Below are 55,919 nucleotides of genomic sequence, written 5' to 3'. Positions count from 1 at the left end.
CGGAACGACAGAGTTCTTGTTTGGTTATGGGCATAAGCAAATCGACGCAGAAATCAACGGACAATGCGGCCATCGCCCACTCCATGAAGGAACCATTGCATGCCCACCCTCCGCGTCGAACTGATGGAAGGCCGCACCGTCGAGCAGAAGCGCCAGCTCACCACCGCGCTCACGCAGGCCTGCGTCGACGTGCTCAAGTGCTCGCCCGGGGCCGTCGACATCCTCTTCTACGACATCAAGAAGCACGATTGGGCGACCGGCGGGGAGTTGTGGTCGGAGAAGAAGACCGGCTGACCGGCGCGCGCCTGCTGCGGCTCGCGTGGGCCGCGCCTTGCTCGGCGATCGGGCTGGTGTTCGCGCTGCTGCTGCTCGTTGCAGGCGCGCGCGCCCGCGTCGTGCGCGGCACCGTTGAAGTCGCGTTCCGCCCGACCGGCGCGCAGTGCGGCCGCGTCGCGCGCCGCCTGCCGTATCGCGCCATCACCTTCGGCCACGTGGTCCTGGGCGTCACCGCCCAGGAGCTGGCGTCGCTGCGCGCGCACGAGCACGTGCACGTCGCGCAGTACGAGCGCTGGGGCCCGCTGTTCCTCCTTGCCTATCCGGCGGCCGGCCTGTGGCAGTGGCTGGCCGGGCGCGATCCCTACCGGGACAACCCCTTCGAAGTCGAGGCGCGCGCCAAGGCGGGTCAGTAGCCGAGCGCCAGCCCGGAGTTGCGGCGCGGGTCGTTCGCGCCGTAGTAGCGGTTGTTGTCCACCGGCTTGCCCTTGAGCGAGGGCGCGCCGACGATGATCGCGGCGACGTGGTTCGCCGGCTGCGGGCCGGCGAACTTGTGGCCCATGCCTTCGAGGATCTTCTGCGTGTCGGGGCTGATCGCGAAGCGCTCGATGTTGGTCGTCTCGGGCAGCCACTGCTGGTGGAAGCGCGGCGTGTCCACCGCCTCCTGGATGTCCATGTCGTAGTCGATCACGTTGACGATGGTGTGCAGCACCGCCGTGATGATGCGGCTGCCGCCGGGCGTGCCGACCACCATCACCGGCTTGCCGTCCCGGGTCACGATGGTCGGCGACATCGACGACAGCGGCCGCTTGCCCGGCTCGATCCTGTTCTGCTCGCCCTGCACCAGGCCGTAGAGATTGGGCACGCCCACCTTCACCGTGAAATCGTCCATCTCGTCGTTGAGCAGCACGCCGGTGCCCGCGGCCGTCACGCGCGCGCCGAACCAGTCGTTGAGCGTGTACGTCACCGAGACGGCGTTGCCCTGGTTGTCGATGATCGAGTAGTGCGTGGTGTTGCTGCCTTCGTGCGGCGGCACGCCCGGCTTGAGGTCCTTCGACACACCGGCCTTGTCGGGCGCGATGGCTCGGCGCAGCTGCTCGGCGTAGCCCTTGTCGAGCAGGCGTGCGATCGGGTTCTTCACGAAATCCGGGTCGCCCAGGTAGCTGTTGCGGTCCACGTAGGCGTGTCGCATCGCCTCGATCTGGTAGTGCACGGCCTGCGCCGAGCGGAAGCCCAGGTCCCTGAGCGGGTAGCCTTCGAGCACGTTGAGGATCTCGCAGATCACCACGCCGCCCGAGCTGGGCGGCGGCGCCGAAACGACGTGGTAGCCGCGGTAATCGCACTCGATCGGCGCCAGCTCGCGCGGCTGGTACTGGTCCAGGTCGGCCTGCGTGATGATGCCCTTGCCCTGCCGGCTCGAGGCGACGATGGCGGCACCGACGCGGCCCTTGTAGAAGCCGTCGGCGCCGCGCCTGGCGATCTCGCGCAGCGTGTTGGCCAGGTCCTTTTGCACCAGCCGGTTGCCGATCTGGTAGGGGTCGCCCTTGTTCAGGAAGACCTTTGCCGTGGGCACGTCGGCGCGGAAGGCTTCCGTCGCGGTGCGCAGCAGTTCGACGTCGCCGCGGTCCAGCACGAAGCCCTTGTCCGCGAGCGAGATGGCCGGCGCGATCAGCTCGCCGCGCTTCTTCGTGCCGTACTTTGCCAGCGCGTATTCCATGCCCGCCACGGTGCCGGGCACGCCGACGGCCAGGTGCCCGCCGGTGCTCGCACCCTTGATGACGTTGCCATCCTTGTCCAGGTACATGTTCGCCGTGGCGGCGAGCGGCGCCTTCTCGCGGAAATCGATGAAGGTCTTGCGGCCGTCGGCCAGCTGGATCGTCATGAAGCCGCCGCCACCGAGGTTGCCCGCTGCCGGGTACACCACGGCCAGCGCATAGCCCACGGCCACGGCCGCATCCACGGCGTTGCCGCCCTTCTTCAGCACGTTGACGCCGACCTGGCTGGCGAGATGCTGCGCGCTGACCACCATGCCGTGTTCGGCGGCGACCGGGGCGACCGAGGCCCCGTAAGAGAAGGCGCAGAACACCGCGCCCGCGAAGAGGGCGACGGAACGCTTGAAGGGGGAACGGATGAGTTGCGGGGTGTCCATGCGGACTCTCCTGGGCTGTTGTTGGCGCGGCTCATCATAGCCACGAGCAGTTCGTCGCGCCACGACGCAGCTCGTCGCATGCCGCTCGAAATCCGGCGGGGGGCCTCCTACATTGCAGCCATGGGGCCACGACGGCCCCGCCACCCGGAGGAAAACATGAACGCCACTGCCCAACTGACCCTGCTGTCCGCGACGACACGCTTCGCCATCGCCATCGTCGTGGCCTTGGTGCTCGCCCTGGCCTGGATCGCTGCGGAACGCGAAAGCCATGAAACCGTGATCGTGGCCGGCAACGCCCTGTCCGGCCGCGTCACCCACGTCACGCTGCCGTCGGTCGAAATCGTCGCGCACAGGACGGCCGCGAGGACGAACATCTGATCCGTGGGCACAATGCGGCCTTCCCACAAGGAAGACCGCCCATGAAGGAACAGCACCCCTATTCCGTCGAAGAACACATCCAGCTGCGCCGCGTGAGCGGCATCGCCCCTTCGCCCGACGGGCGCTGGCTCGCCGTCAGCGTCCAGCGGCTCGATCGCGAGGGCACGAAGTACGTTTCCGACCTCTGGAAGGTGCCCACCGATGGCGGGCCCCACGTGCAACTGACGCGCGGCGACTCGAAGGACCTCGCCCCCGCCTTCCGCCACGACGGCGCGCTGGCCTTTCTCTCCAATCGCCAGCCCAACGAGATCAAGCCCGACGAGGACGCCGAGAAGCGCCTGCAGGTCTGGCTGCTGCCGACCGACGGCGGGGAGCCGCGCCAGCTCACCGACGAGCCGCTCGGCGTCGAAGGATTCAAGTTCGCCGCGAAGGCCGAGCGGCTGGTGCTGTTCGCACCCGTGCTCGCCGCCGTGCCCGGCGAGAAGCAGCGCGAGACCGCCAGCGAGCGCGCGAAGAAGGGCCCGAGTGCGCGCCACTTCCGGCGCCAGCCGGTGCGGCACTGGGACCACTGGTTGCACCAGAACCCCGATCGCGCCAACACCCACCTCATCCTGTACCGCGCCGACGGCACGGATCGCACCGACCTCACACCCGACGCGACGACGGAACTGGCGATCGAGCCGCACCTGGACATCAGCGCCGACGGGAAACGCGCGCTCGTCATCCGGTGCACGGCCAGCGAGGACCGCGTGGGCGACCACCAGGTCGTCGTGTTCGACCTGGACGCGCGCACGCACAAGGTGCTGCCGCAAGCGGCCAACACCGACAGCGAGAACGCGCGCTTCTCGCCGGACGGCCGCACGATCGCGGTCGAACGTTCGACGCGTTCCGCGAAGAAGGTGGTGCGACCGACGCTGACCCTGCTCGACCTCGAAGGCCACGCACGCGAGCTCGCCCTCGACTGGGACCGCTGGCCGCACCTGAACGACTGGACGCCCGACGGCAAGCGGCTGCTCGTCACGGCGGACGATGAAGGCTTCGTGCCGGTGTTCGCGATCGACGCGCAAAGCGGCAAGGCGGAACGGCTCACCACGCGCGACGGCGCGCACGCCGACGTGCACGCGCTGCCGCAAGGCGGGTTCGCGTGCAGCCGCTCGAGCCTGCTCGATGCGCCCGAGTGCTACGTCCACGACGGCCGCCTCGGCACGCCGGCGAAACCGCTCGCGCGCCTGTCGAACTTCACGCCGGCGAACGAATGGGCGGAGATCGAAAGCATCACGACGACGTCCACCGACGGCACGCCCATCCAGACCTGGATCACCCGGCCGAAGAAGGCGGGCAAGCACCCGGTGCTGCTGTGGATCCATGGCGGCCCGATCGGCATGTCGGGCGACGGTTGGCACTGGCGCTGGAATTCGCTGCTCGCCGTCGCGCAGGGCTACACCGTCGTGCAGCCGAACCCGCGCGGCTCCACCGGCTTCGGCCAGGAGTTCGTGCAGGGCATCTGGGGCAACGTGTGGGGCGGCCAGTGTTACGAGGACCTGATGGCCGTGACCGACGCGATCGAGCAGCGCGCCGATGTGGACCCGACACGCGTCATGGCGATGGGCGGCAGCTTCGGCGGCTACATGACCAACTGGATCGGCACGCAGACGGACCGCTTCCGCTGCCTCATCACGCACGCGAGCATCGTGACGATGGCCAGCTTCACCGGCGTCACCGACACCCCCGCCTGGTGGTACCTGGAGATGGGCGGAGAGAACCCGTACACCGATCCCGACGGTTACGACCGCTTCGCGCCCATCCGCCACATCACGAAGTGGAAGACGCCGACGTTCATCATCCACGGCGAGCAGGACTACCGCTGCCCCATCGGCGAAGGCCTGAACCTGTTCGAGGCCTTGCAGTACCACGGCGTGGACAGCGAACTGCTCGTCTTCCCCGACGAGAACCACTGGATCCTGAAGCCCCGCAACATCGTCGCGTGGTACGAGAACGTGCTCGGGTTCGTCGGCCGGCACATGCAGCCGCGCTGAACGCGCGGCGGTCGCGCGTCAGTCGTTCACCGTCTCGTGCTGCGCCGGCACGAGGATCTCGAGCAGTTCGCAGTCATCCGACCATCCGACCACCGTGTGGCGGATGCCGGGCGGCTGCACCCAGCTGGAGCCCGCGACAAGGCGCTGCCGCCCCACGCCCTCGAACTCGGTTTCGAACCAGCCCTTGAGGCAATAGACCATCTGGAACTGCACGTTGTGGTGATGCCGCACGCTCAGCTCCGGCCGGTACGGCGCGATCATGCGAATCACGTGCGCCTGGGCGAGCCCTTGCGTGGCCTCGGCGACCCCGAGATCACGGTACGCCGAATAGGCCCGCAAGCCGCCCGTCCTGAAGTCCTCTTCGCGCCAGTGGCTGATGACGAACCGTTGCGATGCGTCGCCGTGGGCAGTTTCCATGGGCATCTCCGGAAGTTGAGCCGCCATGAAACCTCGAAAGACGCCGCACCGCAAGTGCATCGCTCGGGCACGGATGAGCCTGATGGGGCGGACGGCCGCTTTCAGTGCGTCGGCTGCAGGCCGATCACCGTCGGCTTGCCCTGGACCATGTCGGCCTGGAAGCGCACCTTGTCGCCCGGCTTGACGCCCTTGAGCATCTTCTTGTCCGCGACGTCGAACTGCATGGTCATGGCGCCCATGCCCATGTTCGGGATGTCCTTGTGGCGCAGGACGATGGTGCCCTTTTCCGCATCGAGCTTGCGCACTTCGGCGTCGACCTGCGGCAGTGCGGACTTGCCCGGGGCGGGTGCCGCCATGGCGGACATGCCGGCACCTTGCGCGCCTGCGGTTGCAGCGCATGCGGCAAGAACTGCGAAGAGAGCGGGGCGAACGAACTTCATGTGAACTCCAGGTTGATGAAATGAGAACGTGTGCGAGTCGATGCCGGATGACCGTGAGGCACGATCATTCGCATTGCCTCAGGGATCTACTTGGACCTGCTTGCGCCGCATCAGGTAATAGGCGGCGGGGATCACGAACATCGACAGCAGCGGCGCGGTGATCATGCCGCCCACCATCGGGGCGGCGATGCGCTGCATCACCTCCGACCCGGTACCGGTACCCCACATGATGGGAAACAGGCCCGCGAGGATCACCGCCACGGTCATCGCCTTGGGCCGCACGCGCAGCGCAGCGCCTTCGCGGATCGCATCGAGCAGGGCCGGCTCGTCCGCCTTGCCTTCCTCGACGCGCTCGGCCCAGGCGTTCTTCAGGTACAGCAGCATGATCACGCCGAACTCCGCCGCCACCCCCGCCAGCGCGATGAATCCCACCGCGCCCGCCACCGACAGGTCATAGCCCAGCAACCAGAGCAGCCAGATGCCGCCGACCAGCGCGAAAGGCAGGGCCGCCATGATGAGCAGTGCCTCGCCGATCGAGCCGAAGGTGAGGTACAGCAGCACGAAGATGATCAGCAGCGTGAACGGCACCACGACCTTGAGCTTCGCCGTGGCACGCTCGAGATACTCGAACTGGCCGGACCACGAGATCGAATACCCCGGCGGCAGTTGCACCTTCTGTGCTACGGCGCGCTGCATGTCCTGCACGGCGCCCTTCAGGTCACGCCCGCGCAGGTCCACGTACACCCAGCCGGCCAGGCGCGCGTTTTCGCTGCGCAGCATCGGCGGGCCGTCGCTGATGCGGATGTCCGCCACGTCGCCGAGCACCAGCCGCTGCCCGCGCTCGGTGACGACCGGCAGCTGGCGCAGCTTCTCCAGCGAGTCGCGGATCTCGCGCGGGTAGCGCACGTTGATCGGGAAACGCTGCAAGCCTTCCACGGTCTCGCCCACGTTCTCGCCGCCCACGGCCGACGAGATCACCGACTGCACGTCGGCGATGTTCATGCCGAAGCGCGCGGCGTCGGCGCGGCGGATGTTCACGTCCACGTAGCGCCCGCCGGTCAGCCGCTCGGCGAGCGCGCTGGTCACGCCCGGCACGTTCTTGACGGCGCGCTCCACCTCGCCTGCCAAGCGATCGATCGTCTCCAGGTCGCTGCCCGACACTTTCACGCCCACGGGGCTCTTGATGCCGGTCGCGAGCATGTCGATGCGGTTGCGGATAGGCGGCACCCAGATGTTGGCCAGCCCCGGCACCTTCACGGCGCGATCGAGCTCCTCCACCAGCTTGTCCGGCGTCATGCCGGGCCGCCACTGGTCGCGCGGCTTGAACTGGATCGTCGTCTCGAACATCTCCAGCGGCGCGGGGTCGGTGGCGCTCTCGGCGCGGCCGGCCTTGCCGTAGACGCTGGCCACCTCGGGCACGGCCCTGATCAGGCGGTCGGTCTGCTGCAGCAGCTCCGAGGCCTTGCCCGCCGACAGCCCCGGCAGCGCGGACGGCATGTACAGCAGGTCGCCTTCGTCCAGGCGCGGCATGAACTCGCTGCCGAGACGCGCCAGCGGCCACAGGCTCACGAGCAGCACCGCGACCGCGACGGCGATGGTCATCTTCGGCGCGCGCAGCACGACGTCCAGCATCGGCCGGTACGCGGCGATGAGCGCGCGGTTGATCGGGTTGGCCCGCTCGTCGGGGATGCGCCCCCGGATCAGGTAGCCCATGAGCACGGGCACGAGCGTCACCGACAGCCCCGCCGCCGCGGCCATCGCATAGGTCTTGGTGAACGCCAGGGGCGAGAACAGGCGCCCTTCCTGCGCCTCCAGCGTGAACACGGGGATGAAGCTCAAGGTGATGATCAGCAGCGAGAAGAACAGCGCCGGCCCCACTTCCGCGGCCGATTCGCCGATGACCTCCCATCGGCGAGGACCGGCGAGCTCGCGGCCTTCGAGGTGCTTGTGCGCGTTCTCGATCATCACCACGGCCGCATCGACCATCGCGCCGATGGCGATCGCGATGCCGCCCAGCGACATGATGTTGGCGTTGACGCCCTGGTAGCGCATGACGATGAACGAGGCCAGGATGCCCAGCGGCAGCGAGACGATCGCGACGAACGCCGAGCGCAGGTGGAACAGGAAAAGGAAGCACACCACCGCCACGACGATGAACTCCTCGACCAGCTTGTGCGTGAGGTTGCCGATGGCTCGCTCGATGAGGCTCGAGCGGTCGTACACCGGCACGATCTCCACCCCGCGCGGCAGGCTGGCCTGCAGCGTCCTGAGTTTCTCCTTGACGGCCGCGATGGTCTCCAGCGCGTTCTTGCCCGAGCGCATCACGACCACACCGCCCACGGCTTCGCCTTCGCCGTCGAACTCGCCGATGCCGCGCCGCATCTCGGGGCCGACCTGGATGCGGGCGACGTCGCCGAGCTTCACGGACACACCGGCCGGCGTGGTCACGAGCGGGATCTGGCGGAAGTCGTCGAGCGTGCGCAGGTAGCCCGAGGCGCGCACCATGTACTCGGCCTCGCCGAGTTCGAGCACGGAGCCGCCGCTTTCCTGGTTGGCCCGGCGCACCGCGTCGATGATCTTCTCGTGCGGGATCATGTAGGCGGCCAGCTTGTCGGGGTCGAGCTGCACCTGGTACTGGCGCACCATGCCGCCCACCGTCGCGACCTCGGCCACGTTGGCCACCGACTTGAGCTCGTATTTGAGGAACCAGTCCTGCAGGGCCCTGAGCTGCGACACGTCGTGCATGCCGCCGCGGTCGATCAGCGAATACTGGTAGATCCAACCCACGCCGGTGGCGTCCGGCCCGATCGACGCCTTCGCACCGGCGGGCAGGCGCGACTGCACCTGGTTCAGGTACTCGAGCACGCGCGAGCGTGCCCAGTACAGGTCGGTCCCGTCCTCGAACAGCACGTACACGAACGAGTCGCCGAAGAACGAGTAGCCGCGCACGGTCTTCGCGCCCGGCACCGACAGCATCGTCGTCGTCAGCGGGTACGTGACCTGGTCCTCGACGATGCGCGGTGCCTGGCCGGGATAGGTGGTGCGGATGATCACCTGCACATCCGACAGGTCCGGCAACGCGTCGAGCGGCGTCTTCAGCAGCGAGTACACGCCCCACGCGCTCACCATCACGGTGGCGACGAGCACGAGGAAGCGGTTGGCGATGGACCAGCGGATCAGGCGGGCGATCATCGCGAGCCTCCGGCCGGAGAGATACGGGTGATGCGCGGTCCGTCGGGCTCCATCGCGAACTCGAAGGCGACGCGGTCGCCGGGCGCGAGGTTGCGCGGGACCTGCTGGGGCGGCGGCAGCTTGAACTCCATCGTCATCGGTCCCCACTTCAGCGCCGGGATCGGGCCGTGCGACAGCATGATCGTGTCGCGATCGACGGACTCGACCTTGCCCTCGCCCTGGTAACGCTGCGCCGGGGCGGGTGCGCTGTTCAGGCGCGCCTCGAGGCCGCGCAGGCTGGCTTCCGAATCGATCAGGAACTGCGACGAGATCACGACCTTCTGCCCCGCCTGCAGTCCGCCCTTGATCTCGGTCTGCCCGCCGCTCTCGATGCCGGCCTGCACGTCCGCGGGACGGAAGTGCCCGCCTTCCTCCGCGAGTATGACGACCGTGCGTTTGCCGGTCTGGATCACCGCGTCGCTGGGCACCAGCAGCGCCTTCTGCGGGCGCATGTCCATGAACTCCATGGTGACGAACATGCCGGGGGCGAGGCGCAGCGACGGGTTGGCCAGCTCCATGCGTGCCTTGAGCGTGCGCGTGGACGCGTTCACCTCGGGCAGGATGGCCTGCACCTTGCCGTCGAAGGTTTCGCCGGGCACGGCCGGGCTGCGCGCCCGCACCTTGGCGCCGGGGCGCAGCAGCGCAGCCTGGCTCTCGGGCACCTCGGCGTTGGCCCAGACCGTGGACAGCCCGTTGATCTTCACCAGCGTCATGCCGGGCGAGACGGTCATGCCTTCGCGCACGGCGATCTCGGTGGCCACGCCGCCGATCGGCGCCGCGAGCGTGATGCGCGGCTGCGTGCGGCCGCTGGACTCGACGAGCCGGATCTGCTCCTCGCTCATGCCGACCTGGCGCAATCGCTGGCGCGCGGCATCGGCGAGCGTGGCGATCTCTCCGCCCTGCATACGTCGCACTGCCAGGTATTCCTCCTGGGCGGCGATCCACTCGGGCACGTACAAGTCGACCAGCGGCTGGCCGCGGCGCACGGGATCGAGCGTCGCACGGACATGCAGGCGCTCGACCCAGCCGCTCGCGCGTGCCTGCACCACCGCGAGGTCGCGCTCGTTGAAGGCGATGCTGCCCACCGCGGCGACCTGCGGCGACAGCGTGCCCTCCACCACGTCGGCGGTGCGCAGGCCCAGGTTCTGCTGGATGCGCGGGCTCACCGTGAGCTTGCCTTCGTCGCTGCCCGCACCCGCATACACCGGGACCAGCATCATGTCCATGAAAGGCGACTTGCCGGGCTTGTCGAACCGGTTCCCCGGCACCATCGGGTCGTGGTAGTAGAGGATCTTCTGCCCCGTGACCGGATCGACGTCACCGGCCTTCAGCCCCGATGCGATGTGGCGGCGCGTGGCGTCTTCGCCTTCGGCAGCGCCTTGCGGTGCCGCTGCCGGCGCGACCGCGGCCGGTTGCGCGCCATGCTCGATGCCGAGCCGGTACAGGCCGAACCCGCCCGCGCCCACGAGAACGATGGCCGCGATGCCTGCGATGAAGTGCTTGCGATTCATGGACGATGCTCCGCGGGAACGAGGAAGTTGAGTTGCGCCCACAGGCGCGCGGTGTCGAGCTCCAGGCGAATCCGGTCGAGCTGCACGTCCAGCTCGGCGCGGCGGGCCTCGAGCACGGTGGCCAGCGATGCGGCCGCCCCGCGATAAGCGGCCAGCGCGGCGCGAGTGCGATCACCGGCCAGCGGCAGGAGCGTGCCGTCGTAGCGGCGCAGGCGCTCGCGATTGGCCTGCCACTGCTGCAGCATGGTGCGCGCTTCGGCCACGTGCATGCGCGTGTCCTCTTCACGCCGGGCACGCACCTGGTCCAGCTCGGCCTGCCGCGCGGCAAGCTCGCGGTCCTGGCGCCTGCCTTCGTTCCACTGCAGCGGGATCGAGACGTTGACCGACACCATGTTCGAGTAGGCCGGGCCGCGCTGGCTGTACATCAGTTCGACGGTCGGGTCGACCTTCTTGTTGGCGCGGGCCGCGTCGACGTCGGCTTGCGCGGCGGCCTCCTGCTGCTGCAGCTGCTCGATCTGGGGGTGATGCGCCAGTGTGGTGTCGAGTTCCTCCTCGCGCAGGCGCACCACCTCCATGGCGGGCGCGGCGCCCGGCGCTTGCGAAGCGTCGGGTCCCACCCAGCGCGCCAACATCGTTTGCGCGGCGGCCAGGTCGCGCTCGGCGGCCGCGAGGCGGTCCTCGAGCTGCGCCACCGCGCTGCGGGCGACGAACGTATCGGCCTGCGGGTCGCGATTGCCGCGATACGCGGCGTCGGCCGCCTGCACCTGCAACGCGGCTTCATCGCGCTGGCGCACCAGCAGGTCGCGCATGCGCTGCTGGTACGTCACCTCGAACCACGCGATGGCCGTGTCGCGCTGGAGATTGGCGAGCGCGAGCCGCTTGCCGGCTTCGGCCGCGAGCGCCTCGTGCTCGAACCGTGCCGCCCGCGCCCGTCGCTTGTCGCCGCGCGTGAACTCCTGCATCACGCCCACCGAACGCATGGTCATGAAGTCGTTGGTGAGGCTGAAGCGGTCGGGGCCGTTGACCGGCAGGTTGCTCACGCCCGCCTTGAGCACCGGATCGGGCAGCTGGCCGGCGGCCACGGCCATTTCGCGCGCGGCCGTGGCGGCCGCGTCCTGCGCCGCAACCAGGCGCGAGCGCTGCTGCGCGAGCTGCAAGGCTTGCGCGAAATCGAGGGCGGCCGCGGCGGGCCAGGCCATGCAGGTCAGCGCGGCGAACGCGGCCGCGCGCCATGAAAGGGGAAACATTCGAAACTCCAGGGACGGTTCGGGACTGCCGTGCGCGCACCAGCACGCACCGCGCCATTCAGTCGCTGGAGCGGATCAGACCCTGAGCCTGAGGGTGGAGAGGAAGACGGGTGAAGGCGGTGGCTGCGCCTCGCCCGAGGCGGCGAAAGCCAGTGCGCGCTGCTTCGCCGCATCGACGCGCAGCGGCACGACCAGCACCTGGACGATGGCCGGCAGGCTGAGCGTCGGAACCTTGATGGGCTCGAACGATTGCGCCGCGTTCGTGCAATGGTGATGGCACAGCGCCGGCTGGACGGCCTCGGAATGGTCCATCTGCTCGCACGGCATGCCGGGCGCCATCTCCATCGCCGCCTGTTCTTCATCGGCGGGCGCCACCGGGCAGACGTACTGCGCCAGCGCGAGCTGCGCGAACAGCAGCGACACCATCACAAGGACGATGGTGGCGAAGCGGCGGACGCGCAGGCGGCTCATCACGACGGAAGTTTAACCGCCCGCAGGCGCAGGGCATTGCTGATGACGCTGACCGACGACAGCGCCATCGCCGCGGCCGCCATCACCGGCGAGAGCAGCAGGCCGAACAGCGGATACAGCACGCCGGCGGCCACGGGCACACCCGCCACGTTGTAGACGAACGAGAGGAACAGGTTCTGGCGGATGTTGCGCATGGTGGCGTGTGACAGCTTGCGCGCCCGGACGATGCCCATCAGGTCGCCCTTGAGCAGCGTCACCCCTGCGCTCTCCATGGCCACGTCGGTGCCGGTGCCCATCGCGATGCCGATCTCGGCCGCCGCCAGGGCCGGTGCGTCGTTGACGCCGTCGCCCGCCATCGCGACCGCACGACCTTCGTTGCGCAGGCGCTGCACGATCTTCTGCTTGTCTTCGGGAAACACCTCCGCCACGACTTCCTCGATGCCCAGCTCGCGCGCCACCGCCTGCGCCGTGGTCTTGCCGTCGCCGGTCAGCATGACGATGCGGATGCCGTCCTCGCGCAAGGCTTTCAGCGCCTGCGCGGTCGTGGCCTTGATGGGGTCGGCGATCGCCACGAAGCCCGCGAGCCTGCCCGCGAGGGCGACGTAGATCACCGTGGCGGAGCGCGCACGCTGCTGCTCCGCGACCGTGTCCAGCGCAGACACGTCGATCCCCTTTTCGGCCAGGAATTTCGCCGCGCCGCTGGCCACGGCTACGCCTTCCACCTTGCCGACGACGCCCTTGCCCACCGGCGAATCGAAGTCGGTCACGTCCGAAAGCGCCAGCTGCCGCTCCTGCGCGGCAGCCACGACGGCCATCGCCAGCGGATGTTCGCTCGCGCGCTCGACGCTCGCGAGCTTCTTCAGGATGTCGTCGGGCTGGAACCCGGCGGCGGCTTCGACGTGGACCACCTTCGGCCGGCCTTCCGTGAGCGTGCCGGTCTTGTCGACCACCAGCGTGTCCACCTTCTCCATGCGCTCGAGCGCCTCGGCATCGCGAATGAGGACACCGTGCTGGGCACCGCGGCCGACGCCGACCATGATCGACATCGGCGTGGCCAGGCCCAGCGCGCAAGGGCAGGCGATGATCAGCACGGCCACGGCCGCGATCAGCGCGTACGAGAACGCCGGACTCGGTCCCCACAGCAGCCACGCGACGAAGGTCGCCACCGCCACCAGCACGACGACCGGGACGAACCAGCCCGCCACCTGGTCGGCCATGCGCTGGATGGGCGCGCGGCTGCGCTGGGCGGCGGCCACCATGTGCACGATCTGCGCGAGCAGCGTGTCGGCGCCGACCTTCTGCGCATGCATCACGAAGCCGCCGGTCTGGTTGATGGTGCCCGCCGTGACCTTCGCGCCCGGCGCCTTCGCGACCGGCATGGGTTCGCCGGTGACCATCGATTCGTCGACCGTCCCCCTGCCCTCGACGAGCTCGCCATCGACCGGCACCTTCTCGCCGGGCCGCACGCGCAGCCGATCGCCGACCTGGATGGCATCGACCTGCACCGTCTCGTCGGTGCCGTTCGTCACACGCACCGCCGTTTTCGGCGCCAGGCCCAGCAACGCCTTGATCGCACCCGATGTCTTCTCGCGCGCGCGCAGTTCGAGCACTTGCCCGAGGAGGACGAGCACCGTGATCACGGCCGCCGCCTCGAAGTAGACCGGCACGGCCCCGTCGTCGGCAGCGCGCAGCTCCTGCGGGAACAGGCCGGGCAGCACGGTGCCGACGATGCTGTAGACCCACGCCGCGCCCGTGCCGAGCGCGATCAGCGTGAACATGTTCAGGCTGCGGTTCGCGATCGACTGCCAGCCGCGCACGAAGAAGGGCCAGCCCGCCCACAGCACGACCGGCGTACCGAACGCCAGCTGGACCCAGTTGGAAGCCTGTGCGCCGATCAGGTGGTGCAGGTCGAAGACATGCGCGCCCATCTCGAGCGCGAACACCGGCAGCGTGAGCGCGAGGCCGATCCAGAACCGGCGCGTCATGTCGCGCAGCTCGGGGCTTTCTCCTTGCTCCGCCGTCGCGACCACCGGCTCCAGCGCCATGCCGCAGATCGGGCAGTGGCCCGGCCCCATCTGCCGGATCTGCGGATGCATCGGGCAGGTGTACTCGACCTCCTGGTTGCCCGGTGCCGCCGCCGCGGCCGCGTGGTGGTGAAGATGTTGCATGTTCTTCCTGTGCTCAGTTTGGACCACAATGCGCGGATGAGCGCCGCTGGCGGTTGATCGCCGTCAACATCCGCTCACTATCAGGCTTCCCATGATGGGAAGGTCAAGGCAGTCCATGAACATCAAGGTTTTCGAGGCACTGGTCGCAGCCGTCCTGCTCGGCGTGTCGTCAGTGGCCGGCGCGCACACCGGCCAGGAACACGCATCACACGCCGCACAGACGGACAGGGAACAGACCGACTGGGGCATCGCCGGCGATCCCAAAGCGGCCCGCCGCACCATCCGTATCGAGATGAGCGACGCCATGCGCTTCACGCCGGACCGCATCCAGGTGAAGCAGGGCGAGACCGTGAAGCTCGTGGTGCACAACGCCGGCCAGGTGTTGCACGAACTCGTGATCGGCACGAAAGACAAGCTCGACGAGCACGCCGCCATGATGGTGAAGTTCCCGACGATGCAGCACGACGAGCCGTACATGACGCACGTCGCCCCGGGCAAGACCGGCGTGATCGTCTGGAATTTCAACCGGGCCGGCGAATTCGACTTCGCTTGCCTGATTCCGGGCCACTACCAGGCCGGTATGAAGGGCAGGATCGTGGTCGCCCCGGCGCGGGCTCAGCCCCGATAGCCGTCCGGGTTCGCGCTCTGCCAGCGCCACGCGTCGGTGCACATCTGCGCCAGCGTGCGCTTCGCTTCCCAGCCGAGCAGCTCGCGCGCGAGCGCCGGATCGGCCCAGCACTGCGCCACATCGCCCGGGCGGCGCGGCGCGATGCGGTACGGCACGCGCCGGCCGCTCGCCTGCTCGAAGGCCCGCACCACTTCCAGCACGCTGTGGCCGCGGCCGGTGCCCAGGTTCACGGTGATGCTGCGCTGCTTCTCGAGCACGAAGCGCAGCGCCGCGACATGCCCTTCGGACAGGTCGCACACATGGATGTAGTCGCGCACGCCCGTGCCGTCGGGCGTGGGGTAATCGTTGCCCCACACGTTCAGCTCCGCGCGCTTGCCCGTGGCCACCTGCGACACGTAGGGCATGAGGTTGTTCGGGATATCCGAGGGGTCCTCGCCGATCAGGCCGCTCGCGTGCGCGCCCACGGGGTTGAAGTAGCGCAAGGTCGCGACCTTCCACGAGGGCTGCGCCACGCACTGCGCGGCCAGCATGTCCTCGATCACGAGCTTGGTGTGCCCGTACGGATTCGTGTGGCTGCGCGGGAAATCCTCGCGGATCGGCACGCTCGCCGGATCGCCGTACACCGTCGCGCTGCTGGAGAACACCAGCACGCCGCAGCCGGCGGCCTGCATCGCCTCCATCAGGCTCACCGCGCCGCCGATGTTGTTGCGGTAGTACTTGAGCGGCTTGGCCACGCTCTCGCCCACCGCCTTGTCGCCCGCGAAATGCACCACGCCCTCGATGTGGTGGCGGCGCAGCACGCTTTCCACCAGCGCGCGGTCGGCCACGTCGCCCTCCTCGCAGATCACCGGCCGGCCCGTGATGCGCAGCAGGCGGTTGAGCACCTCGGGATGGCTGTTCGCGAAGTTGTCGAGAATGACCGGCGTGTAGCCCGCTTCGACCAGGGCCACGTAGGTGTGGCTGCCGATGTAGCCCGCGCCGCCGGTGAGCAGGATGTTCATCGCGGCATTATGGGGCGGTCAGGTCGCAGCGCCCTGCCCTTGGCGCATCGTCGCTGCCGCGAAGCTCAGGGCGCGCGCGAGGAAAAGCGGGTTGCCCACCACGTAACGCTGGAACAGCCGGCGCGGTTCGAGCGCGAGGCGATAGGCCCATTCGAGCCCCGCCTTCTGCATCCACACCGGCGCACGCGAGGTCTTGCCGCCCATGAAGTCGATGATCGCGCCGCCGCACACGATCAGGCACGGGTAGCCCACCGCCGCGCGCAGCACGCTCGCCACCTCCTCCTGCCGCGGCATGCCCATGCCGAGCACGATCAGCTCCGGCTTGTGCCGGGCGGCAAGGCGGACGTAATCGCCGGTCTCCAGGAAGCCGTGCGTCGTGAGCACCATGCTGCCTGGCGCAAGCTGCTTCATCACGCGCTCGCGCGCACGCCGCAGGTACGGGTCCTGCGTGCCGAACAGGGCGATCGAGCGGCCCGCGTACCGCTTGAGGATCTTGGGGATCAGGTCCGTGCCGTTGAGGTTCAGGCCCGGCGCCTGGTTGAGCAGGCGCAGCAGGATCGCCATGCCGATGCCGTCGCGCAGCACGATGTCCGCGCCCATGAGCGCATCGAAGAACTTCTTCGACACGGCCGCGGAGTTCATCGCGTGCGCGTTGACGAAGGCCAATACCATGGGATCGGTCGGGCGCGCGAGCGACTCGAGCAGCTGCTGTTCGCCGCGCCCGGTGTGCACGCGCACCACGCCTTGCACCAGCTCCTGCCAGCGGCGCTGCCACTCGCGCGCGGCGGCCGCGGGCATCATGCCCGCATCCGCGCCGCGTGATTGGGCGCGATGCGCTCCGGCTTCGGCGGCGTCGCCCCATTGAGCACCGCGCCGACGATGGTCACGCCGAACTGGCGCAGGTCGTCCGCGAGCTGCGTCACGCGGGGCACGGACGTCGCATCGCGGCAGGCGAGCATCAGTGCCGCGCCGGCGCGTGCGGCCACGGTGCCCGCATCCGCCCACACGGAACCGGCGGGCGTGTCGACCAGGATCACGTCGTAGCTCGCGCGCAGCGCCTGGATCAGGCGGGCGAAGCCGGGACGCGACAGCAGCTCCTGCGGGTTCGGCGGCACCGCGCCGGAAGGCAGCACCCACAGGCCGGGCAGCTGCTTGACCTCGTGCACCGCCTCCCAGCCGGCGCGGCCGGAGAGCACCGTGGACAGGCCCACGCGCCCGGTCAGCCCGAAGATCTCGTGCTGGCGCGGGCGCCGCAGGTCGGCATCGATCAACAGCGTGCGCTTGCCCAGCTGCGAGAAGAGCACCGCGAGGTTCGCCGTGATGTAGCTGCGGCCTTCGCCGATGCCCGGGCTCACCACCGCCAGCGCCGCCTGGCGCGCGTCGTTCTCGAACCAGCGCAGCATCAGCTGGCTGCGCAGCACGCGCAGGTGTTCGACGGCGTCGCTGTCCGGGTCGCTCGCGGCGATCAGCTCGGTCGCGAAGCCCGAGTCCGGCGCGAGGTAGGCGTGCCCGAACTGCAGGGCCAGCGCGCGCTTGACGTCTTCCTCGTCGAGCAGGCCCATCGCCATGCCGGCTTCGCCGAACAGCAGGCCCGACTTGCGCTGGTACTCCAGCACGCGCGGCACATCGGCCGGGTCCATCGCGCCCGCGTCGACGAGGATCGCGCCGATGGGCTGCGCGGCCTCGCGCGAGGGCAGCTCGATGTCGAGCTCGGTGAGCTCCGTGCGATTGGGCAACGGAAAGATCTGCGTATTGCTGCTCATACGGCACTCCTTGCCAGGGCCAGGCGGCGCGACGAGGGCGCGGTAAGGCGTAGCGGTGCGTAGCGCGATGCGTTCGCGGCCGGCACGTTCGCCAGGATCGGCAGGTGCGTGACCAGGGCGAGGTCGGCGGCGGTGCGCACGCGGCGGTTGGCGAGTTCGGCCATGAAGGCGCCGGCGATGGCGAGGATGATGCCCACGCCCAGCCCGATCAGCATGGCCTGGATGGCGCTCGGGCCGGTCTGCTCGAGCGGCTCGACGGCGGACGCGAGCTTCATCACGTTGGTCTGGTTGCTCATCGACTGCAGCCGGGCCTGCGCGGCGCTGGCCGTCACCGTGTCGAAGGCCTTCTGGGCGGAATCGACGTCGGCCTTGAGCAGGTTCATCTCGGCGCGCTGCTTGTTCATCGCCAGCACGCGGGTCTTCTGTTCGGCGATGGCAGCCTGCAGTTCACGCTCGCGCGCCTTCGCCGCTTCCGCCGACTGCGCGGCGGTGATGCCCACGCGCGACGCCTCCTCGGACAGCCGGTTCTTCATCGCGGAGAGCTCGGACTGCATGCGCTGCATCTCCGGATGGCGCGAGCCCATGGTCGCGGACGACTGCGCGATCTTCGCTTCCAGGCGCGCGACATCCTGCCGCAGGTTGTTCACGAGCGGGCTCGCGTCGGAGGCGCCGGCGGGCGAGCCGCCGCGGCCGCGGCTTTGCGCCACCGACAGCTGCTGCAGCAGGTCGTTCAGGCGCGTGGTTTCGAAGTCGGCCTTCTCGTCGGCCGTCACGATGCCCGCCTTCTCCTGGTAGGCGCCCAGCTTCTGCTGCGCCTTCTCGAGGCGGTCGCGCGCCTCCTTCACCTGGTCGTCGAACCACACCGTGTACTTCTTCGCCGGGTCGGTCTTGATGTCCAGCGTCGTTTCCAGGTAGGCCTGCGCGAAGGCGTTGGCCACGCGCGCGGCTTCCCCGGGCGAGCGGCCGGTCCAGGTGATGTTGATGATGTTGCTCTCGCGCGCCGGCTTCACCTCCAGCCGCTCCTGCAAGGCATGGGCCATCCACTGGGCGGGCGCGGGCTTGCCCTGCGCCTTCTCGGCCAGCGCCTTCATCGGCGGCTGGTCCTTGGGCAGCAATTGCGACGCGCGCTCGGCCACCCGCTCGCTCTTGATGATGTCGATCTGCGTGGCCATGAAGCTCGGCGCCACCAGTCCCTGCACATAGGCATAGGAGGCCGGGCCGTTGGTCGGGTCGGGCCGCTGCACGTCCACCAGCACCGGGGCGATGGCCTTGTAGCTGGCCGGGCGCAACAGCACCCACCCGAGCGCCAGCACCAGCGTGGCCAGCAGGATCGCCAAGGCCAGCCCGCGGCGCGCACGCAGGATCGAAAAGAACTGGGACAGGCTCATCAAGTACTCCCTGTTTTAGTCAAACTTCCACTGCAACTTCCAATGCTTTCCGGCCGGTGCGTCGGCGAGCGGCGAATCCTTCCTAGAAGATGCTTTCGCGCACGACCACCACGTCGCCGGGCTGCACGACATCCGTCAGCCGCGGCTCGATCTGCACCTGCTTGCCGTCGGGCTGGGTCCGCATGATGCGGATGCGGTTCATGCTGCCGCGGTTGGTGATGCCGCCGCCGGCCGCGATGGCCTGCTGCACCGTCATGCCGCGCTCGACCCGGTAATTGCCGGGCTTCTGCGCCTCGCCGGAGAGATAGAAGGTGGGCGCCTTGGCGACGAAGAGCGTATCGCCCGGCTGCACCGTGATGTCGTCGGCGGTCTGGCCGGCGAAGAGCGCCTGCACGTCGACCTCCTTGCGGAAGGGCTGGCCGTTGCGCGTGCCGGTGACGACCACGCGCTCGTCGCCCTGCGGCGTCACGCCGCCGGCCGCCGCCAGCATCTCGCTCACGCGCACGTTGGTGGTCTCCAGCGGGAAACGCCCCGGCTTCTGCACCTGCCCGAGCACGGCGACCACGTTGCCGCGCACCTGCGCGACGTTGATGCTGACCTGCGGCGCCTTCAGGATGTCCTTGTCCTGCAGCGCCTTGGCGATGCGGCGCTCCGCTTCGGTGACCGTGAGGCCGCCGAGCTGGAGGGCGCCGACGAGCGGGTAGTTCACCACGCCGCTCTCGGACACCCGGACTTCCATCGACAGCTCCGGGTTCTGGTAGACCTGGACCTTGATGGAGTCCCCGGGCCCGAGGCGGTAGTCGCCCGACCTGCTTGCGTCCTGCTGCGCCGACGCGATGCCGGCCGCCAGGGCGAGTACTGCGACGCCTATCGTTGAACGCACAAGCCTGGGCAACATGGTTTCTCCCCCTGGTTAGAAGTTCGCGCGGGCCATCACGCCGTAGACCGTCGCGCGGTAGCCGGAATTGATCGACGAGGTGAGCTTCTCGTGCCTCGCGTAGCCCGAGATCGTGATCGTGCGCAGGGCCTGCCAGTCCACGCCCGCCTGCAGCGATTCGATCCTTTCGGTCCGACCGGCGCTCGGCGCGCCCACGGGCACGTCCTTCCAGTCGCGGTTGGTGTGGTCATAGCGCAGGCTGAACGACGTCTTTGCCGTCGCGGCCCAGGTGGGCGCGAGGAAGAAGCGGTCGCTCGTCACGTGGCCGCCGGTCGCCTGGCCGGTGGCGCTCAGGTCGTGGTTCCAGCCCGCGACCAGGCGCGTCTTGCCGGTGATGTCCCAGTTGACGTTCAGGCCCGTGGCGACGCCGCTGAAATCGAGCTGCGGCGCGGCCGAGTGCTTGCGGCTGACATGGGCGATGCGGCCATCCAGCGAGGTCTTGCCCGTCACCGGCCAACGCACGGCCAGCTCTTCCTCGGTGTCCTTGAAGTCGCTGTTCAGGCCCGCGAACGACGCGAAGGACTGGTCACGGTATTCGCCGTCGCCCTTCTTGTAGCGCAGCACGGCGGAGGCGCCCGATGCGGCCTGGTAGCCCACACCCGCCTGCCAGTACTTGATGTCCGGCAGGCCGTCCCAGCTGAAGGGCTCGGTGCTCTCGGCGCGGTAGTGCGACACCCCCGCGAGCAACTGCCACGGCCCGGCGACGTCGAACGCGCCCTCGGCGAGCTCCTTGCGCTCGGTGCGACGCCCGATCAGGTTGCTGAAGCTGACCGGGTTCGTGGTCACTTCGCGGAACTGGCGGCGGTCGGCGCTGACGGTGCCGTGCAGGCGCGGCGTCACGCTCCAGTCCCAGGCCAGGTCGTAATTGAGCGTATTGAAATTGAGTTCCGAATGGCTGTTGTAGCGCCACGTGTCCCATTCCACATCGGCGCGGATGCGCTGCAGCGAGAAGCGCTTGTTGTATTTGAGGCCCACGCCCGCCGTCCAGGCCGTGTCGGACACCCCGCCGGAAGTCGCGCGCAGGACGTTGCTGTCATGCTCGACACCGAGCCGCGCGCCGAAGTGCAGGCCTTCGTCGGCGGTGGCGTCCTGCGCGAATGCGGCGGGTGCGGCCATGATCAAGGTTGCGAGCGTCAATGCGGTGCGATTGCGAAGTTTCTTTTCCAAGGTCATTCTCCGGTTGATGTTGACGAAACCCAGTACGAGTCGCAATGGTCCGGTCGCACTATAGTCCAGTCAATATGCCGAAGCATCCTTGAAAACGAGCCTAATGGTCCTGAAAATGATCAACAGGTCGAGGCGCAGCGACCAGTTGCGCAGGTAATCCAGGTCGCAGCGGATACGTCCTTCCATCTTCTCGAGCGAATCGGTTTCGCCCCGGAAGCCGTTCACCTGCGCCCAGCCGGTGATGCCAGGCTTCACCTTGTGGCGCACCATGTAGCTCTTGATCAGGCCGCGGTACAGCTCGTTGTGCGCCACAGCATGCGGGCGCGGGCCGACGATGCTCATTCTTCCCTGCAGCACGTTGATGAACTGCGGCAGCTCATCCATGGACGTCTTGCGCAGGAGCGCGCCGAGCGGCGTGACGCGGCTGTCGTTCTTGCGGGCCTGCTCGATCTGGTCGCCGTCCTCGGTCACGCGCATGGACCGGAATTTGTAGACCACGATTTCCTCGCCATCGAGGCCGTAACGCCGTTGCCGAAATATCACGGGGCCGGGCGAAGTCAGCTTCACGGCCGCTGCAATGCACAAAAGCAACGGCGAAATCAGAACAAGGATGAGTAGCGCCAACACAACATCTTCCAGGCGCTTGAGCACGCCGGCGGGTCCGCGAAAAGGGGTTTCGCAGACCGAGATCACCGGCAGGCCGCAGACCGAATCGGTGCGGCCCTGGATCAAGTCGGTGACGAACATGTCGGGGACGAAGTAGACCGACGCCGTCGTGTCCTTCAGCGCGTCGAGCAGTTCCTTGATGCGCGGCTGCGACGCCATGGGCAGCGAGAGGTAGATCAACTGGATGCGGTGCGACTTCACGAACGAGGCGATGTCGGCGATGCGCCCCAGCATGCGGTGCCGCTCGGCGCCGTACTGCCGCTCGGGCGTGCGATCGTCGAAGAAGCCCACGAGTTCGATCCCCGCATACGGCGCGGTGGTAATGCGGTCGGCGAGCGAGCAGCCCTGCTCGTTCATGCCCACCACCACGGCGCGCAGGGGCGGGCCCTGCAGGCGAATGAGGTGCGGTGCGGCCAGGCGCAGGGTCAGATGCGCGGCCAGCTGCATCGCGGGCGCGAACCAGAGCCAGTGCACGATCACCGGCGTGGAGAACTCGTAGATGTGCCCGGTGGCGAATCCGAGGGCGAGCAACAGGCCCGCCGTCCAGCCCCACGCGAGCAGGATGTTCAGCGCCACGCGGTCCGGCGGCGATCGCAGCATCGATCGTCCCGGAAAGGCGAGCGCGAACGCGACGATCGATGCGACCAGCCACGCCGACGTCAACTCGCCTTCGAACATCCACACCAGGATCCACAGCGACAGCACCGTGATCGCCGGCTCGAGGATCGCCTCCACGGCCACGAGCATCCGGTTCTGCGCTATCGCCGTCGCAGCCGCGATCGAAGGCGGCGGCGGAACGGGCACGCCCAGCGCGTGCTTCACTTCAGGCATGGGCATGCATCCGCTCCAGCTTGGCGACTGCCTGGGCGCGATTGGTCACGTCCAGCTTGCTGAAGATGCTTTTCATGTGGTTCTTCACCGTGAATTCGCTGATGTCCAGGATCATCCCGATCTCCGGGTTGGTCTTGCCCATCGCGACCCACACCATGATCTGGCGCTCTCGCTCGGACAGCATCGAGACCCGGGCGGCGTTGCGATGATGAAAATTCATTCGAGAGCATGGCGCAGTGCGCACAGGCGCGGGGGGCATCTGGCGTAACGCGGTGTCGATGAATGGAAGAAGGAGTTTCAGTGCCGTTCCCGCGCCGCCTGGCAGCTCCGTTTGGCGGCTCAGCGCGACGAAGATCCGCTCGGCGCCGTGGCGCGTGCGCTTGATGCCGTGCACGAGCGCCGTCTTCATCGTGCGGATCGCATCGGGCGCCGCGCCCTCGCCGACGGCGCGCACGAGATCGGCGCAAACGCTCGCATCGAGCTGTGTGGGCTGGTGCTGCGCAGCCGCCCAGCAATCGCGGAAATAGCCCACCAGCGGCGCGATGCCGGCGACTGTCCAGTCGTGCGAGCGCATGCCGGGCAGGCTCGACACGATGTCGTACTGCAGGTCGCCGGAGCGGAAGTCGCCCCCGCCGATCAACATCACGTCGTGCATGAGCCACTGCTGCACGTCGCCCTGCAACCACCGCCACAGATCCTCGTGGCTCGAAAGGCTGGCGCCCTGCCCGGCGATCTTGAGGAACTGGACGGGGTCGGATTCCGTACGCGGCATGCTTTGGCTCATGGGATTCCCGTCGTGAAAAATTGGAGTTCGAGGCGGACTCCAATGTAAGAACGGACCCGTTTTTGTTTGTGTCGGAATCGCTGCATGAGCCTGTGTAGGACACAGCCGCAAAGACGAGGATGAGGACTTGTCGCGCCGTGCCGGATCACAGAATAGGCGGCATGCGACACCGACAACGTTTCATCCGACTCGCCGCCGCGCTCGCCTTTTTCCTGGCCGCATCAGCGCATCCCGCCCAACCTTCCTGCAGCGCCGTCACGGCGGAAACCTGCAACATCGCGCGCAGCCTCGGCCGTGGCATCAACATGGGCAACATGCTCGACGCGCCGCGCGAAGGCGATTGGGGCGTAAAGCTCGAACCCGAGTACGTCGACAAGGTGGCGGGCGTCTTCACCACCGTCCGGCTGCCCGTGCGCTGGAGCAACCACGCCGCGCCGACGGCGGACGCCACGATCGACGAGGCGTTCGCGCGCCGCGTGGACCAGGCGGTGGACGCGTTCCTGGCCAAGGGAATGTACGTCATCCTCGACGTGCACCACTACACCCAGATTTCGGGCGATGCGCCGCACGGCCCGAACGAGTTCCGGGTGGACCCGGCCGTCATGGACCAGCGCCTGGTCAGCCTGTGGAAGCAGATCGCGGCGCGATACAAGGACCGCTCGCCCAAGCTGCTCTTCGAGCTGCTCAACGAACCGCACGGACGCCTCAATGGCGAGGCGTGGAACCGCCTTGCGGCGCAGACGCTCTCGGTGGTGCGCGCCACCAATCCGACCCGCACGGTGCTGATCGGCCCCGGCGAGTGGAACGGCATCCCCGAGCTGCCCCGGCTGCGGCTGCCGCCCGACCGCAACATCATCGTGTCCATCCACAACTACGACCCCTTCAATTTCACGCACCAGGGCGTGGAGTGGATGCCGCAGTTCCCGGTCGGCACGACGTGCTGCGATGCGAAACAGCGCCGGCAGATCACGGATGCGCTGGACACCGCGCAGCGCTGGAGCAACGCCCACGGCTACCCGCTGCACCTGGGCGAGTTCGGCGCGTACGAGAAGGGCGACGTGAAGTCGCGCGAGGCCTACACGCGCATCGTGCGGGAGGAAGCCGAGCGCCGCGGCATCGGCTGGGCGTACTGGGAGTTCGCTTCCAGCTTCGGCGTGTATTCGCCGAAAACAGGCACGTGGATCGAGCCGATCCGCCGGGCACTTCTCGATTGAAGGTGCGGGTCCCAGCGCCCTGTAGGACGTTTGCGGAACTTGCGATGGCGAAGTATGGATGAGCCTCGCGTTGTCGCACTATTCATGGGCTTGCAGGAGACAGCGAAACCATGGACAGACAGAACGACAGCGAGCTCGCGGCGACGTACGCCGAATCGGTGGAACGCGAACGCCAGGCCTGGCAGGCGCTCCAGTCCTTTCCGCCCGGCAGCATCGGCCGCGCACGCGCATGGGAGGACTGGTCGCGCTCCATCATGCTCACCAACCAGGCGTGGCGCCGGTTGAGCGCGGACCGCCTCACGCATGCCGGGCCCCAGGGCCCGCGGGCCGCGGCGGCGAGGCCCCATGCCGGCGTCTGAAGTGCTCCTGGCCTGTGCGCGGCCCGCGGATGTGCCCGCGCGCGACCGGGACGACCTCGCGCGGCTTCTCGACGGCGAGGAGCAGGACCGGGCGCAGCGCTTCCGATTCGACGCGGACCGGCACGCCTACGTGCTCGCGCACGCACTGCTGCGCGCCCTCGTGGCGGCGGAGAGCGGGCACGAGCCGGCGGCCATCCGCATCGTGCACGACGTGCGCGGCCGGCCGTTCGTCGAGTGCGCGCCCGAACTGCATGTGAGCCTGTCGCGCAATCGCGATGCGGTGGCCTGCGCGGTGACCCGCGCCGCACCGGTGGGCGTGGACATCGAGCGCATCGCGTCGAGGCCCGCCGATGCCGGGCTGATCGGGGCGTTCGTCGCCACGCTCGAACCCCTCAGCGGCCCGCGCTTCTTCTTCCAGTGGACCGCGCTCGAAGCTTTCTGGAAAGCCTGCGGCACGGGCCTGGTGGACGGCCAGCCGCGCATCTGCTGCGTGCCGCGCAGCGGCAGCCGCTTCGACGTGCAACTCGAACGCGGCACCGGTGCCTGCGCCGGCCGGGGCGCGATCGTCAATGCCTTCCCGGACTGCGCGCTGGCGGTCGTGCTGCGCGCCCCTGTCGAGCCTCAGTTCGTGCTCAAGCGCGTGCATTGCAGCAACGCTTTCGACGTCCGGCAGCTGGCGAGGGCGAGGTTGCGCGATGAACAGTTCTGCGCCACCTGAGGTGTGGCGCACAATGAAGGAAGTCAGCATGAGCAGTACCAGTGCTGTGTTCGTCGGTGGCGGGACCCTGCTGGTGCGCTGCGCGCAGGCGTGGCGCGACGCGGGGCAGGAGATTGCGTTCGTCGCGACCCGCAATGCCGAGATCGCCGAATGGGCGAAGGCCAACGCAGCCGCGCACCGGCTGTTCGGCGCCGATGAAGCGTTCGAGCTGCCGGACATCGAATTCGACTGCCTCTTTTCGGTGGCCAACCTCGAGGTCCTGCCGGCGTCGCTTGTGGGCCGCGCTCGGCGGCTCGCGATCAACTTCCACGATGCGCCGCTGCCGCGCTACGCCGGACTGAACACCACGTCGTGGGCCTTGCTCGCCGGCGAGACGGAACATGGCGTCACCTGGCACGAGATGACGGACCGCGTGGATGCGGGCCGCGTCGCGAAGCAGAAGCTCTTTCCGCTGGCGGGGGACGAGACCGCGCTCGCGCTGAACGCGCGTTGCTACGAGGCCGGGCTCGCGGCCTTCGAGGAGATGGCGCGCGACATCGCGCTCGGCCGGGTGAGCCTGGTTCCGCAGTCCGGGGCGCGCAGCTTCTTCGGCCGCGACCGCCGGCCCGAGGCGCTGGCCACCGTCGACTTCGCGCGGCCGGCCGCGGCGATCGCGGCGCTGGTGCGCGCGCTCGACTACGGCACTTACCCGAATCCGCTCGCGCGTGCGAAGGTGCTCTGTGCGGATCGCCTGCTGCTGGTGCGCGAGGCGCGTGTGCTGGAAACGACGTCGGGCGCTGCGCCCGGCACCGTCGTGGCCGTGCGCGATGACGCGATCGAGGTCGCCACGGGCCACGGGGATGTCGCGCTCTCCGGGTTGACGGAAGTCGACGGCAGCCCGGTGCGCCCCTGGCCGGCAGCGGGAGAGCGATTGCCGTTGCTCGACGCGCGCCTGCGCGACACCTTCGCGACGGCCATCCCTGCCATCGCGCGCGGCGAGCGCCACTGGATGCGCGCATTGCCGCAGGTCACGCCGCCGGAACTGCCGTGGCCGCGCGAGCGCGGCGTCGCCGGCGCGGGGCCCTGGCGAGCGGCGCTCGAAGCGAAGCGCGGCCCGCGCACGATCGCCGGGTTCATCGCCTGGCTGGCGGCGATCGCCGCGGACGAGCGAGTCACCGTCCTGTGGGACGTCCCGGTTCCCGCCGGCCTGGAGCCGTGGTTGCAGTCATGGGTGCCGCTCAATGTGCAGGTGCCGCCGGGTGCCCTCGCCGACGATATCGCGCGTAACGTCGACGCCGAACTCGCCGGCGCGCGGGCCGCGGGCCCGTACCCGCGCGACCTGGTCACGCGCCTGGGCGACAAGCATCCTCCGATGGGCGAGTTGCGTGCCGCCGTCAGCGAACGCGCGAGCGAACTGCCGCGGGAAGCGGAATTGATGCTGGCATGCGGCGACGACGCGCTCGAGCTCGTCGCCGACGCCTCGACCTTCACCGAGGCCACGGTGCGCCGCATCGCCCAGCAGCTCTCGCACTGGCTGCAGGGGTTCGAATCGGCGGACGGTCGGCCGGTCGCGCAGCTCTCGCTCGTGCCGCCGCAGGACGCCCAACTGTTCGCCTCCATCGACGCGACCGCCGCTCCTTTCGCTCGCGACCTGTGCATCCACGACGCGATCTCCGCACAGGCGGCGCGCACACCGGACCGCGTCGCCCTCGAATTCGGCAGCACGCGGCTCACCTACCGCGAACTCGACGAGCGCGCCACGGCGTGGGCGCGGCAACTCGTCGATCGCGGCGTGAAGCCGGGCGACATCGTCGGCCTGAATCTCGAACGCACGCCCGACCTGCTGGTCGCGCAGCTCGCGGCGATGAAGGCCGGCGCCGCCTACCTGCCGCTCGATCCCGAGTACCCGCCCGAGCGCATTGCCTTCATGATCGAGGACTCGGGCGCGCGGCTGGTGCTCAAGAGCGCGCCTGCGGCGGCCGATTCCGCCGCGAGCCTGCCGCCCTCTGACGCGGCCCGCCCCGCCTACGTCATCTACACCTCCGGCTCGACCGGCAAGCCCAAGGGCGTCGTGGTCACGCATCGCAATGTGATGAACTTCTTCGCGGGCATGGACGCGCGCATCGCGCACGACGAGCCGGGGCGCTGGCTGGCGGTGACGAGCCTGTCCTTCGACATCTCCGTGCTCGAGACGTGCTGGACGCTGGCACGCGGCTTCACCGTGGTGCTGCACTCGAACGTCGTGCGCCAGGAATCCAGCGCGCCCGAGTTCAGCCTGTTCTACTTCGCGAGCGACCACGCCTCCACGCCGCAGGACCGCTACCGGGTGCTGATGGAAGGCGCGAAGTTCGCCGACGCGAACGGCTTCGCCGCCGTCTGGACCCCCGAGCGGCACTTCCACGCGTTCGGCGGCCTGTACCCGAACCCGGCCGTCACCAGCGCCGCGATCGCCGCGTGCACCTCGCGCATCAGGATTCGCGCGGGCAGCTGCGTGCTGCCCTTGCACCACCCGATCCGCGTCGCCGAGGAATGGGCCTTCGTCGACAACATCTCGCAAGGGCGCGTGGGCATCTCCTTCGCTTCGGGCTGGCAGCCCAACGATTTCGTGATCGCGCCGCAGGCCTTCGCGAACCGCAAGAGCGAGATGCTGGCCAACATCGAGGTGGTTCGCAAGCTGTGGCGCGGCGAGAAGCTGCCCTTCCCGGGGCCGGCCGGAAAACCGGTGGACGTGCAGACGCTGCCGCGGCCGATCCAGAAGGAGCTGCCGGTGTGGGTCACGGCGGCGGGCAACCCCGAGACGTTCGAGCAGGCGGGCACGATCGGCTGCCACCTGCTCACGCACCTGCTCGGGCAGAAGATCGAGGACGTCGCCGAGAAGCTGAAGCTGTATCGCGCGGCCTGGCACAAGGCGGGCCACGCCGGCGAGCCGCACGTGACGCTGATGCTGCACACCTTCGTGGGCGACGACGAGGACGAAGTGCGCGACACCGTGCGCCAGCCCATGAAGGATTACCTGCGCAGCTCGGTGGACCTGATCCGGCAGGCGGCATGGTCCTTCCCGACCTTCGTGCAGCGCGCTACGCAGGACGGCAAGAGCCCGGTCGAAGTGATGGAAGCGCAGCCGCTCACCGCGGAGGAGATGGACGCGCTCCTCGAGCACGCGTTCAACCGCTACTACGGCACGAGCTCGCTGTTCGGCACGAAGGAGCGCTGCCTCGCGATGGTCGGGAAGCTGCGCGACGCCGGAGTCGACGAGATCGCCTGCCTCGTGGACTTCGGCGTGCCCACCCAGGTCGTGCTGGACCACCTGCAGCATCTGAAGGCGCTGATGGACGCGGCACGCGAGCTGCGGCCGGCCGTGCAGCGCGCGCCGCTGGCCGGGCAGATCCTCGCGGACGGCATCACGCACCTGCAGTGCACGCCGTCGATGGCATCGATGCTGGTGGCCGACGCGCCCGGGCGCACGGCCCTCGCGCAACTGAAGGCACTGATGGTGGGAGGCGAAGCCTTGCCGCTGAAGCTCGCGCAGCAGTTGCGGGAGCTGGTGCCGGGCCGGTTGCTCAACATGTACGGCCCGACCGAGACGACGATCTGGTCGACGACCTGCGAGCTGCGCGAAGTGGGCGACTTCGTGCCGCTCGGCGAGCCGATCGCCAACACGCGGCTTCGCGTACGCACGGCCTGGGGCATGGATGCGCCGGTGCTCGTGCCCGGCGAATTGCTGATCGGCGGCGCAGGCGTCGCGCCAGGCTACCTGGGTCGGCCCGAACTCACGGCGGAGCGCTTCATCACCGATGCCGAGGGCGAGCGCTGGTACCGCACCGGCGACCTGGTACGCCGGCGCGGCGACGGGGCGCTCGAATTCCTCGGCCGCATCGACCACCAGGTCAAGATCCGCGGCCATCGCATCGAGCTGGGCGAGATCGAGCACGTGCTGGCGAAGCAGCCCGGCGTGAAAGACGCCGTGGTCGTCGCGCGCGGCGAGCGGCTGCTGGGCTACGTCACGGCGCAGCCCGCCATGCGGCCGGACCCGGAGCAGGTCCGTGCGGCGCTCGCCAAGGAGCTGCCCGAGGTGATGGTGCCGCAGGCGGTGCTCGCGCTGCCCTCGTTCCCCATGACGCCCAACGGCAAGATCGACCGCCGGGCGCTGCCCGAGCCGAACGCCGTCATCCCCGTGCGTCCGGCCGCGAGCGCACCGCACAGCGAAATCGAAAAGACGATCGCCGCGATCTGGCAGGACGTGCTCGGGCTCGCGCAGGTCGGCACGACCGACAACTTCTTCGACCTGGGCGGCCATTCGCTCCTGGTCGTGCAGGTCCAGCGCCGATTGCGTGAGGCGTGCGGGCGCGAGGTCTCGATCACAGACATGTTCCGCCTGCCGACGATCAAGGCGCTCGCGGCGCATGTGGGCGGCGAGCAGCCGCAGGCCAACGCGGTGAACGAAGGGCTGGCGCGGGCGCAACTGCGGCGCGAACGGGTGAGGCGCGCATGGGCGGCATGACCCTCGATGCCGGCAGCGTCGCGATCGTCGGCATCGCGGGCCGTTTCCCGTCCGCGCGCACGCCGGCCGAGCTGTGGCGAATGCTGCGCGACGGCCAGGAAGCGACGCGGTGGGCCAGCGACGACGAGTTGCGCGCGGCGGGCGTGGCCGACAGCGAACTCGCCGACCCGAACTACGTGAAGGCGACGCTCGCGTTGCCGGACATGGAGATGTTCGACGCCGACTTCTTCGGTTTCTCGAAGAAGGACGCGGCCGTGCTCGACCCGCAGCATCGCCATTTCCTCGAATGCTGCTGGGAGGCGCTGGAGGATGCCGGCCACATGCCCGAGCACTTCGAGGGCAGCATCGGCGTCTTCGGCGGCTGCGGCATGCAGGCCTACTTCGCCAACAACCTGCTCACCAATCCCCAGCTGGTGAAGTCGATGGGCCTGTTCCTGCTGCGGCACACGGGCAACGACAAGGACTTCCTGTGCACGCGCGTGTCGTACCTGTTCGACCTTAAGGGGCCGAGCGTGTCCGTCCAGACCGCGTGTTCGACCTCGCTCGTGGCCGTGCACCTCGCCGCCCAAAGCCTGCTGGCGGGCGAATGCGACATGGCGCTCGCGGGCGGGGTCAGCATCGAGCTGCCGCACGGCCAGGGCTACCGGTACGCGGAAGGCGAGATCCTTTCGCCCGACGGGCATTGCAGGGCCTTCGACGACAACGCCGCGGGGACGCTGTTCGGCAGCGGCGCCGCCGTGGTCGTGCTGCGCCGCCTCGAAGACGCACTGCAGGGCGGCGACAACATCTACGCGGTGATCCGCGGCTCGGCCGTGAACAACGACGGCTACGGCAAGGCGGGCTATCTCGCGCCCAGCGTCGACGGCCAGGCGCGCGCCGCGGCAGAGGCCCTGGCCATCGCCGGCGTCGATCCGAAGACGGTGAGCTACGTCGAGGCGCACGGGACCGGCACGCCGGTGGGCGACCCGATCGAGATCGCGGCACTGGCGCAGGCGTACGGCGGCAGTGCCGCGGGCTCCTGCGGCATCGGCTCGATCAAGACCAACATCGGCCACCTGGACACCGCCGCCGGCGCGGCATCGCTGATCAAGGTCGCGCTGGCGATGCGCCACGGGCTGATCCCGCCGTCGCTCAACTTCTCCCGCGCCAACACGCGCATGGCGATCGAGAAGACGCCGTTCGCGGTCGTCGCGCAGCCGAAACCGTGGCCGCGCTCGAACGCGCCGCGCCGGGCGGCCGTGAACTCGCTCGGTGTCGGTGGAACCAACGCGCACGTGATCGTGGAGGAGTCGCCGCTCGAAGCCGCCGGCTCGACGCGCGCCGACGTGCCGCAGGTCTTCACCTTGTCGGCGCGCACGCCCTCTTCGCTCGAGAAGCTCAGGTCGAAGTGGGTCGACTTCCTCGCGCAGCCGCCGGCGGATTTCAACCTGGCCGATGCTGCCTACACCTTGCAGGTCGGCCGGCGTGCGTTCGACCACCGCTGCGCGATCGTGGCCCAGGACGTGGAGCAACTGCGATCCGTGCTGCAGGCGAAGGCGCACGCGCGCAGCGTGACGTCGAAGGCGGACCGGCAGGCACCGGGCGTGGTCTTCATGTTCCCCGGCGGCGGCGCGCATTACCCGGGCGCGGGACGCGAGCTCCTCACGCAGCCGGCATTCGCGCGGGCGGTCGACGAATGCTTCGCGCACCTGCCGGCCGACGCACCCGCCGGCCTGCGCGAAGCGATGTTCGAGCGCGAGGCGAGCGATACGATCCTGCAGCGCCCGGGCCATGCCATCCCGGCGCTCTTCGTCCTGGAATACGCGATCGCGCGGCTGTGGCAAAGCTGGGGCATCCAGCCGGCCGCGGTGATCGGCCACAGCGCGGGCGAGTACGCGGCCGCGTGCATCGCGGGCGTGCTGTCGCTGCCCGACGCGCTTGCCATCGTCACCTTGCGCGGACAGCTCTTCGAAGCCGCCCCGTCCGGCGCCATGCTGTCGGTGGACCTGTCCGAGGCCGAGCTGCGCGAGCGGATCGGCGCCCTGCCGCTGGACATCGCCGCGGTCAACGCGCCGGACCTCACGATCGCCTCGGGCCCGCTGCAGGCGATCGCGCAGCTCGAAGCCGACCTCGCGCAACGCGCGATCGATGCGCGCCGCCTGCACATCGACGTGGCGGCCCATTCGCGCCTGCTCGACGGCGTGCTCGGCACGTTCCGCGAGCGGCTGTCGCGCATGCGCTTCGAGCCGCCGGCCATCCCGTTCATCTCGAACCTCACGGGCCGCTGGACCGACACGTTCGACGCGGACTACTGGACGCGCCACCTGCGCGAGCCCGTGCGCTTTGCCGACGGCCTGGCGCTGCTGCGCGAGATGCCCGAAGCGGTGCTCCTGGAAGCGGGCCCGGGCCAGGGCCTGGCCGCGCTGGCGCGCCAGAACAAGCTCGGCGCGCAGCGCATGATCGTCGCCTCGACCTCCAAGGCGCAGGAAACCAGCGCCGACCTCGCGCTGATGCTGACTTCGGCGGGCGCGCTGTGGACCCGCGGCGTGCCGCTGAAGTGGGAAGCCCTGCGCGGCACCGGATCGGGCCGCCGCATCTCGCTGCCGACCTACGCGTTCGATCACCAGCGCTGCTGGATCGAGCCGGGCGTTCGCGTCGCCGAGGCCCCGAAGGCCGCGCCGATTCCCGTGAAGCGCCCGCCCGTCGATCGCCTGCCTTCCATGGACGACTGGTTCCGCGTGCCGCAATGGACGGCTTCGGCGCTCGTCCCCGATACCACCGCGGACGGGGAATCGTGGCTCGTCTTCGGCAACCGTTCGCAGCTGACCAGCGACATCGTGGCTCGAGCCACGGCCGCGGGCGCGCGGGTCACGCTCGTGCGGCGTGGCGACGAGCATGCACAACTGCGCGACGGCACGTTCATCATCGCCCCGGCGCAGCAGGCGCATTACACGGCCTTGTTGCGCGCGCTGGAAGCCGACGGCCGGGTGCCGGCGCGCGTCGTGCACCTGTGGGCGCTGGACACCTTGCCCGGCAAGGACAACGGCCAGCTGGGCGAACAGGCGCTGGCGTTCGACAGCCTGTTGAACTTCGCGCGCGCGCTGCAGGAGCTGGCCATCGATTCACCGATGCACATGGCCATCGTCACGGACGGCGCCTTCGCCGTGCAGGACGAGGCGGTGCCGCACCCCGAGCGCGCGCTCGCCCTGGGTCCCTGCCGCGTGATCCCGCGCGAGCTGCCGCAGATCACCACGCGGCTGGTCGACTTCGCGCAGCCGGACTTGTCGTCGGCGGCGGCGCTGATCGTGCGCGAGGCGCGGCAATCTCAAGGGCCGGACCTCGTGGCATGGCGCCAGGGCGAACGGTTCGCGCAGCAGCTCGCGCCCTGGCCCGCGACCGCCGCCCGTGCCGCGCCGGTCGTGCGCGAACGCGGCGTCTACCTCATCACCGGCGGCTTCGGCGACGTCGCCCTCGAGCTCGCGGCATGGCTCGCCCAGGAAAAGAAGGCGCGGCTCGCGCTGGTGGGGCGCCGCGCGCTCCCCCCGCCGGCGAGCTGGCCCGCGCTGGCCGCCAGCGGCGACCACTCGGCCGACGTGCGGCTGGTGCGGCGCCTGCTCGCGCTCGAAGCGCGGGGCGCGCAGGTGCTCGCTCTGCAGGCGGACGTGACGGACCGGCGCGCGATGACACGGGTCATCGGCGAGTGCCGCGCGCGCTTCGGCACGATCAACGGCGTGTTCCACGCGGCCGGTGTGCTCGACGACGCGCCGATCGCGGCCAAGACGCAGGAGGGCATCGCCCGCGTGATCGGCGCGAAGGTGGCCGGCGCCCAGGTGCTGCACGAGCTGCTGCCGCCGGGCGACCTGGATGTGTTCTGTGTCTTCTCGTCCACCAGTGTGCTGCTCGGCGTGGCGGGCCAGGTGGATTACGTCGCGGCCAACGCGTTCCTGGACTCGCTGGCCTCGTCCCGCAAGGACGGCCTCGCGATCCGCTGGGGTATCTGGGGCGACCGCGGCATGGCCGCGCGTGCGTACGGCCAGCTCGTGCCGCCCGACATGCAGCCGGGCTCGCACCCCTTGCTCGGCACCCAGATCGCGAGCGAAGAAGGCGCCGCGTTCGAGGCCGTCTATGACAGCAGCAAGCTGTGGGTGCTGCGCGAACATCGCGTCGCCGGACGCGCCGTGCTGCCGGGCACGGCCTACATCGAGATCGCCCGCGCCGCGATGATGGCGCTGCACCCGCGCTCGGCCATCGAGATCCGCTCGCTCTCTTTCGAGGAGGCGATGGTGTTCCAGCCCGGCGAAGTGCGCATCGTGCGCACCGACCTGCGGCGCGACGGCTCGAACTGCGACTTCACCGTGCGCAGCCGCGGCCCGCGCGAGAGCGACTGGCAGGAACATGCGCGCGCCTCCACCAGCGTCTTCCTCGGCGAGCTGCCATCGGCGCCGGCGCCGGCCGCATCGGCCTGGCAGCCCGGCGTGATCCCGCAGGAGAAGACGGTGGACTTCGGCGAGCGCTGGCACAACCTGGCGCGCATGCAGGTGGGCAACGGCCGCGCGTTCGCCCAGCTCGAGCTCGCGCCCCCCTTCCACGCCGACGTGCAGACCTTCGGCGCGCATCCGGCGCTCACCGACATGGCCGCGACCTTCGGGTTGCACCTGCTCGACGCGGACAAGCGCGCGGGCCAGCTCTTCGTGCCGCTGTCGATCGACCGCATCCGCATCGCCGGGCCACTGCCGCCGCGCATCACGAGCGCCGCCAAGCTCACCAGCGCCGCGAGCGAGCGGCTCGCCACCTTCGACGTGACGCTCTCGACCGAAGCCGGCAAGCCGCTGGCGCGCCTCGAGGGCTTCTCGCTGCGGCCGGTGCAGCCCGAGGCCGTGGGCGCGCAGAACGCGGCACCGCGCGAGGCCAGCCTGGCCGAAGCCATGCTCGCCTGCGGCATCCGGGGCGAGGACGCGCCCGCATTGTTCGCGCGCATCTTCTCGGGCGCGGCACGCGACCTCGTCGTGTCGTCGATCGACCTGGCGCAGGTCGCGAACGCGATGACGCAATCGGCAACCCGGCCCGTCGCGCGGGCCAGGACCCCTGCCGCGCAGGCGTCCGCCTCGCTCAACCCGGTCGAGAACATGCTGGCCGAGGTGTGGCGCGACCTGCTCGGCGTGGACGAGATCGCGCCTGGCGACGACTTCTTCGCGCTGGGCGGCCATTCGCTCGCCGCCGTGCGCCTGTTCGCCCGCATCCGCAAGCAGTACAACGTGGACCTGCCGCTCGCCACGCTGTTCCAGGCACCCACGCTGGGCGCGCTGGCGGCACTGGTCGCGCAGCACGCGAACATCCATGTCGCCGAGCACGCGGCGCCGGCACCCCAGCAACCCTCGCGCAGCAATGTGATCCCGCTGGTCACGCGCGCGTGGTCGCCGCTGGTGCCGATCTGCAAGGGCCCGGCCGAGCGCAAGCCGCTCTTCTGCGTGCACGGCGCCGGCGGCAACGTGCTGAATTTCAAGATCATCTCCGACCGGCTCGGGCCGCAGCAGCCCTTCTACGGCCTGCAGGCGCAGGGCGTGGATGGACGGCTGCCGCCGCTGACGTCGATCGAGGACATGGCCGCGCAGTATGTCGAGGCGATACGCAGCGTCGATCCGCACGGGCCTTACCAGCTGGCGGGCTACTCCGCCGGCGGCGTGATCGCCATCGAGATGGCGCATCAGCTCAGGCGCGAGGGCGCGCAGACCTCGCTGCTCGCCATGATCGACACGCTGTCCCCCGTGGCCGCGCGCCGCAAGGTGTCGCGCTGGAAGAAGCTGTGGATGATGCGCCACTGGACGCTGCAGTTCCTGCTCGACTGGCCGGGACGCCGGCGGCGGGGCAAGCTGGCCGATGCGGTGTATGCGCAGGCGCTCGAACGCCTGGCGCGCGGCGAGCCGCTGCCGCCGGAACTGGTGGAGCACCACCTGTTCCGCAATTTCGTCGAGGCGCAGTCGCGCTACACGCCCGCGCCTTACGAGGGCAACATCGTCCTGTTCCGGGCGAGCCAGGCCGACACGCAGTACCTGGGCGCGGGCGCCGCGCTCGGCTGGGAGGACTACGTGCGCGGCACCATCCGCGTGACGCAGGTCGCCGGCTCGCACTTCACGATGATGTCCGAGCCGGGCGTGTCGCAACTGATCGAGGGCCTGCGCATCGAACTGGGCCTGGCCGAACGGCCGGCGCACCAGCAGGGCAGCACCATCATCGGCCCGCCGCCGTCGGTCACCGCGATCGGCGAAAAGCGCCCGGCCTGACACCGGCAGGAACGCGATGCGCACGATGGCACGCCGTCTCCTGCGCGCGGCCGACCTTTTTTGCGCCACGCTGGGCGGCGGCCCCTCGGCCGGGGAAAGCCTGCTGGTCACCCCGCTGTTTCACTCGATCCACCGCAGCCGCGAGGATGCCGCGACGTCCGTCCTCGCTCCGCATGAGCGGATCACCGCCGACGACCTGCGCCGCTTCCTCGACGCGATGCTCGGCGCCGGGTATCGCGCGGTATCCCCGGTCGCCATCGAAGCCGGGGTGCAGCCGCCCGGCCGTTGCCTGCTGGTCACCTTCGACGACGGCTACTACAACAACGTGCACGCCCTCGACGCGCTCGCGGAGTTCCGCGTGCCCGGCGTGTTCTTCGTCAGCTCCGGCTTCGTGCGGGAGGGCCAGGCGTTCTGGTGGGACGTGCTGGCGCGCGAGTTGCGACGTTCCGGCGCGGACGAGCGGACGATAGTCGCGGAGCTGAACCAGATGAAACGCCACACGCCCGAGCGCATCGAGGCGTTGCTGCGCCAGCGCTTCGGCGATGCCGCGCTGCGCCCGACGGGCGACATCGACCGGCCCTTCACGCCCGACGAGCTGCGCGACTTCGCCCGCCATCCCTGGGTCCACCTGGGCAACCATACGCGCGACCACGCGATCCTGCCCCATTGCGACCCGGCCACGGTCAAGGAGCAGATCGAGGGCTGCCAGCGCGACCTGTACGCGATGACGGGCTGCACGCCGGCGGCCATCGCCTACCCGAACGGGAACTACACCCCCGCGATCGGCCAGGCGGCGCGCGACGCGGGACTGCGACTCGGGTTGACCTGCCGTCCGGCGGCCGACCGGCTTGCGCCGAAGCGCGACCTGATGACGCTGGGGCGCTACCTGGTGCGCGAGGACGAGGATTTCGCCCTGCAGTGCCGCATGATGGGCGCCGGCTTCATCCCCAGCCATCGCATCAAGTCGCTGCTGATGTCAGCCGGGTGACGGGCGCTTCACCGTCCGGGTGGCTATATTGGCGACCCGATGTTCCGCAAAATCCTGATCGCCAACCGCGGCGAGATCGCCCTTCGCATCGTGCGCGCGGTCCGCGACCTGGGCGCGCACGCCGTGGCCGTGTACGCGCAGGACGATGCCCATGCACCGCACGTCGCGTTCGCCGACGAAGCAGTGGCGCTGTCGGCGAGCGGGCCCGCCGCCTACCTCGATGTCCAGGCGCTGGTCGCGATCGCCAGGCAGACCGGGTGCGACGCCGTGCACCCGGGCTACGGTTTCCTGTCCGAACGCGCGGAGTTCGCGCAGCGCTGCACGCAGGCCGGCATCACGTTCATCGGCCCCGATGCGCGGCAGCTCGGGCTGTTCGGCGACAAGGCCCGGGCGCGGGCGCTCGCGTGCCTGTGCGACGTGCCCACGCTGCCCGGCAGCGAAGGCGCGGTCACGCTCGAACAGGCCCGCGAGTTCCTGCGTGCCCAGCGCGGCGCGGGCGTCATGCTCAAGGCGATCGCCGGGGGCGGCGGGCGCGGCATGCGCGCGGTGACCGACGAATCGCAGCTCGCGCAGGCGTATGCGCGCTGCGCGTCCGAGGCGCAGTCCTTCGGCGCCGCGGGCGTGTACGCCGAGCGCCTGATGAGCGGCGCGCGCCACATCGAGATCCAGGTGATCGGCGATGGCACGCAGGTCATGGGCCTGGGCGAGCGCGAATGCTCCCTGCAGCGGCGCTTCCAGAAACTGGTGGAGATCGCGCCCAGCCCCAGCCTGTCGCCGGCGATGCGCGAGCGGCTGGAACAGGCGGCGCTCAAAATGGCGCGCGAAGTCGGCTATCGCAGCCTCGGCACCTTCGAGTTCCTCGTCGACGAGGCCTCCGGCGAACTGCCCTTTGTCTTCATCGAGGCGAACCCGCGGCTGCAGGTCGAGCACACGGTCACGGAGGAAGTCACCGGCCTGGATCTCGTGCAATTGCAGATCGCGGTGGCGGCCGGCGCGTCGCTGGCCTCGCTGGGCCTCGATCACCCGCCGAAGCCACAGGGCTTCGCGATCCAGTGGCGGGTGAACGCGGAGACGCTGGACGCCGAAGCCAACGCGCATCCCTCGAGCGGCACGCTCGCGCGCTTCGACCTTCCCACGGGGCCCGGCGTGCGCATCGACACGCACGGGGTCGCGGGTGCGCAGCCCTCACCCCACTACGACACGCTGCTCGCGAAGCTGGTCGTCCATTCGCGCGGCCCGGACTTCGCCGATGCCGTGCGCAAGTCGCGCCGCGCGCTGGCCGAGATGCACATCGATGGGCTCGCCACCAACCTGCCGCTGCTGCGGGCGATCGCAGCGCGCCCGCAGTTCGCGCAGCAGCGCGTGCACACGCGCTGGCTGGAAGAGGAGCTGGCGTGCTTGCTCGCTGAATCGGTGGACGAACGCGCTCGCGTTGCGCCGGGCCGCGCCCCGGAACACGTCGAGGAAGGCTTCTTCGCGCTTCGTGCGCCCATGGCCGCGCGGCTCGTGCAGATCGACGCCGGCGCGGGCGAGCTCGTCGCCGCCGGCGCGCAGGTCGCCGTGCTCGAGGCGATGAAGATGGAGCACGTCCTGCACGCGCAATCGGCCGGCCGGGTCCTCGAGTGGCGCGCCGCGGCAGGCGACTACCTCGCCGAAGGCCAGGTGATCGCGGTGATCGAGCCGGCGGATGCGGGACACGCCGTCCCGCACCCAGGCGAGGACATCGATCCCGATGCGGTCCGCCCCGACCTGCAGCGCGTGATCGAGCGCCACGCGTTCCTGCTCGACGAGAACCGGCCCGAAGCCGTCGCCAGGCGCCGTGCGCAAGGCGGCCGCACCGCGCGCGAGAACGTCGCGGATCTGTGCGACGAAGGCAGCTTCATCGAGTACGGCGCGCTGGCCGTGGCCGCGCAAACCCGCCGCCGCTCGATGGAAGACCTCATCGCCAACACGCCCGCCGACGGCATGATCACCGGCATCGGCACGGTGAACGCGAAGGATTTCGGCGCGGAGAAGTCGCGCTGCGTGGTGATGGCCTATGACTACACCGTGCTCGCCGGCACGCAGGGCATGCGCAACCACCACAAGAAGGACCGCATGCTGTCGCTGGCGCACCAGCTCGGGCTGCCCGTGGTGCTGTTCGCGGAAGGCGGTGGGGGGCGGCCCGGCGACGTGGATATGCCCATCGTCGCGGGTTTGAACAACCACACTTTCTCGCAATTTGCCGCGCTGTCGGGCAAGGTGCCGGTGGTCGGCGTCGTGCACGGCCGTTGTTTTGCGGGGAATGCCGCGCTGCTGGGCTGCGCCGACGTCGTGATCGCCACCGAGCACAGCAACATCGGCATGAGCGGCCCCGCGATGATCGAAGGCGGCGGCCTGGGGACCTTCAGGCCCGAGCAGATCGGCCCGAGCAGCGTGCAGTCGCGCAACGGCGTGATCGACGTGCTGGTGAAGGACGAGGCCGAGGCGGTCGGCGTCGCCCGGCGATACCTCTCCTATTTCCAGGGGCCGCTGGCGCACTGGACCTGCGCCGATCAGCGCGCGCTGCGCCAGGCCGTGCCGGAGAACCGGCTGCGCGTGTACGACATGCGCCGCGCGATCGAAGGCCTGGTCGACAGCGGCACCGTGCTCGAGCTGCGCGCCGGCTTCGGCGCCGGCATGATCACCGCGCTCGCCCGCATCGAGGGCCGCCCGGTCGGCGTCCTCGCGAACAACCCGCAGCACCTGGGCGGCGCCATCGACGTCGAAGCCGCCGACAAGGCCGCGCGCTTCATGCAGCTGTGCGACGCGCACGGCCTGCCCATCGTGTCGCTCACGGACACGCCCGGATTCATGGTCGGGCCCGACATCGAGGCGCAGGCGCAGGTGCGGCACTGCTGCCGGATGTTCGTCGTCGCCGCGCATCTCACCGTGCCCTGTTTCGCCATCGTCACGCGCAAGGGTTATGGCCTGGGCGCGCAGGCGATGACCGCGGGCGGCTTCGACGCGCCGGTGTTCACCGTCTCGTGGCCCACCGGCGAGTTCGGCGCGATGGGCCTCGAAGGCGCGGTGAAGCTCGGCTTCCGCAAGGAGCTCGAAGCAGCCTCGCCCGGTGAAGAGCGCGAAGCGCTCTACCGCAAGCTCGTGGCCCGGCAGTACGAGAGCGGCCAGGCGATGAACATGGCCGCGACGCTGGAGATCGACGCGGTGATCGACCCGGCCGAAACGCGCGCCTGGCTGGTCCGTGGACTCGCGACCGCGACCGTGCCACGTGCGCGATCCGCCCGCTTCGTCGATACGTGGTGAACGGCTGGGCCGCTGTCAGTGCTCCGGACGTTTGATCCGGTTGCGCTCTTCGTGCAGCCACTGCTTCATGGCGCTGTGGGCGCCTTCGCCGCTGCGGCCCTCGCGGGCGGCTTCTTCCCCCGGCTCTTCCGGTGCGGGAACGGCCGTCTCGTCGGGCGGCTCTTCCGGTTGGGTTTGATTCTTCATTCCAATCTACTGCTCATTGGTTGTGCCCGGCCTTCGTAGGGGCTGGTACGCGGCGGATTCTAGGAGCCGCATGGCACAGCAGCATGAGACAGCCGCAACAAGCGGCAATTCAAGAGCTGGGACGGAATGCGCGTGAATGACGGGCTACACCGCGGCAGAATTCCAGCAGCGAGCCCAGGTCGGTCTTGTCGAACACCGCGTTGGCGCCAAGCTCGAGGCAGCGGTTGCTCACGGCCGGCGACGCGTAGGCACTGAAGACGACCACCGTGCCATCGGGCGAATTGCGGCGGCAGCGCGCCACCACGCCCAGTCCCGCACCCTGTTCGAGCAGAAGGTCGATGATCGCCAGGTCCCATGCGTCCTTGTGCTCATCCAGCCAGAAATTGGCCTCGGCCTCGGTGCCGGCCTCGCCGACGAAGGTGAATCCCTGACCCGCGAGCACGTCCGCCAACAGCTGCCGGGTCTTGGCCGAGTCATCCACCAGAAACACCCTGACGTCCATCGAGTCTCCTCTCGGCCGGGACCGCCCGCCGACCTGCATCGCAGGATTTGGCGGCGGAGTGCCCGCGAAGTCTGTAGGACGGTGGCTACTGATGAGGTTGTTACAGCTGGACCCGGGTGCCCAGCTCGATGACCGCATTGCCCGGGATGCCGAAGTAATCGACCGCGCGGCTCGAGTTGCGCGACATCGCCTCGAACAGGTTCTGTCGCCAGCGCGCCATGCCACCCTTGGGCCGCGGCACCACGGTTTCGCGACTGAGGAAGAAGGAGGTGGAGAACAGGTCGATGGCGAGGCCGTGGTTCGCGCACAGCGCGAGCGCCGCCGGCACGTCGGGCTTGTCCATGAAGCCGAAGTGCAGCGTCACCTGCCAGAACCCGTGCCCCATGTCTTCGACCTCGCAGCGGCGCGCCTCGGGCACGAACGGCTCCTCGAGGAAATCCAGCGTGAGCACGACATTGCGCTTGTGCAGCACCAGGTTGTGCTTCATGTTGTGCAAGAGCGCCTGCGGCACGACGTTCGGTTCGGCCGACAGGAAGACCGCCGTGCGGTCGACGCGCGTGATGTTGACGTCCATGCCCAGTCCTTTCACGAAATCCTGCAGGTGCAGCAGTTCGGCGCGCAACGTCTCGTGCAGGAGCTCGCGGCCGCGGTTCCACGCGGTCATGAGCACGAGGAACGCCGACGCGAGCGCCACCGGGAACCAGCCGCCTTCGACGAACTTGGTCGAGCAGGAGACGACCAGCAACAGGTCGAGCGCGATGAAGAACGTCGTCGCGGCCACGGAGATCCACATCGGGTAGCCCCACGCGCGTCGCACCACGAAGTACGTGAGCACGGTCGTGATGAGCATCGTGCCGGTCACCGCGATGCCGTAGGCCGATGCCATCGCCGACGAACTGCCGAAGCCCAGGCACGCCAGCACCACGGCCGCGAGCAGGAACCAGTTCACCGCGGGCACATAGATCTGCCCGCGCTCGCGGGCCGAGGTGTGCACGATGTGCATGCGCGGCAGCAGCCCGAGCTGGATCGCCTGCTGCGTGAGCGAGTACGCGCCCGAGATCACGGCCTGCGACGCGATGATGGTCGCCGCCGTCGCCAGCGCCACGGCCGGCACGAGCATCGCCGCGGGGAACGCGTGATAGAACGGGTTGTCCAGGGCCTTCGCGTCGCGCAGCAGCAGCGCGCCCTGCCCGGCGTAATTGAGCGCGAGCGCCGGCAGCACCAGGCCGCTCCACGCGAGGCGGATCGGCCGCTTGCCGAAGTGGCCCATGTCCGCATACAGCGCCTCGGCGCCCGTGATCGCCAGCACGACGGCGCCCACGGCGAGGAACAATCCCCAGCCGCGCTCGGCCAGGAAGCGCCACGCGTGGCGCGGATCGATGGCCACGAGGATCTCGGGCGACTGCCCGATCTGCCACAGGCCCACCGCGCCGATCACCAGGAACCACACGATCACCACCGGCCCGAACCAGCGGCCGACGGTCGCCGTGCCGTGACGTTGCGCAAGGAACAGCCCGCCGAGGACGCCGATGGACAACGGCAGGACCCACGGCTTGAGCGCCGGCGTGACGACTTCCAGGCCTTCCACGGCGCTCAGCACCGAGATCGCCGGCGTCAGCACGCTGTCACCGTAAAAGAGGCACGCGCCGAACGCGCCCAGCAGCAGGAGCCGGCGCCGGAGTGCGGGCTTGCCCGCGGCCGTGCTCGTGGCCAGCGCCAGCAGCGCCATGATCCCGCCTTCGCCGTGGTTGCTCGCGCGCATGATGAGCGCGACGTATTTCAGCGTGACCACCAGCATCAACGCCCAGAAGATCACCGACACCGCGCCGACCAGCGTCTCGGCGTTCATCGGCACGCCTGTCGTCGGCGAGAAGATTTCCTTGACCGTGTACAGCGGGCTCGTGCCGATGTCGCCATAGACGACACCCAGCGCGGCGACGGTCAGCGCGGCCGTGCCCTGGCGCTTGAACGGCTCATCGGTCGGCGCAGATGCTGCGATGGTGGGGGCGTGCATACCGGGTCCTCTTCTCCCGTGGGAACAGGACCGGGTTGTCGCACTGGCTGCGTAAAAGCCGCATAAATGCCGGTACGCAATGGCCCTGCGAAAAGCCCTCCCCGACCGCCGACCCGGTGTCGCTGTTGATCGCGCGATGTGTCGCTCGCGTCAGGCGGTGCCCGGCTGGCCGATTTTTAGATGAGGACTGACGGGCACCGCCTGACGCGAGCTGCCCCCGCGCGGTCAATCGTCGCCGGTGTCGAGGCCCGGGAACAAGTCCCCCAGCTTCTTGCCGCTGCCGCCGCCACCGCTTCTGGGCGTGCCCTTCGGGTATTCCTCCGCGATGCGGTCTTCCCAGTAGGTCGTGGGGTTCGGCGCGGCGCAGAAACGGCGGAACACTTCGTCGGGCACATGCTTGTAGGCACGCACCGTGCCGTCGTCCCATTGCAGGTCGAGCTGCTTCGTCGCGGGGTCGTAGTCCGCCTTGCGGATGCGGCCGCTGGTGAAGGTCTTCGTGGCCATAGCCATCGCACTCTACTCCCGGCTCAGGTAGGCGGCATCCGACACCACTTATGGCAGGGCCAACCTTTGCAGGATGCCGGCGGCGTGTTCAGATGGGGGCCGACGACGCGAGTGAAGAACAATGCGTACGTTCATCCGTTCCCCTGCGCGCACGATGCGGCGCCTCGACCGCTCACCGGCCCGCGCGGCCTGGCTCAAATCCCCGTGACGAGTCCGTCCCGATTCGCGTCCTCGCGGCGCTGACTTTCACATCCGTCACGAAAGGATCGAACATGAACAGGCTATTCATCGGCCTGGGGACGGCTGCGTGCCTGGGCTTTGCAGGCCTGGCTTGCGCGGCGAACGGCAGCATTGCCGCCTCCATGGCCAGGGACTACTGGATCGCAGTGAAAAAGAACGAGGAGCGCGCGCAACGCGAAGCGGCAACGCGCGTTGCAGCGGCCGAAGCGGCGCTCATTCGTCCGCCAGCCGATACCCCACGCCGAGTTCGGTGAGCAGGTAGCGCGGCTGCGCCGGATCGTCCTCGATCTTGGCGCGCAGGTGGCCCATATAGATACGGAGGTAGTGCAACTGGTCCACCTGCTCGCTGCCCCACACGTCGGTGAGCAGCTGCCGGTGCGTGAGCACCTTGCCCGGCGCGCGCGCGAGCCGCTCGAACAGCTTGAACTCCATGGGCGTCAGGTGCACCGGCTCGCCCCGGCGCGTGAGCTGGTGCGCCTCGCGGTCGAACGCGAGTTCGCCGATGCGCAGCAGCGACGACACCTGCGGCACCGCGGCCGCGCGGCGCAGCATCGCGCGCACGCGCGCCAGCAGCTCGCCGACGCCGAAAGGTTTGGTGAGGTAATCGTCGGCACCGGCGTCGAGTGCGGCGATCTTCTCCGGCTCCTGCGTGCGCGCGGAGAGCACGAGGATCGGTGTCGCGATCGCCGGACGCAGGCTGCGGATCAGGCTCACGCCGTCTTCGTCGGGCAGTCCCAGGTCGAGGATCATCAGGTCGGGCGTGCGCGTGCGAACCTCGCTGCGCGCCTCGCGCGCCGTGGTGCACGTGCGCGGCTTCAGCCCCGCCGCGCTCAGGCTCGCCGCAACGAACTGCGCAATCGAGCCGTCGTCCTCGACGATCAGGATGTCGCTCATGTCCGGGCCTGCTCCAGCGGCAGGTCGATGCGGAATTCCGTGCCGGGCTCGCAGCGCTGCGCGGCGATGCGGCCGCCGTGCGCGCGCACGATCAACTCGCAGATCGCCAGGCCCAGCCCCGCCGTGCCGGCCTGCCCCTGGGCGCCTTGCCGGAAGCGCTGGAAGATGGCCTCGGCTTCTTCGGCCGCGATGCCCTCGCCGCGGTCGCGCACCGCGATGAAGAGGCCTTCGCGGCTGCGCCCGGCCGTGATCTCGATGCGTGCGTCCTGCGGCGAATGGCGCACGGCGTTGTCCACCAGGTTCGCGATCACCTGCGCGAGCAGCGCGGCCTCCGCCCTGACCGGGGGCAGCGAAGGCGTGACGCGCAATTGCACGCGTGCATCGGGCCAGCGCTTGCGCATGCGCGCCACCGCCGCGCCCAGGACCTCCTCGACCGATTCCCATTCCAGCCGCAATTGCGCCTGGGGCTGCGACAGGCGCGCGATCTGCAGCACGTTGTCGGCCATCGCGGTGAGGTCGCGCGTCTCGTTCTCGATGTTGGCCAGCAGCTTCTCGCGCTGGGCGAGCGGCAGTTGCTCGAACTGGCCGCGCAAGGTGGTGGCCGTGCCGAGGATGCCGGCCAGCGGCGTGCGCAGGTCGTGCGAGAGCGAAGCGAGCAGGGTGTTGCGCGCGGCTTCGGCGCGCGCGGTGTCCTCGGCGCGGCGTGCCGCCGTGGAAGCGCGCTCGCGCTCGATCGACAGGCCCACCTGGCGCGCCAGCGCGTTCCAGTGCTCGAGCAGGTCGCGCCCGGGCTGGTCGGTGGGATGGAGCAGCAGTTGCACGGCGCCCGTCGCGCCGTGTCGCGCGAACGGCGCGCACCACAGCGGCAGGTCCGGCCAGTCGTCGTTGCCTCGCCCGAGTGGCCGGCCGCGCTCCATCGCCCAGCGCGCCGCGCCCTCGTGGAACGGCGCGCTTTCGGGCACGCCCCAGCGGCGCAGGTCCACCGCGTCCTCGCCCACGAGGAATACGGCGCTGGACCGGCGCAGCGTGTCGTGCAGCCACTGCGCCGCGCACTGGGCCATCGCTTCCGCGCCATTGCAGTGCGCGAGCTCCTCGGACAGCTGGTGCAGTTGCGTGCGGCGCTGCTCGCCCAGTTCGGCGCGCGCGCGGCCTTCGCGCAGGTTCGCCACCAGCGTGCCGATCGCGATCGACAGCGCCAGCAGCACGGCCAGAATCCACCAATACTCCGCGCCTTCCACCTCGAAGGTGTAGCGCGGCGGGATGAAGAAGTAGTTGAGGGCCGAGACGCACAGCACCGAGGCGAACACCGCCGCCAGCCGGTCGAGCGTCAGCGCGCACAGCACCGTCGCGACCAGGTACACCATCGCGAGGCCCGCGACGGACATGACGCCGTCAAGGAGAAAGCAAGCCCCGGTCGCGACCCCCGCGGCCGCGAGGGCCCACAGGTAGGCAAGCGCCGGGTGCTGTCGGTGCGACATACGCGCATCGTCGCACAATCGCGCCATGCGTTTGTCGATCGCCATCGTCATGGCCCTTGCCGCCTGCGCCGCAATGGCGCAGTCGGCCGGATTCCGTGACCGTGTCGTGCAGCTCGCGCTGATCTACGGCGAATCGAGCGGCATCGATCCGCAGGGGTTCAAGGTGCAGGCGCGTGAGGTGGGCCGGAAAGAGGCGGGATGCGCGGATGTGGAAATCGTGACGACGCGTGGCGACGAGGTCGTGCGGCGCGAAACCGTGCGCGCGTGCCACGGCGGGCGACCCCGGCCTGCGCCGGGGTGACTGCCATCACTTGCCCTGCTCGGCCCCGTACGTCTTCACCAGGTAGTCCACGATCACCGGCATGTCCTCGTCGGGGATCGGCGCCTTGAACACGGCCTTCATGCGCTTGACCATGTTCTCCCAGTACCCGCGCGGCGCGGTGGGCGGCTGGTACAGCAGGTACTCGGCCGAATGGCAGGCGACGCAATTGGCCTGCGCCTTCGCATAGCCGGGCAAGGCGCTGGGCTTGAGCTGCTCGGCGTCGGGCGGCATCTGGATGGTCTTCGTCGCCGCGAACGCGCTGGTCGCCAGGGCCAGGGCAATGACGAGGATGGCGAGTTTCCTTTCGCTCATGTTCGCCCCCTTCAGGCCGCAACGACCTTGACCGACTCGACCACGTTGCGCATGTAGCCGGCCGGATTCCACAGCGGCTCCATCGGCTGGCTCGCGCCGGCGCGGTTCCATGCGCGCACGCGCAGGTCGTACGCGCCGCGATCGGGCACGAAGCCGAACGTGAATTCGCGGAAGGAATAGCGGCCGAGATCCGCGCCCAGCTGCGCCTCGCGCCAGGTCCGCCCGCCGTCCGCGGACCAGGCCACCTCGCGGATGCCCTGCCCGCCGTCGAAGGCGATGCCGCGCACGGCGAGCGGCACGCCCGCGGGCACCTGCGCGCCGTTGCCATGCGAGGTGATGAACGAGCGCACGTTGAAGCGCCCGATCGGCCGCGTCGCCGCCGACGCCGTGCCCGGCTCGATGCAGGCGCAGTCGTTGTCGGGGATGCGGTAGGCCGGGTTCATCCAGAAGCCGTCGTACACCGTCTCGATCACCTCGATGTCCGACAGGTGCTTGACCCAGTACGTGCCGTAGTAGCCCGGCACGACCAGGCGCACGGGGAAGCCGTTGAGGAACGGCAGGTCCTGCCCGTTCATCTGCCAGGCGATCATCACCTCGCCGTCCATCGCGTGGCGCACGTCCAGGGCCTTGACGAAATCGCCGCCGCCGAACACGCCGTCGTCCAGGCCGTTGAACGTGACCTGCCGGGCGGTGTTCTTCAGCTCCGCGCGGGCCAGCACATCCTTGAGCGGCACGCCGACCCAGCGCGCATTGCCCATCGCGCCGTTCGTGAGCTGCCCGCCCGTGACACGCGGCGTGAACAGGCCCCGGCTGTTGCCCGAGCACTGGTTCACGGCGACCGCCTCCACCGGCTTGAACTGCGTGCGCAGCTCGGCGACGGTGAGCTGGAACGGCTTGCCGCAGGCCGGCCCGCCGACCCTGATCGCGTGCCGGTCGCCGTCGATGCGCGTCGGGATGCCGGCGTTGTGATAGCGCACGAAGAAGGCGTCGTTGGGCGTGATCACGCCGTCGTTGAACACCTCGAACGGCGTCTCCAGCTGCGGCGGGCGCGAGGTGAGCACGATCAGCGGCCGCTTCTCCGGGAACGCGACCAGGTGGCGGCGGCCGTTGACGATGGGCAGCTCGACCGTGCCTTGCGCGAAAGCGCGCGGCAGCGCTGCGCCGGCGAGGGCCGCGGCGCCGCCGGCGAGCAGCAGGCGGCGCGAGGGTGTGGACGGGGGCTTCGGACGCATGGGCTTGCTCCGTGGCTGGGGGACTGTGAGATTGAAAGCATCGAGCGGCCCTTGCCTCGGGACTTTCCCGCACCCAATCCGCCCGCTGCGCCGCGGGCGCGCTACGCCGCTTTCGCGCTTCGCGCGCGCTTGCGGCTGAAGTACTCGCGCATGACGGCGCGCAGCCGGTCCGCACCGGGCCGGCCCCAGTCGCGCTGCAGTTCGCACGCGAGGCTCAGGACCGTGATCGGCACCGCGCCGGCCTGCGTCATGCGCAGCATCGCGCTGTCGTGCGACGTGTGGCTGACGCCGCCGATCGCATCGGTCACGACGAAGACGCGATAGCCGGCCTGCAACGCGTCCAGCGCGGGAAACGCGACGCAGACCTCGGTCCACAGGCCGGCCAGGATCAGGTTCTTGCGGCCGGTGCGCTCCACGGCCGCGCGGAACTCCGGGTCCTCCCACGAGTTCAGCGTCGTGCGGTCGATCTCCGGCACGCCGGGCAGCGCTTCGCGCAGTTCGGGGTTGGTGCCGCTCATGCCGTGATGCACGTAGACCGTGCTCAGCACCACCGGCAACTCGAAGGTGGTCGCGACGCGTCCCAGCAAGGTGACTTGATCGAGCAGCTCGTCGCGCGCGATCGAGCCGACGCCGGCGTACTGCTCCGGCTGGTAGTCGATCAGCGCCAGCACCGCGTTGTGCGGCGTCAGCAGGGAATCGGGATCGCGGACGGGGGTGACGTCGGACATGGCAGTCTCCTGATGAGGGAGCGCCCATTGTGCTTGCGGCGGCAAGGCTGGGCTGGCAGACTGGCCCCGCCCCCACTACGGACGTGCTGCCATGATCAAGACGGATACCGCTCCCTATGCCGTGCTGCTGCTGCGCGTTGCCCTCGGCGTGCTGTTCCTGGCGCACGGGCTCGCCAAGGTGCTCGTGTTCACGCCGGCCGGCTTCGTCGGCTACTTCGCTTCGCTCGGCCTGCCGGCGGCGCTGGCCTACGCCATCATCGCGCTCGAGATCCTGGGCGGCGCGGCGCTCGTCCTGGGCATCTATGCGCCGCTGGTGGCGTTGCCGCTGGCCGTGGAGATCCTCGGAACGATCGTGCTGGTGCACTGGAAATACGGATGGCCGTTTTCTAACAAGGGCGGCGGCTGGGAATTCCCCGCGCTCTGGCTGGTCGCGCTCATCGCGCTGTTCCTGCTGGGGGACGGCGCGCTCGCCCTACGGCCGGTCAGGCGCCGCCGCTGAGCCAGGGGCCGCGGACCGCGTCGCGCGTTTCGTCGACGGCGATGGACCAGAGACGGTCCAGGATTTCATCGGGCATGACGTAGCGCCCGCCATAGCAGCCGTCACCCAGGTAGGCGCGTTTGGCCACCGGATCCATCAGCGCCATGCGTGCGACATCGACGGGTGGCTTCGGCACGTCGGGCATATTCACACCGGGCAGCCGAGTCGACGCGAAGCCTTCCATCCAAGAAGCATGCGACGCATCGCGATCCTGCTCCCGCACGAACCCCATCGTGCGCGGCGCGGCCCACCAGTTGTGCCAGCGCACCTGCAGGCCCGCCAGGCGCCCGTGCAGTTGCTGGACCACGCTGGCCGCGCCGCTGTTGCCGCCGTGCCCGTTGACGATGAGCACGCGCCGGAAGCCATGGCGGTACAGCGACTCGATCAGATCGGACAGGACCGCAAGCAGCGTCTCCAGCCGCAGCGTCATCGTGCCCGGATAGGCCATGTAGGTCGGCGTGTAGCCGTAGGCCTGCGCGGGAAAGACCGGCACGCCGAGCGGCCCGCAGGCATCCGCCGCGACGGCCTCGACCAGCAGCGCATCGACCGCGAGCGAGAGATAGGCGTGCTGCTCGATGCTGCCCAGAGGCAGCACCGCACGATCCTCACCGGCGCGAAGGAGCGCTTCGACCTGCATCCAGTTCATGTCTCGGATTCGCATGGCCGAATTGTCTCCTCGCGTCGTACGCCGCGGGATGGGGTCGTGTACTTATCCGCTACGCCGCGATACGATCCGGCTGCGCGGCCCAGGGGGATTGGATGTCAGGCGGCCCGACAATTTCGCGGCCTCACACAAAGGAGAAGACATGAACCATCGTGCGGCAAGCTTCGCGTCCGCCATCCTCCTGGCCGCCATTGCCAGCCCGGCCATCGCCGAGGACCTGGAGGTCCTTCATTGCTATTCCGGCACGGCAAAGCTCTTCTCGCACGGTCCAGTCGTGCTGGTGAGCTGGGACCAAAAGGGGATCCTCACAAGTAACCACCCGCGCAAGATCCTGGACGCTGCAGTCGTTCAGTGCGAGGGCATTCAAAAGGGTGCCGGCCCTGCGCGCAAAGGCGACGCGCTCTGCAAGATCATCGACCAGGACGGCGATGCCATCATTGCGTCCTTTACCTACGTAGGATTTGAGTACGACGTGAAGTTCATTGACGGCACTGGTAAGTGGCAAGGTGTGCAGGGCTCCCTCCACTCGACACGCACTGTCAGAAGCGTCGAAGGGAAGAACGGAATACCTGACACCTATCAAGGTTGCCGTCTCGAGCGCGGGCAGTTCACCCTTGCCAAGTAGCCAGCGGCAGTCATTGGTTTCGGGTACCGAATGACGCAGCCGCAGATCCGGGCGATTCGCTCCGACGAGATAGAACAAGCCAGGGTTCTGCTCGCGCGCATTGGCTGGTCCCACCGGGTTGCCGATCCTGGGGAATTCCGGGACTTGATTTCGCGGTCGCAAATCGCATTGGTCGCCGTCGATCAGGAGAAGGTGGTCGGCTTCCTTCGCGCGCTGACCGACGGTGTCACCAACGGGTATATCTCGATGCTGGGCGTGGACGAGGCGTATCGCCGGCGCGGGATCGGCTCGGCGCTCGTTCGTGCCGCCATGGGCGCGAATCCGGAAATGACGTGGGTCCTTCGGGCACAGCGCCCCGGGCTGTTCCCCTTCTACGAGAAGCTGGGATTTCGGGTGTCGAACGTTGCCATGGAAAGGGTGCGGTCCAGCGCTGCCTGATGCACGCTGACTGGCATACCATTCCAGCGTCTGCCTTCGCAGGAGCCGCCATGTGCCGGAACATCAAGACGCTGTTCAATTTCGAGCCTCCCGCCACCGAGCTCGAGATCCGCGACGCTTCGCTGCAGTTCGTCCGCAAGCTCAGCGGTTTCACGGTGCCTTCGAAGGCGAACGAGGCTGCCTTCGAACGCGCGGTCGATGAGGTCGCCGCGTCGGCCCGGGTCCTCATCCAGTCGCTGGTCACGCATGCGCAGCCGCGCACGCGCGAGGCCGAGGCGGTCAAGGCCAAGGAGCGGGCGGCTCTGAGGTTCGGCGTCTCGCGGTGAATTGCGCATGTCGCATCTACCTCCCCTGCCAGTTCTCCCCTTGGGTCGCTACCGCCACTACAAGGGAGGCGAATACGAAGTGATCGGCGTGGCCCGTCACAGCGAGAGCCTCGAGCCGCTCGTGGTCTATCGGCCCTTGTACAACCAGTCGGGCCTGTGGGTGCGGCCCCATGCGATGTTCACCGGGCAAGTTGAAATCGACGGCAAGCTGCAGCCTCGCTTCGAGCTGTTGAATCGGGATTGACGAAGGACAGATCCATGCGCACCGCCCTCTTCCTGCTCGCCGGCGTATTGCTCCTGGCCGCGTTCTTCATCCTGGCGAAGCTGTTCGCCAATCAATATCCTGCCTCTTCTACCGCAGCGCTCGTCTTGTTCGTTCTGCTCTGGTTTGTCGTTTCCGCGTTCAACACGTGGGTCGGCGTGGCCAAGGCAGGCTATGCGTGGACGGAGGAGTTGCCCATCTTTCTTCTGATCTTCGTCGTTCCGGCAGCAGTGGCGGTCGTTGCCAAATGGAAGCTTGCTTAGCAGCCTCGAAACATGTACCGCATCACCGGCATCTTGCGCACATGGAACGACGATCGCGGCTTTGGCTTCATTGCACCGACACACGGCGGCCCCGAGCTCTTTGTGCATATCAGCGCCTTTCCGCGAGTCGGCACTCGCCCAACGGTCGGCGAGAGACTCACTTACGAACTCGGCCGCGGAAGCAACGGTAAACCGCAGGCGGTGCGTGTTATTCGCACCGCCCTCGGTGACAAGGCCACCACTCTGAACTCCCCGACCAAGCACGTCCGGAAAAGGACCAGCTGGCTCGCACCGCTAGTCATAGTCGCCCTGCTGGTTGTCGGCGGAAGCTATGGCTTCAGCAGATACAAGGCTTATGAGCACAGCGCGGCACTTGGAAACGCCGTTGCCTTGCCGGTCACGGCGCCCGTCGAGAGCAGCACGAGTGAAAGTCGCCGCTGCGACGGGCGAACCATGTGCTCGCAGATGACGTCCTGTGCCGAAGCCAAGTGGTTCCTCAGAAACTGCCCGGATGCACGCATGGACGGAAATCGCGATGGCACGCCTTGCGAGCAGCAATGGTGCACGAGTCCGTTCGCGAAATGATACGTAGCGCCTTGTGCTATTCCTCGGCCGCCGCCACCCCTGCACTGCCGCCCATATCGACGAACAGCGGCATGAACGCCGCAAGCGTGTCCTTGCGTTGCCAGTCGCGTTGAAGCTCGCAGTACAGCTGCGTGACGCTGATCATCTGGGCCCCGGCCTGTTCGATACGGCGTAGCGCCAGCTCGTGCGCCGCCAACGAGGTGCCTCCCACGGCATCGGCCAGCGCGTACACCTCGTAGCCTTCCTTCAGCGCATCCAGCGCCGGGAAGGTCAGGCAGGCCTCGGTCCAGAGCGCGGCCATGACCAGTTTGCGGCGGCCCGTCGCGTCGACCGCCTTGCGAAACTCGACGTCCTCCCACGCGTTGATGCTCGTGCGGTCGTAGGTCGGCAGCTTTTCGAGCAGGTGGCGCAGCGGCGCGATGGTCGGCTTGTTGCGGCCGCTTTGCACGTTCACTGTCGAATGCACAATGGGCAGCCCGTAGCCCACGGCCGCCTTCGTCGCGCGGAGGATGTTGCTCACCAGCCGCTGGCGCTCCATCGAGGCGATCGAATTCACCTGGACGGGCTGGTAGTCGATGAGCACGAAGGCTGCGTTCCGGGGTGTGAGCAGGTGATCGCTGGCCGGGTCGCGGATGGTTTCGCTGGTCATGCTGAGCCTTTCGGGAAGCCGTGGTCTTCAACCAGCTTAGCACCGCGCCGACGCTGCACGAACCGACTGGCGTCACGCGCCGGGCTGGCCTACAGTGGCCTTCCACCATCACGAGGAACCGCAAAATGCCGATTCGTACTGCATCGTTGAGCAAGCGGATTTCGGATAACGGCCAAGCGCTGCATCGCGCCATGATGCGCCGCACGGAAACCCACGGGGCGGGCCAGGAGCCGTCGGAGGCTGAGTCGGCCCTGATCGAGGAGCGCCGGCTGCTGAAGGAGGAACGGGACAAGCGCCAGGCCCAGGCCACGCAGCCCAGGCCCAGCGCAGTCGACCGGCTGCTGCGAACGCATCGCGCCCAGGCCAAGGACAAGCCGAAGGCCACGAAGGAAACGCAGGACGCCAAGGAGACCAGGAAGCCCAAGGCGCGCCGATCGCGCGCGGAGAAACACGCGGAGAAGGCAGCAGCGCTGGACGCGGCGCGCAGGTCGTCGAAGAAGCCGGCCAAGTGAGTCAGGCGCCCTGTGAACTCACCCCGCCCGACACGGCGAGCCGTGCAGCCTTAATTCAGTGACCTGTGTAGACCACACGTCCGGTGCCGACGGCCACTCCTGGAACGTCCAGAACGTTGCCCGATGCGACGGGTCCACCACCGTCGCGCTGTAGTCGCCCCAGCGCGCGGCCGGGGCGCCGCCGGTCTGCTCGTAGCGCGCGATGCCCGCCTTCAGCAGCACGGGGTCGCCGAAGGTCGTGGTGCCGTCCGTTGTCACGCCGGCCATCGCGTAGGCACTCACGAATCGATCCGTTCCGGATTCGTTGAACCCGATGACGACGTCGTTGCACGCATTCACGGCGATCGAGCCCATGAACAGGTCGTGCGAAGCGTCCGAGATCAGGCCCTCCTGCAGCAAGGTGTTCGACTGCGCGTTGACGGCGAACCATCGCAGCGCAGCGCGGCCCTGATAGCCGACGGTCTGCACGCCCCATAGCACGCCGTTGCGCTGGACGACGCTCGTCGCGAGGAACGGCGAACTCTCGGAGATGCCGATGCCGGACTCGGGCTGGAGCGCGCCTTGCGGCCCGAGCAGGTCATAGGCCGCCAGTTGCACGAACACTTCGGACGGATCCAGCGCCGGCGCCGTGGCGGACCCGCCGATGTGCCACACGCGCAACACCGAGCCTTCGACGTCCCACGTGCCGACCATCGCCTGCGGCAGCGGCGTGCCGTCCAGGTCGACGATCGGCTGGATCTTGCCGCCGGCGGGCGTGAGCAGGCTTCTGCTCGCCAGCAGTGTGGCGTGCTCGACGGTGGGCGTGGCCGCGAGCAGGTCCGGCTTCGGCAGCACGAGCGCAGCCCCGTTGGTGAAGACGAACACAGCGTCGCGATCGAAGCCCAGGGTCGGAAAGTCGGCGAAGTCGCCGACCGGCCCGGCGAAGGGAACGGTGAAGCCGGCCCAACCCTGCGTCGGGTCGGCATCCCGGGACACGGCCACGAGCAGGTCGTCCGCCCCAACGCCGAAGTTGATCGAGAACGCCGACGCGTACCAGCGCTGCGCCGCGGCGTCGAAGACGACGCGCGGGTCCACGACGAAGCCGCGCGCCCCGGCGCCGGCATCGATCCAGAACTGGTCCATGGTCTGCGACACCACGCGCCGCCCGTTCTCCTTGCGATAGACCGCGTAGTGGCCGTTGAGGAGTTCGACGATGTGGCGGTCCCCGACCGCGCCCATCGTGTCGGGCGGAATCACCGAGCTGTCGATGCCGTAGGTGCTGGCCTGGAAATTCGTTCCGATCTGCAGCCGTGGCTCGGCAGCAGCGAGGGAGGCGCTCGCCCATACGGCGACGAGGCAGGCCGTGAGTACACGCAGACTACGCATGGGACCTCCTTCGGGTCATGCGCCTTGCCGGCCAAGCCGTTATACGCGCGAACGCGCGGCATCGCGAGCACAGCCCCTGCAGTGGGCCAGTGCCGAGCTAGTGTCCTGTCGCGTTAGTAACTGGCATTAATTGTGCATGCCTGTGCGGTATCTTTGGAATAGAGATACCGCGATGAGAACAGGCAGGCCCAAGGCCGAATTGATTCTGTTGGACGAGGAGCGATCGCAGCTTGCGTCGTTCGCCCGCAGCCGCTCGCTGCCGGCTGCGCTGAGCACGCGAGCGCGCATCGTTCTGAGCAGCGCCCATGGTGAGGACAATAAGTCGATCGCGCAGCGCCTGAAGCTCACGAAGCAGACCGTTGGCAAGTGGCGAGCGCGTTTCGCGCACCATGTCCGCCCGGCACCCGGCGGCGATCCGGCCTCCTAGCGATCGTCACTATACTTGTCCCGGCGGGCGGGCATCCGGTCCGGCTTCGACCGCGCCATCTCC

General features: G+C 69.0%; 49 protein-coding genes and 1 pseudogene. 22 read left to right on the top strand and 28 right to left on the bottom strand.

Translation table 11 applies throughout. The features are described 5' to 3' along the window. Positions 1 to 99 precede the first annotated feature (99 nt). Positions 100 to 294 carry a 4-oxalocrotonate tautomerase gene (locus tag AC3EF3_RS04400; RefSeq protein ID WP_488530935.1) on the top strand — a complete coding sequence of 65 codons (195 nt, stop codon included), beginning with the start codon at positions 100 to 102 and terminating at the stop codon, positions 292 to 294. Next, positions 270 to 689 carry a signal peptide prediction gene (locus tag AC3EF3_RS04395; protein WP_488530934.1) on the top strand — a complete coding sequence of 140 codons (420 nt, stop codon included), beginning with the start codon at positions 270 to 272 and terminating at the stop codon, positions 687 to 689. The genes AC3EF3_RS04400 and AC3EF3_RS04395 overlap by 25 nt, the downstream gene beginning before the upstream one ends. Here the strand turns inward: AC3EF3_RS04395 and ggt are convergent. After that, entirely contained in the window at positions 683 to 2,422 is a 1,740-nt protein-coding gene (gene ggt, locus AC3EF3_RS04390) for a gamma-glutamyltransferase (RefSeq protein WP_488530933.1), read from the bottom strand. The genes AC3EF3_RS04395 and ggt overlap by 7 nt on opposite strands. Before the next feature lie 156 nt (positions 2,423 to 2,578). Between ggt and AC3EF3_RS04385 the strand changes: the two genes are divergently transcribed. Continuing rightward, on the top strand, positions 2,579 to 2,800 hold the full coding sequence (locus AC3EF3_RS04385; protein WP_488530932.1) for a hypothetical protein: 222 nt from the start codon (positions 2,579 to 2,581) through the stop codon (positions 2,798 to 2,800). Positions 2,801 to 2,841: 41 nt separating this feature from the next. Then, entirely contained in the window at positions 2,842 to 4,836 is a 1,995-nt protein-coding gene (locus AC3EF3_RS04380) for an alpha/beta hydrolase family protein (protein WP_488530931.1), read from the top strand. Positions 4,837 to 4,854: 18 nt separating this feature from the next. Here the strand turns inward: AC3EF3_RS04380 and AC3EF3_RS04375 are convergent, their stop codons facing one another. The 7 genes from AC3EF3_RS04375 to AC3EF3_RS04345 all read right to left on the bottom strand — a co-directional run bounded on the left by AC3EF3_RS04375 (position 4,855) and on the right by AC3EF3_RS04345 (position 14,321). Continuing rightward, positions 4,855 to 5,253, bottom strand: coding sequence for a cupin domain-containing protein (locus tag AC3EF3_RS04375; protein WP_488530930.1), 399 nt, complete (start codon positions 5,251 to 5,253; stop codon positions 4,855 to 4,857). A gap of 101 nt (positions 5,254 to 5,354) precedes the next feature. Further along, a complete protein-coding gene (locus AC3EF3_RS04370) occupies positions 5,355 to 5,618 on the bottom strand; it encodes a copper-binding protein (RefSeq protein ID WP_488530929.1) in 264 nt (87 codons plus the stop codon). A 153-nt stretch (positions 5,619 to 5,771) separates the two neighbouring features. After that, positions 5,772 to 8,885 (bottom strand): efflux RND transporter permease subunit, encoded by a 3,114-nt coding sequence (locus AC3EF3_RS04365; RefSeq protein WP_488530928.1) that lies wholly within the window; start codon positions 8,883 to 8,885, stop codon positions 5,772 to 5,774. Further along, positions 8,882 to 10,435, bottom strand: a complete 1,554-nt coding sequence (locus AC3EF3_RS04360) for an efflux RND transporter periplasmic adaptor subunit (protein ID WP_488530927.1) — start codon at positions 10,433 to 10,435, stop codon at positions 8,882 to 8,884. The genes AC3EF3_RS04365 and AC3EF3_RS04360 overlap by 4 nt, the downstream gene beginning before the upstream one ends. After that, the gene (locus AC3EF3_RS04355) at positions 10,432 to 11,682 is read right to left on the bottom strand and encodes a TolC family protein (protein WP_488530926.1); all 1,251 of its coding nucleotides are present in this window, start codon (positions 11,680 to 11,682) and stop codon (positions 10,432 to 10,434) included. The genes AC3EF3_RS04360 and AC3EF3_RS04355 overlap by 4 nt, the downstream gene beginning before the upstream one ends. Before the next feature lie 75 nt (positions 11,683 to 11,757). Continuing rightward, complete coding sequence (locus AC3EF3_RS04350) at positions 11,758 to 12,153, bottom strand: hypothetical protein (protein WP_488530925.1); 396 nt, start codon at positions 12,151 to 12,153, stop codon at positions 11,758 to 11,760. Then, positions 12,153 to 14,321: a copper-transporting P-type ATPase gene (locus tag AC3EF3_RS04345; RefSeq protein ID WP_488530924.1), complete on the bottom strand. Its 2,169-nt coding sequence runs from the start codon at positions 14,319 to 14,321 to the stop codon at positions 12,153 to 12,155. Before AC3EF3_RS04345 ends, AC3EF3_RS04350 begins: the two co-directional genes overlap by 1 nt. A 121-nt stretch (positions 14,322 to 14,442) precedes the next feature. On the opposite strand from AC3EF3_RS04345, the gene AC3EF3_RS04340 reads away from it, so the two are divergent. Beyond that, the gene (locus AC3EF3_RS04340) at positions 14,443 to 14,949 is read left to right on the top strand and encodes a cupredoxin domain-containing protein (RefSeq protein WP_488533734.1); all 507 of its coding nucleotides are present in this window, start codon (positions 14,443 to 14,445) and stop codon (positions 14,947 to 14,949) included. On the opposite strand, the gene galE is transcribed toward AC3EF3_RS04340, so the two are convergent. The 8 genes from galE to epsA form a co-directional block, all read right to left on the bottom strand. After that, positions 14,937 to 15,950 (bottom strand): UDP-glucose 4-epimerase GalE, encoded by a 1,014-nt coding sequence (gene galE / locus AC3EF3_RS04335; RefSeq protein WP_488530923.1) that lies wholly within the window; start codon positions 15,948 to 15,950, stop codon positions 14,937 to 14,939. The genes AC3EF3_RS04340 and galE overlap by 13 nt on opposite strands. 18 nt (positions 15,951 to 15,968) lie before the next feature. Further along, positions 15,969 to 16,751, bottom strand: a complete 783-nt coding sequence (locus AC3EF3_RS04330) for a WecB/TagA/CpsF family glycosyltransferase (protein WP_488530922.1) — start codon at positions 16,749 to 16,751, stop codon at positions 15,969 to 15,971. Further along, a complete protein-coding gene (epsG, locus tag AC3EF3_RS04325; RefSeq protein WP_488530921.1) occupies positions 16,748 to 17,713 on the bottom strand; it encodes a chain length determinant protein tyrosine kinase EpsG in 966 nt (321 codons plus the stop codon). The genes AC3EF3_RS04330 and epsG overlap by 4 nt, the downstream gene beginning before the upstream one ends. Further along, the gene (locus AC3EF3_RS04320; protein ID WP_488530920.1) at positions 17,710 to 19,101 is read right to left on the bottom strand and encodes a Wzz/FepE/Etk N-terminal domain-containing protein; all 1,392 of its coding nucleotides are present in this window, start codon (positions 19,099 to 19,101) and stop codon (positions 17,710 to 17,712) included. The genes epsG and AC3EF3_RS04320 overlap by 4 nt, the downstream gene beginning before the upstream one ends. 82 nt (positions 19,102 to 19,183) lie before the next feature. Beyond that, positions 19,184 to 19,999 (bottom strand): polysaccharide export protein EpsE, encoded by an 816-nt coding sequence (gene epsE, locus AC3EF3_RS04315; RefSeq protein WP_488530919.1) that lies wholly within the window; start codon positions 19,997 to 19,999, stop codon positions 19,184 to 19,186. Positions 20,000 to 20,014: 15 nt separating this feature from the next. Continuing rightward, positions 20,015 to 21,205, bottom strand: coding sequence for an XrtB/PEP-CTERM-associated polysaccharide biosynthesis outer membrane protein EpsL (gene epsL, locus AC3EF3_RS04310; RefSeq protein ID WP_488530918.1), 1,191 nt, complete (start codon positions 21,203 to 21,205; stop codon positions 20,015 to 20,017). A 69-nt stretch (positions 21,206 to 21,274) separates the two neighbouring features. Continuing rightward, positions 21,275 to 22,708: an undecaprenyl-phosphate glucose phosphotransferase gene (locus AC3EF3_RS04305; protein WP_488530917.1), complete on the bottom strand. Its 1,434-nt coding sequence runs from the start codon at positions 22,706 to 22,708 to the stop codon at positions 21,275 to 21,277. Then, positions 22,695 to 23,474, bottom strand: coding sequence for an XrtB/PEP-CTERM-associated transcriptional regulator EpsA (gene epsA / locus AC3EF3_RS04300; RefSeq protein WP_488530916.1), 780 nt, complete (start codon positions 23,472 to 23,474; stop codon positions 22,695 to 22,697). The genes AC3EF3_RS04305 and epsA overlap by 14 nt, the downstream gene beginning before the upstream one ends. Positions 23,475 to 23,647: 173 nt before the next feature. Between epsA and AC3EF3_RS04295 the strand changes: the two genes are divergently transcribed. The 7 genes from AC3EF3_RS04295 to AC3EF3_RS04265 all read left to right on the top strand — a co-directional run bounded on the left by AC3EF3_RS04295 (position 23,648) and on the right by AC3EF3_RS04265 (position 40,790). Continuing rightward, the gene (locus tag AC3EF3_RS04295; RefSeq protein WP_488530915.1) at positions 23,648 to 24,700 is read left to right on the top strand and encodes a glycoside hydrolase family 5 protein; all 1,053 of its coding nucleotides are present in this window, start codon (positions 23,648 to 23,650) and stop codon (positions 24,698 to 24,700) included. 110 nt (positions 24,701 to 24,810) lie between these two features. Next, on the top strand, positions 24,811 to 25,059 hold the full coding sequence (locus AC3EF3_RS04290; RefSeq protein WP_488530914.1) for a hypothetical protein: 249 nt from the start codon (positions 24,811 to 24,813) through the stop codon (positions 25,057 to 25,059). Next, positions 25,046 to 25,777: a 4'-phosphopantetheinyl transferase family protein gene (locus AC3EF3_RS04285; protein ID WP_488530913.1), complete on the top strand. Its 732-nt coding sequence runs from the start codon at positions 25,046 to 25,048 to the stop codon at positions 25,775 to 25,777. The genes AC3EF3_RS04290 and AC3EF3_RS04285 overlap by 14 nt, the downstream gene beginning before the upstream one ends. A 28-nt stretch (positions 25,778 to 25,805) precedes the next feature. After that, on the top strand, positions 25,806 to 30,257 hold the full coding sequence (locus AC3EF3_RS04280; protein WP_488530912.1) for a MupA/Atu3671 family FMN-dependent luciferase-like monooxygenase: 4,452 nt from the start codon (positions 25,806 to 25,808) through the stop codon (positions 30,255 to 30,257). After that, positions 30,254 to 36,517 carry a type I polyketide synthase gene (locus AC3EF3_RS04275; RefSeq protein ID WP_488530911.1) on the top strand — a complete coding sequence of 2,088 codons (6,264 nt, stop codon included), beginning with the start codon at positions 30,254 to 30,256 and terminating at the stop codon, positions 36,515 to 36,517. Before AC3EF3_RS04280 ends, AC3EF3_RS04275 begins: the two co-directional genes overlap by 4 nt. Before the next feature lie 25 nt (positions 36,518 to 36,542). After that, positions 36,543 to 37,505, top strand: a complete 963-nt coding sequence (locus AC3EF3_RS04270) for a polysaccharide deacetylase family protein (protein ID WP_488530910.1) — start codon at positions 36,543 to 36,545, stop codon at positions 37,503 to 37,505. A 39-nt stretch (positions 37,506 to 37,544) separates the two neighbouring features. Further along, positions 37,545 to 40,790, top strand: a complete 3,246-nt coding sequence (locus tag AC3EF3_RS04265; protein WP_488530909.1) for a carboxyl transferase domain-containing protein — start codon at positions 37,545 to 37,547, stop codon at positions 40,788 to 40,790. Positions 40,791 to 40,805: 15 nt separating this feature from the next. Here the strand turns inward: AC3EF3_RS04265 and AC3EF3_RS04260 are convergent, their stop codons facing one another. The 6 genes from AC3EF3_RS04260 to AC3EF3_RS04235 form a co-directional block, all read right to left on the bottom strand. Continuing rightward, positions 40,806 to 40,976, bottom strand: coding sequence for a hypothetical protein (locus AC3EF3_RS04260; protein ID WP_488530908.1), 171 nt, complete (start codon positions 40,974 to 40,976; stop codon positions 40,806 to 40,808). 109 nt (positions 40,977 to 41,085) lie between these two features. Next, complete coding sequence (locus AC3EF3_RS04255; protein ID WP_488530907.1) at positions 41,086 to 41,478, bottom strand: response regulator; 393 nt, start codon at positions 41,476 to 41,478, stop codon at positions 41,086 to 41,088. Between the two features lie 100 nt (positions 41,479 to 41,578). Beyond that, on the bottom strand, positions 41,579 to 43,492 hold the full coding sequence (locus tag AC3EF3_RS04250) for a potassium transporter Kup (protein WP_488530906.1): 1,914 nt from the start codon (positions 43,490 to 43,492) through the stop codon (positions 41,579 to 41,581). A gap of 225 nt (positions 43,493 to 43,717) precedes the next feature. Further along, the gene (locus tag AC3EF3_RS04245) at positions 43,718 to 43,996 is read right to left on the bottom strand and encodes a KTSC domain-containing protein (protein ID WP_488530905.1); all 279 of its coding nucleotides are present in this window, start codon (positions 43,994 to 43,996) and stop codon (positions 43,718 to 43,720) included. A 453-nt stretch (positions 43,997 to 44,449) separates the two neighbouring features. Further along, positions 44,450 to 45,130, bottom strand: coding sequence for a response regulator (locus tag AC3EF3_RS04240; RefSeq protein WP_488530904.1), 681 nt, complete (start codon positions 45,128 to 45,130; stop codon positions 44,450 to 44,452). Further along, positions 45,127 to 46,608, bottom strand: a complete 1,482-nt coding sequence (locus AC3EF3_RS04235) for an ATP-binding protein (RefSeq protein ID WP_488530903.1) — start codon at positions 46,606 to 46,608, stop codon at positions 45,127 to 45,129. The genes AC3EF3_RS04240 and AC3EF3_RS04235 overlap by 4 nt, the downstream gene beginning before the upstream one ends. A gap of 25 nt (positions 46,609 to 46,633) precedes the next feature. Between AC3EF3_RS04235 and AC3EF3_RS04230 the strand changes: the two genes are divergently transcribed. Then, entirely contained in the window at positions 46,634 to 46,909 is a 276-nt protein-coding gene (locus tag AC3EF3_RS04230; protein WP_488530902.1) for a hypothetical protein, read from the top strand. 6 nt (positions 46,910 to 46,915) lie between these two features. Here the strand turns inward: AC3EF3_RS04230 and sorB are convergent, their stop codons facing one another. From sorB to AC3EF3_RS04215, 3 genes are all read right to left on the bottom strand, one after another. After that, the gene (gene sorB, locus AC3EF3_RS04225; protein ID WP_488530901.1) at positions 46,916 to 47,242 is read right to left on the bottom strand and encodes a SorB family sulfite dehydrogenase c-type cytochrome subunit; all 327 of its coding nucleotides are present in this window, start codon (positions 47,240 to 47,242) and stop codon (positions 46,916 to 46,918) included. Between the two features lie 11 nt (positions 47,243 to 47,253). Continuing rightward, a complete protein-coding gene (gene sorA / locus AC3EF3_RS04220) occupies positions 47,254 to 48,474 on the bottom strand; it encodes a SorA family sulfite dehydrogenase catalytic subunit (protein WP_488530900.1) in 1,221 nt (406 codons plus the stop codon). Positions 48,475 to 48,575: 101 nt separating this feature from the next. Beyond that, positions 48,576 to 49,202 carry a hydrolase gene (locus AC3EF3_RS04215; protein WP_488530899.1) on the bottom strand — a complete coding sequence of 209 codons (627 nt, stop codon included), beginning with the start codon at positions 49,200 to 49,202 and terminating at the stop codon, positions 48,576 to 48,578. A gap of 91 nt (positions 49,203 to 49,293) precedes the next feature. Between AC3EF3_RS04215 and AC3EF3_RS04210 the strand changes: the two genes are divergently transcribed. After that, positions 49,294 to 49,701, top strand: coding sequence for a DoxX family protein (locus AC3EF3_RS04210; protein ID WP_488530898.1), 408 nt, complete (start codon positions 49,294 to 49,296; stop codon positions 49,699 to 49,701). Here the strand turns inward: AC3EF3_RS04210 and AC3EF3_RS04205 are convergent. Beyond that, on the bottom strand, positions 49,685 to 50,401 hold the full coding sequence (locus AC3EF3_RS04205) for a creatininase family protein (protein WP_488530897.1): 717 nt from the start codon (positions 50,399 to 50,401) through the stop codon (positions 49,685 to 49,687). The genes AC3EF3_RS04210 and AC3EF3_RS04205 overlap by 17 nt on opposite strands. A gap of 145 nt (positions 50,402 to 50,546) precedes the next feature. On the opposite strand from AC3EF3_RS04205, the gene AC3EF3_RS04200 reads away from it, so the two are divergent. The 6 genes from AC3EF3_RS04200 to AC3EF3_RS04175 are packed head-to-tail and all read left to right on the top strand — an operon-like array spanning position 50,547 to position 52,903. Further along, a complete protein-coding gene (locus AC3EF3_RS04200; RefSeq protein WP_488530896.1) occupies positions 50,547 to 51,029 on the top strand; it encodes a hypothetical protein in 483 nt (160 codons plus the stop codon). Between the two features lie 30 nt (positions 51,030 to 51,059). Continuing rightward, entirely contained in the window at positions 51,060 to 51,467 is a 408-nt protein-coding gene (locus AC3EF3_RS04195) for a GNAT family N-acetyltransferase (protein WP_488530895.1), read from the top strand. A 50-nt stretch (positions 51,468 to 51,517) separates the two neighbouring features. Beyond that, positions 51,518 to 51,793 (top strand): DUF2277 domain-containing protein, encoded by a 276-nt coding sequence (locus AC3EF3_RS04190; protein WP_488530894.1) that lies wholly within the window; start codon positions 51,518 to 51,520, stop codon positions 51,791 to 51,793. A gap of 7 nt (positions 51,794 to 51,800) precedes the next feature. Then, on the top strand, positions 51,801 to 52,037 hold the full coding sequence (locus AC3EF3_RS04185) for a DUF1653 domain-containing protein (RefSeq protein ID WP_488530893.1): 237 nt from the start codon (positions 51,801 to 51,803) through the stop codon (positions 52,035 to 52,037). A 14-nt stretch (positions 52,038 to 52,051) separates the two neighbouring features. Continuing rightward, positions 52,052 to 52,318 carry a hypothetical protein gene (locus tag AC3EF3_RS04180; protein ID WP_488530892.1) on the top strand — a complete coding sequence of 89 codons (267 nt, stop codon included), beginning with the start codon at positions 52,052 to 52,054 and terminating at the stop codon, positions 52,316 to 52,318. Between the two features lie 12 nt (positions 52,319 to 52,330). After that, positions 52,331 to 52,903, top strand: coding sequence for a cold shock domain-containing protein (locus AC3EF3_RS04175; protein WP_488530891.1), 573 nt, complete (start codon positions 52,331 to 52,333; stop codon positions 52,901 to 52,903). A 16-nt stretch (positions 52,904 to 52,919) separates the two neighbouring features. Here AC3EF3_RS04175 and AC3EF3_RS04170 read toward each other — a convergent pair whose 3' ends face one another. Then, positions 52,920 to 53,552, bottom strand: a complete 633-nt coding sequence (locus tag AC3EF3_RS04170) for a hydrolase (RefSeq protein WP_488530890.1) — start codon at positions 53,550 to 53,552, stop codon at positions 52,920 to 52,922. A 20-nt stretch (positions 53,553 to 53,572) separates the two neighbouring features. On the opposite strand from AC3EF3_RS04170, the gene AC3EF3_RS04165 reads away from it, so the two are divergent. Continuing rightward, on the top strand, positions 53,573 to 54,064 hold the full coding sequence (locus AC3EF3_RS04165; RefSeq protein WP_488530889.1) for a hypothetical protein: 492 nt from the start codon (positions 53,573 to 53,575) through the stop codon (positions 54,062 to 54,064). 18 nt (positions 54,065 to 54,082) lie between these two features. Here AC3EF3_RS04165 and AC3EF3_RS04160 read toward each other — a convergent pair whose 3' ends face one another. Further along, the gene (locus AC3EF3_RS04160; protein WP_488530888.1) at positions 54,083 to 55,429 is read right to left on the bottom strand and encodes a hypothetical protein; all 1,347 of its coding nucleotides are present in this window, start codon (positions 55,427 to 55,429) and stop codon (positions 54,083 to 54,085) included. Positions 55,430 to 55,601: 172 nt separating this feature from the next. Here AC3EF3_RS04160 and AC3EF3_RS04155 point away from each other — a divergent pair. Continuing rightward, positions 55,602 to 55,811 (top strand): annotated as a pseudogene (locus tag AC3EF3_RS04155) (helix-turn-helix domain-containing protein); the annotation flags it as partial. Positions 55,812 to 55,919 lie beyond the last annotated feature (108 nt).

This window comes from Ramlibacter sp. GS1-15 (genome assembly GCF_057785015.1).
This window is presented reverse-complemented; position numbering and strand designations above follow the sequence as displayed.

What these genes read in the sequence shown, in the direction of transcription:
- AC3EF3_RS04400 (WP_488530935.1), top strand. Translation starts at nt 100, where the DNA reads ATGCCCACCCTCCGCGTCGAACTGATGGAAGGCCGCACCGTCGAGCAG.
- ggt (WP_488530933.1), bottom strand. Translation starts at nt 2,422, where the DNA reads ATGGACACCCCGCAACTCATCCGTTCCCCCTTCAAGCGTTCCGTCGCC.
- AC3EF3_RS04385 (WP_488530932.1), top strand. Translation starts at nt 2,579, where the DNA reads ATGAACGCCACTGCCCAACTGACCCTGCTGTCCGCGACGACACGCTTC.
- AC3EF3_RS04380 (WP_488530931.1), top strand. Translation starts at nt 2,842, where the DNA reads ATGAAGGAACAGCACCCCTATTCCGTCGAAGAACACATCCAGCTGCGC.
- AC3EF3_RS04375 (WP_488530930.1), bottom strand. Translation starts at nt 5,253, where the DNA reads ATGGAAACTGCCCACGGCGACGCATCGCAACGGTTCGTCATCAGCCAC.
- AC3EF3_RS04370 (WP_488530929.1), bottom strand. Translation starts at nt 5,618, where the DNA reads ATGTCCGCCATGGCGGCACCCGCCCCGGGCAAGTCCGCACTGCCGCAG.
- AC3EF3_RS04365 (WP_488530928.1), bottom strand. Translation starts at nt 8,885, where the DNA reads ATGATCGCCCGCCTGATCCGCTGGTCCATCGCCAACCGCTTCCTCGTG.
- AC3EF3_RS04360 (WP_488530927.1), bottom strand. Translation starts at nt 10,435, where the DNA reads ATGAATCGCAAGCACTTCATCGCAGGCATCGCGGCCATCGTTCTCGTG.
- AC3EF3_RS04355 (WP_488530926.1), bottom strand. Translation starts at nt 11,682, where the DNA reads ATGTTTCCCCTTTCATGGCGCGCGGCCGCGTTCGCCGCGCTGACCTGC.
- AC3EF3_RS04350 (WP_488530925.1), bottom strand. Translation starts at nt 12,153, where the DNA reads ATGAGCCGCCTGCGCGTCCGCCGCTTCGCCACCATCGTCCTTGTGATG.
- AC3EF3_RS04345 (WP_488530924.1), bottom strand. Translation starts at nt 14,321, where the DNA reads ATGCAACATCTTCACCACCACGCGGCCGCGGCGGCGGCACCGGGCAAC.
- galE (WP_488530923.1), bottom strand. Translation starts at nt 15,950, where the DNA reads ATGAACATCCTGCTCACCGGCGGCGCGGGCTACATCGGCAGCCACACC.
- AC3EF3_RS04330 (WP_488530922.1), bottom strand. Translation starts at nt 16,751, where the DNA reads ATGATGCCCGCGGCCGCCGCGCGCGAGTGGCAGCGCCGCTGGCAGGAG.
- epsG (WP_488530921.1), bottom strand. Translation starts at nt 17,713, where the DNA reads ATGAGCAGCAATACGCAGATCTTTCCGTTGCCCAATCGCACGGAGCTC.
- AC3EF3_RS04320 (WP_488530920.1), bottom strand. Translation starts at nt 19,101, where the DNA reads ATGAGCCTGTCCCAGTTCTTTTCGATCCTGCGTGCGCGCCGCGGGCTG.
- epsE (WP_488530919.1), bottom strand. Translation starts at nt 19,999, where the DNA reads ATGTTGCCCAGGCTTGTGCGTTCAACGATAGGCGTCGCAGTACTCGCC.
- AC3EF3_RS04305 (WP_488530917.1), bottom strand. Translation starts at nt 22,708, where the DNA reads ATGCCCATGCCTGAAGTGAAGCACGCGCTGGGCGTGCCCGTTCCGCCG.
- epsA (WP_488530916.1), bottom strand. Translation starts at nt 23,474, where the DNA reads ATGCCGCGTACGGAATCCGACCCCGTCCAGTTCCTCAAGATCGCCGGG.
- AC3EF3_RS04295 (WP_488530915.1), top strand. Translation starts at nt 23,648, where the DNA reads ATGCGACACCGACAACGTTTCATCCGACTCGCCGCCGCGCTCGCCTTT.
- AC3EF3_RS04290 (WP_488530914.1), top strand. Translation starts at nt 24,811, where the DNA reads ATGGACAGACAGAACGACAGCGAGCTCGCGGCGACGTACGCCGAATCG.
- AC3EF3_RS04285 (WP_488530913.1), top strand. Translation starts at nt 25,046, where the DNA reads ATGCCGGCGTCTGAAGTGCTCCTGGCCTGTGCGCGGCCCGCGGATGTG.
- AC3EF3_RS04280 (WP_488530912.1), top strand. Translation starts at nt 25,806, where the DNA reads ATGAGCAGTACCAGTGCTGTGTTCGTCGGTGGCGGGACCCTGCTGGTG.
- AC3EF3_RS04275 (WP_488530911.1), top strand. Translation starts at nt 30,254, where the DNA reads ATGACCCTCGATGCCGGCAGCGTCGCGATCGTCGGCATCGCGGGCCGT.
- AC3EF3_RS04270 (WP_488530910.1), top strand. Translation starts at nt 36,543, where the DNA reads ATGGCACGCCGTCTCCTGCGCGCGGCCGACCTTTTTTGCGCCACGCTG.
- AC3EF3_RS04265 (WP_488530909.1), top strand. Translation starts at nt 37,545, where the DNA reads ATGTTCCGCAAAATCCTGATCGCCAACCGCGGCGAGATCGCCCTTCGC.
- AC3EF3_RS04260 (WP_488530908.1), bottom strand. Translation starts at nt 40,976, where the DNA reads ATGAAGAATCAAACCCAACCGGAAGAGCCGCCCGACGAGACGGCCGTT.
- AC3EF3_RS04255 (WP_488530907.1), bottom strand. Translation starts at nt 41,478, where the DNA reads ATGGACGTCAGGGTGTTTCTGGTGGATGACTCGGCCAAGACCCGGCAG.
- AC3EF3_RS04250 (WP_488530906.1), bottom strand. Translation starts at nt 43,492, where the DNA reads ATGCACGCCCCCACCATCGCAGCATCTGCGCCGACCGATGAGCCGTTC.
- AC3EF3_RS04245 (WP_488530905.1), bottom strand. Translation starts at nt 43,996, where the DNA reads ATGGCCACGAAGACCTTCACCAGCGGCCGCATCCGCAAGGCGGACTAC.
- AC3EF3_RS04240 (WP_488530904.1), bottom strand. Translation starts at nt 45,130, where the DNA reads ATGAGCGACATCCTGATCGTCGAGGACGACGGCTCGATTGCGCAGTTC.
- AC3EF3_RS04235 (WP_488530903.1), bottom strand. Translation starts at nt 46,608, where the DNA reads ATGTCGCACCGACAGCACCCGGCGCTTGCCTACCTGTGGGCCCTCGCG.
- AC3EF3_RS04230 (WP_488530902.1), top strand. Translation starts at nt 46,634, where the DNA reads ATGCGTTTGTCGATCGCCATCGTCATGGCCCTTGCCGCCTGCGCCGCA.
- sorB (WP_488530901.1), bottom strand. Translation starts at nt 47,242, where the DNA reads ATGAGCGAAAGGAAACTCGCCATCCTCGTCATTGCCCTGGCCCTGGCG.
- sorA (WP_488530900.1), bottom strand. Translation starts at nt 48,474, where the DNA reads ATGCGTCCGAAGCCCCCGTCCACACCCTCGCGCCGCCTGCTGCTCGCC.
- AC3EF3_RS04215 (WP_488530899.1), bottom strand. Translation starts at nt 49,202, where the DNA reads ATGTCCGACGTCACCCCCGTCCGCGATCCCGATTCCCTGCTGACGCCG.
- AC3EF3_RS04210 (WP_488530898.1), top strand. Translation starts at nt 49,294, where the DNA reads ATGATCAAGACGGATACCGCTCCCTATGCCGTGCTGCTGCTGCGCGTT.
- AC3EF3_RS04205 (WP_488530897.1), bottom strand. Translation starts at nt 50,401, where the DNA reads ATGCGAATCCGAGACATGAACTGGATGCAGGTCGAAGCGCTCCTTCGC.
- AC3EF3_RS04200 (WP_488530896.1), top strand. Translation starts at nt 50,547, where the DNA reads ATGAACCATCGTGCGGCAAGCTTCGCGTCCGCCATCCTCCTGGCCGCC.
- AC3EF3_RS04195 (WP_488530895.1), top strand. Translation starts at nt 51,060, where the DNA reads ATGACGCAGCCGCAGATCCGGGCGATTCGCTCCGACGAGATAGAACAA.
- AC3EF3_RS04190 (WP_488530894.1), top strand. Translation starts at nt 51,518, where the DNA reads ATGTGCCGGAACATCAAGACGCTGTTCAATTTCGAGCCTCCCGCCACC.
- AC3EF3_RS04185 (WP_488530893.1), top strand. Translation starts at nt 51,801, where the DNA reads ATGTCGCATCTACCTCCCCTGCCAGTTCTCCCCTTGGGTCGCTACCGC.
- AC3EF3_RS04180 (WP_488530892.1), top strand. Translation starts at nt 52,052, where the DNA reads ATGCGCACCGCCCTCTTCCTGCTCGCCGGCGTATTGCTCCTGGCCGCG.
- AC3EF3_RS04175 (WP_488530891.1), top strand. Translation starts at nt 52,331, where the DNA reads ATGTACCGCATCACCGGCATCTTGCGCACATGGAACGACGATCGCGGC.
- AC3EF3_RS04170 (WP_488530890.1), bottom strand. Translation starts at nt 53,552, where the DNA reads ATGACCAGCGAAACCATCCGCGACCCGGCCAGCGATCACCTGCTCACA.
- AC3EF3_RS04160 (WP_488530888.1), bottom strand. Translation starts at nt 55,429, where the DNA reads ATGCGTAGTCTGCGTGTACTCACGGCCTGCCTCGTCGCCGTATGGGCG.